Below are 57,671 nucleotides of genomic sequence, written 5' to 3'. Positions count from 1 at the left end.
AGCCGCCGCTCCGAGATTGTCAATGTCCTTCAGCCCTTGCACCACGGTGGGCGGAGTGCGGTCAGCCCTTACGGCAACACTCGGCCATGCCCCGTCACCGGTGATGACCAGCGCGCTGTCGTCAGGAAGATTTCCCCCCGCCCTACGGGCGAGCACCTCGGACAAGGCTGGGTGGCCATACGTCGCCAGAGCTGTCCAGCTCTCCCCGTCACGCGATGCCCGCGCGGGGTCAGACGTGACGGGGCGGCCGGCCTTGTCGAGTACGGCACCGAAGCGTTCGAAGAGGACCTCGCGGAGGTCCTCCAAGGCAACAGGGGAGGGAGCGTGCTCGGGTAGCGGCATCGCATCCTCCGCACCGAAGCCGACACCTTCCTGTCGCACGAAGTCGATCTGATCGACCAGCTCGCGGATCGCTTGTTGCTGAGCCGATGCCCTCTCGCTCCTGGGCGCCTTGAAGATCGCCTGAAATGCGCGCTCGGTGGCGCCGAGAATGGGTTGAAGCTGACCGAGCAGCTGACGAAAGTCGTCGATCCGTCCAGCGAGAGCAGCGTAGACGTCTTGCTCAACGGTGTTGGGTACAAAGTAGCTTCGGATGTGGACCACATCGCGCGCTTGACCGAGACGATCCACGCGGCCGATGCGCTGTTCAACTCGCATCGGGTTCCACGGCATGTCGTAGTTGATGAGGAAACTGCACGCCTGGAGGTTGAGGCCCTCGCTTGCCGCGTCGTTGGCCAGCAGGACAGTCACGCGGCCGGAGCGCACAGCATCGACGAGGTCCCGTTTGGAGATGTCAACCCAGCCTTCGTGATCACGGAAGACCTGCCCGCCCTGCCCAGTGAAGGTGGCCAGCTGTGATCTATAGGCTCCAACAAGCCTGTCACGGAGACTCAGAAGCGTGTCCGTGTATTGGGTGAAGACGATCGTTGAGTGCCCACGCCCTCGGGCAGCGTCCAAATCGGAGCGCAACCGGTCAAATTTCGAGTCTGGCACGTTCTTCATCCGGCTGATGTACCCCCGGATGTCCTCTATCTCCGTCGGTGTCAGTGGCAGTGCCTGAGAGTCGTTGACCTGGTGCCCATCTCCGGTCTCCAGTCCAGCGTCGCTCCACGCCTCCTCAAGGTCTTCTGCCGCTTGATCATCGTCGAGGGCCAGGGCCTCGCGATTGAGCCGTTTCGTCAACGTCGATTGGATCGCTGCCCAGGACGAAGTCAGCCGCCGGCGGTATACGGTCAATACGAAGCCGGCGCCGCGTTTACTTCCATGTACGGACATGAGCCGGTCGATGAGGTCGTCCAGCTCGTCATAGAGTTCCTGCTCCTCTTGGGTGAAGGGCACAACAACCGGCTGAGTGTCCCGATCAGCAAGGTTCTCCGTGAGAAGGCCCCGATCGCGATACATCTTCAACGTCTCACGACTGTGGCGGGTGACGAACTGCCCCACAGGACTGAGCAAAGACAACCACTCCCGCAGCGCGGCCAGTCCGCTGGGTGTCAGCTCCTGGACAATCTCTTCCCCAGATAGGTCACCCGTGCCGAACTTCTCGATGCGGGCCGCAGCTACCGGTCCCACTTGGCTTCGGATCCCCTGAAGGACCACTTCCTCTGCCGCTGTACGCGGTAGCCGAGGCGTATCGCGCAGCGTCTGGTCCAGCCATGCCCAGGCCGTCTTTCGGTCCTTTGGACCGTCGCCTTTGGCCACTTCGCGGAAGTACTTTTCAAATGCCTGCGGGTTTGCCAAAGGACCCTGCAGACCCACGTGGATAAGTAGGTCTCGCAGCTCGATCGGGGCGACCTGCATGGGTGTCGCTGTCAGCAACCAGAGCGCCTTGGCCACCCCTCGTTGTGTGATGCGATCGAGCAGTTCGAGCAGGCGACCCGGGCGGTATTCATCCTCATCAATGTGAGTGCGGCGAGCGTGGTGCGCCTCATCCACAATCACGAGGTCATACGGCCCGGCCGCAAGAAGGCGCTCCTGCTCGGCTGGCCGGCGCGCAAGGTGGCTGGAGGCGATCAGTACCGGCTCAGACTCCCACGGATTCACCCCCGGTACGACACTCCGCACATCATCAGGGTGCGCGCCAAAGATCTTGCCGCCTTCAAGGCGGGGAACCCAAAGACCGAACTTCTCGAAGAGCTCGTCCTGCCACTGCCGACAGACGTTCGCGGGGGCCAGGATCAGGGCACGCCGCACGCGCTTCGACAGCACGAGTCGGCGCAATGACATGCCAGCTGAGATCGTCTTACCGAGACCGACTTCGTCGGCGAGCAGCCAGGAGCGAGGGTAGAGACCGGCAAGCCGTTCAACCACCTGCTGCTGATGCGGGAAGAGTGTCAGTCCCGTCGTTGCCACTGGAAGAGCCTCTGCACCCACGAGAGCCGGAGCCACCTGCAGAAAGCGAGCGACTGCAGCATCATCGCCCATAGGTTCTGGCTCTTCCGGATCCCTCTCCCCTGGCATCACGTCCGGCGCCATGCTCAACAGGCGCTCCGACGCGGCATCCGGCAACGCGTACACCTTGAAGCCAGCCATGCGGCCAGCCCAATGCTCCTCATACTTCAGAGCCCAATGACTGAAGTACGTTGCCGCTTCAGTCCACGATGGATAAACAGAGAACGACTCGAAGTTGCGGGTCCAGGCTTGGGCGGACTCGTTTACCGATCCCTGGAAGGCAACACCATCGCCGGCCGCGTCCCGCAGAACCCCGATTTTCTCGTGGAAGTACGGGTCCATGCTGCCGCCGACGAGAGGCGTCCCATCGTGGTCAACTGGGATTGCGATCCGTACATCTAGGCGTCCCGCCTTCGCCAGCCAGGCGAGCACCTCAAGGCGACGTCGATCCACTTCGGACTCAGTAACCAAAGCATCCGCGAGTTTCTTGGCGAACGCCGGGCCGATCTCGGCCCGACCGAGAAGGGCGTCCCGGTCCCCCGAACTGACCTCAGCACCGCACAGCAGCCGCACGCGGCCGCCACTATTGATGAAGCGGGACAAACCGCGCGCAGCAACGCTCAGGGAAGAGGAACGAAAATACCCGACCGAGCGGTCGTAGTGCACCGACCGTGACAGTGCCGGGATGTAGAAAGCCTCCAGCACTCGATCGCTGGAGTCATAACCCGGCTTGAGGTCCAAGCCCCTCAATCCCGGCGGCGACGTAACACTGATTTCAGACATCGAATCCGAAGGTCTGCTGCTCGTGCTGCAAGACAGGGTGCACCTCGTCGGCCGGCGGCTCAATGTGATCGAACAGTGCCGCTCGGAGGCTGTCCAGGATTCGCGCCTCCGGCCGGGAAAAAGCGCCCTTCTCTTTGACGCGAGGAATTGCGTAGAGGGCTGCACGAACCACCTCAGTGAGAGTGGAATCGTCAGCCAGACCTGTGCGGTTCAGCCAAGCCTTCGCTGCGCCGAGACCATCTGAGTCGTACAGCGCCATCAGAGCATGCAGCCGATCGAGCCACGTCCCAAGCTCCGCAGCATCCGGGTCAAGCGCACCCGCTGTGACTCGCTGCGCCGGCGTGAGAAGGGTAACGCTTCCGCTCGACGCCTTGACCACCTTGTCCCTCTTAGCAAGATCATCGAGCTCAAGGTGAGTCGCGATTGAGAGCTTTCTTGCTTCGTCATACGGGAATTCCGCAGCAGCGAAGTCGCTCCAGGCGAGCAAGTACCAGTCAGTGACCCGGTCGAAGTCGATATCCCGACCTCCCAGAAGCTCCCGCTTCTTGAGCGAGGCAACCTTCTCGCGGGCCAAATCGAGCGCCGCGTCGGGCCGCAAGACCTCCGGGTTACCGTCACCATCCAATTCACCGGTGTAAACGGGCCAACGATTGGACAGCACCGAAAGGACCGGACCATATGTTGCGATCGTGAGGTCGACTCCGGTCATCCCCTGCGCAGCAAATCGCGTTACGGAATCTTCTGCAGCTCGCTCCACATCGCGTCGGATATCCGACCAGTAAGCGGGTTCGCTATTCACCCGCTTCCGACATCCCAGGAAAATTGAAGATTTCGCCGAGTTCTTCTTGGCCTGATGAAGGGAGTTCTCGCTCTCTGTATGGACTGGCCACGACGAGTTGATAGAGAAGCCAGAATCCAGAAGCGCCGAGCCAAGGGTGTCCCAGGCGGAAATCTTCTTGTGCGTGAACATGACTGTCATCACACCGTCAGACTTCAATACTCGGTGAGCCTCACGAAACGACTGCTTCATCAACTCTTCGTATCGGTCATCAGCCAATTTAGCCGCCGTCTTGACGTCTGACTTCTTGCGACCGCGTCGAACAGGTGGCGCCATATCCTTGAATAGGTAGGGATTGGCCACGGCCTCGGAGACCTTGTCTGTCGAGACCAAATTGGTAAACTGCGGCCACGTGTCCCTAAGCGCTCGCCTAAGCCACACATAGAAGTAGTCGGACAGCTCCGCATACATCACGTTATCCGAATAGGGAGGGTCGGTGACGATGAGGTCTACGGATCCACTCTTCAGTGGCAGCTGTGCAGCAGATCCACTTATGATCTCAATCTTTCCGCCGTCCCGAGACGAGTCGAATCGATCCCCGCCGGAAATGAGACGAGCAGTTCCTTCATAAGTGCGCCGAATTTGATCAATCGCCCAGTCCGGCAGCGAATGTGCCGCATCGAGCTCAGCAAACGACATCTTGAATGAGAGGTCATGCTGACTGAATGTGTTCGCCGTAACTTGGCGCAATGAGTGCCAGACGCTCATCCGACTGTTGTAGTTCAGGCACTTACTGATCGCGAACGCGAGATAGAGTCCGAGCGCCTTCGCGTACGGCTCACCAATCTCTTCTCTCGCCTCTGCGACAATCTTCTGGGTCTCTTCGAGCGCAGTCAGGTTTGCCAGTAGCTGCCGTGGAGTGAACATGTCCGACCAGCGGGTAAGTCCCATGCGGCGCGGTTCGGAAGTCTTCCATCCATCCGGAATCTCGTCTGTGGGCGCGAGATCGGAGATCTCCCAACCAGGGAGGCGGTCCGAGAGCTCCCTCTCCGCAGCCTGGACAGCAGCTAGATCATCGCTCGTCGGCACGCGGAACCTTCGCCCCTTGACCCCGCTACGGGTGGTTGCCAGAGCCAGGAGTTGCTGGCCAAGGTGCCCTGATTGCGCCATCTCCTGAATATATTCGCCGGAGAATGTTTCGCCAGTCCAGATACTGGTCGCTGTGCCATTCTTATATGTAGCTCTGCTTCCGGGAGTCGCAGCAGCACTGCCCTCTACGATTCTCGGCTTTACTGTCCCTTTCTCGTGGTCGATCTCCAGGTCTACGGCGACCTTAAGGCCGGATGCGGGGCGAGCGAGCCAATAGTTTGGCGACAGTGGCGTTGGGCGGCCGGTCGTAGGACAAGGAACGGTGTGCGCCCAAACGTAGGCGACCACCGTTTCCCCACCCTGTAGAGGATAGAATTCTTCGAGCCTCTTACGCACACGGCCAGCCCAACGGTTGCCCCAGGCGCTAATAACCTGCGTGAATTCGACCCCGAGGTCGGCAGGAAGAGCCACCGTGCCTTCAAGGATCGCGGATGCCACTGGGTTCAACTCATTGGCGTACGTATCGAATCCATATCGCACTGCCTCAAACGGGATACTCCCTCCTCCGGAGAACATATCCAGGAGAGTCGTTTCCTCGGATCCGGTTTTGCTGCGCAACCCAGAAAGTCGCGAAATTCGCTCAAGATTCTCACGGCCTGGGCTTTCCGTGAACGCCCGCGGATACCCGTATCCGTTCCCTGGAAGCTTAATGCCGGCCTCTTTAGCTGCCGCAATTGCCTTCCGTGAAGAAACGGGATCACCAACGATTCCCAAGCACATCAGGAACCATGCATGGTATTCCTTCTCTCCGCCGGGAAATTCGTTCTGCAAGCCGGCGAGGACGCGCGCGCAGTCCTCATCCTTTTCCGCTTCACCAGGCGTCGGCCAGGCCGGTAGCGCAGAAGCAACCACAGCCGCGCGGCTGGCAATGTGAGGACGCCGAGCCCACCAGACGTGCAACGCAAAAGTCGGCGGCAAAGCCGTGAAGGTCCCGGTTTCCCTAACGCTTTCGGCGCCAATAGACGCTGAAGGCAACCACTGCTCGATAAGGCTCCGGGTCACCGTCTGGCCTCCCACTGTGTCTGCACGGCGGATCCGTCCGCTGCGCCCTGATCTGCTCTTTTGGTGCTCAGGGTCACCTGCGCTTACCTCCATCGAGGAGGATGCGTAGCGCCTTGAGCCCATGACGATGCTGGACCTGCGCATGCCAGTAGGTCGCTTCCTCTCGACTCATCGCAGCGACCCCTGCGGCAATGTCAATGATCCGGTCCGTTCGGCGAAGTGGCTTCACAGCACGCAGCAGCAACTCTGCGTGTGCGCCGAGCATGGGATCGAGTACCACCGGCTTGGGTGCGTTCCAGTCTCGCCCCCGCAGTCCGGCACTACGCAGGACATCCTGGAGAGGTGCCGCGATGTGTGTGGCGCGACCGCCATTTACATGGATGGCTCGATGACCGCCATCGAGATCATCTGCGGCGACATCAACTGCAACGATGCGGCCATCCTCATCGCGGGAAATTAGGCAGGTGTATTGCTCGGCTCGGCTCATCCGTCACTCTCAGTGCGCATCGAAATCCTGCACTTGGTCGGACCAGTATCGCGCGCGGCCTGCGCGAAGCGTTCCACCACGTCGCCGGACAATGGCAGCGGGTCGGCGAAGGCAGCGGTTACTGAAGCCTTGAGCACGGACTCACGCGGTCCAAGCAACTGCTTGAGAGCTTCTCGGAGCGGAGCGTAGTCCCTGGGTGTCCCCACATAGGAGATTTTTGCCGTGTGCATCTGGCCGTCACCTAGGGTGACGACCACATCCACATCGTAAGTCAGGTCGGCTCCCAAGGTTGCCGGTGGGATGATCGAATGGAGTCGCAACAGCTCAGGGCCCGCTCCGGCGCCCAGGTGGTCAACCTCGATCTTCAATTCCACCAGGCTTTCCCGCTGCGTATCCGCGGCTGCGCTGCGTGCCTGTGCAAAGGCGCTCCCGGCCGCGCCTGCGGCGGTGAACACAGTGGGCTTGGCCGATTGGAGGCCCAGCTGGGTGCCACCACCTGAAGAACCGTTCAGTGTCTCATCGGGGCAACCACGACCAGGATGGACGGTGTCACAGAGAGGGCACGCCTGCTCGACAGGCGCCGGAGCTGAGCCGGGCGGGTGCAGGAGGACATCTGCCGCTAGCCGAATGCTCGCACCTGGGTGCTCCTTGGTTGCCCAACCATCGTCGCCACGGTCCGGGTCTTGGTACTCCCACACACCGTTGCGGACGCCGGCACTGATCAGGGAGACCAGTTGGGCCCGGTCAAATACCATCTTGAGATCAGGGCGCCTGGCGAATGCCTTGACCAGCTCTTCAGTCGGCTGAGGCCGGTTCATCAGGTCGCCGAGCTTGCTCTTGATGTGTGCCGGATCAATTGCCTTGTCGCCGGCGCGAAGCGTCTTCTCCATTGCAGCGAGACGGCTCAAGATCGCATCGGTCTGGTTGGGCCATACCGATGATGTAGTGACCTGATCGAGCTGCACTGCCTCAAGACCTTGGCTCGTCGGCACATAAAGCGCGTTTACATGGTTACAGACCGCAACCCTTGCCATGAGCGCTGATTCCTTGGCCTTGTCCTTCAGCTCGCCGCGCTTTTCAGGGGTCAGAGCGTTCAGCGTGTCTGCGCTCGTGGAGAGCTCTTCGAGGGCGAGGTGAGTCTTCACAGCACGGACCATCGCATCATGCGTGCCCAGTGACGGTGCCAGCACCACCAGTCGATTGCGGTACTCGCGAACCCCGCCGGACGGAGTGCGCTCCCACAGTTCCTGGATCTTGGGAGGGATAGCGCCGTGAGGGTCAACGCCGCGCGGGTCACCGAAGTCGTCCCAGTGCATTACGACCAGCCACGCATCCTCGGCATTGTCTGGGACCTTCGCGTCATCCCAGTGCCGTCGGACCTTGAGCGTACTGTCGCGGAACTGTTCGGTCAGGATCCTCGTGGCCTTGGTGCGCGCCTTGGTCACGCTTATCTCGCTCTCGGCCTCCTGGATCAGCTTCACCAGGGACGCCTCAGTCGAGAAGCGGTACCCGCGCACATCTGCGTGCAGGTACCAACAGGCAGACTCGAGACCATCGAGCGCCTTCTGCAGCAGGTTGGCGTCGTCTCCAGGGACAAGCGTTGCGCCGAAGAGCTCGGGAGGCTGCACACCCGGCACATCACGCGTGAGGGAGTAGAGGTAGACCGCAGCTGCAAGACGCCGCCCGTAGGGCGCGCCCATCCGCTCGTCGACCCGCTCAGCGTGCGACAACTCCGCGCCAGCCTGGGATGCGATGTCTGCCCGAATCACAGGCTCGAACTGTGGTCGCTCCAGCCGACTGGAGAGCTCCTCAGCGATAACCCGTTCCGTCAGATCGATGTGGTGCGGGTGAATCAAGTAGGTGTTATCCGGTTGCTGAGCCCAGAGACGACGCACAACACGGGCAAGCAGCCGCAGCGCACCGCGGGTGCGCTGGAAGTTCGGGATCGTAGACAAGCGCTTGTCCAAGATCCGGATGAGGGCGGGATGGAACGGATACGTTCGCGCAACCTCTGATGCCCAGCCGCTGCCAACCATGCCCTCCGGGAGATCCAGGCCACTGGCATACGCAGCGTCGGCGGCCTCCGCATACGCCTGAGCGGCGGACGCCGCGGCGCTACCGCTCTCGCGCTGCTTGAAGAGACGACGCGCAAGGATCTTCGGGAGATCGGGTTCCTCACTGGGGCGGAGGACTAGCTCCTTGCGCGCCATGAGCGAACGCGCCTCGTTTATGGCCTCAAGCACATCGCTCGTCGCGTCGCCGAATGCATCAGTCACCCCGGTGGTTGTAATCACCAATGCCGCATGGGGCAGACCATCAACCGCCTCCATGAGCGCCATCAGGAAGGCCGTGGTCTGGCTGGCGAGCGTTGTTTCGCCGACTCGCACCCCCTTGGCGACGTGGTAGTAGCGAGCGATCTCATCGATGAGGAGCAGCGAGGGGCGGTCCCCCAGCATCCGCTTGATCGCATCGGAGCCCGGCGCAGTGAGCGCCTCGTCGTCTGCTCGAACGAACTCGTACCCAGCAGCCCCACCGATCTGAAGTGCTAGGTATCCCCAGACAGTACGGGGAGTGACGCCGGCGACCTCAGGGAAACTCTGCGCGCCGGTGCTGGTACCGACGAATACCCCTACTTGATCTACGGGCTCGCCCGGGAGGAGTGAGGCGTCCATGAACTCTGCCGCGTGACCTACATCGAGTCGTCCTCGGGCCGCATGGAACAGCGCGATGAGGTTGTGGGTCTTACCGCCTCCGAGGTTGGTCTCCAGACGGATCACGCTGGCGCCGTCCGGCTTGCCACCGCCGATACGCCCCAGGACCTCGTTAAGCAATGACTTCAGGCCAGCTGATGGGAAGGTGGCCGCGAAGAAGTGCCCTGCGTCGGCGTAAGTGTCCGGGGCCGTACCTGCGACGACCTCCTCGAGCGACGCTGCAAAGCGCGACTCTGTGAGTTCGCCAGCCAGCACGTCATCGCGCGGCTCGACCGCCCGGAACAAGCTCTCCACGTTTCTCCCCTTCGCCGCCTTCTCCTCACAGTATCCGTGAGCGTCGAAAGCGAAGGGGCCAATCTGTCCTGATCCGCAGAACAGACGCGAGGTGACATGGCAGGGCAGCGCGTCCAGACGACCATCACGGCTCCCTCGAAGGCTGACGGGCCGCCGTTCGGCGCAGGTCCTCATGCCCGAGCCGGACGAGCCGCGGATTCCCATCCGGCAGTGGACGCGTTGCGTTCTACAGCTCGCGTAGGCCGGTTAGGACTCGCCCGATGAGCATCGGGGCGGCTTGCCGGCCACCGCTGGCTGGCTCGCCCAGGGCGCTGTTGGGGCGAGCGGGAATCTCTGCCCAGACGATTTTCCCGGGGTGTGGCTGTGTGGGGAAGTAGCCCCAGCGGCTGGACATGGCCTGGATGAGGACGAGTCCGCGCCCCCCGATGGCTCTGGCGTCATGGGCGCGGGGCGCCGGCGGTCGCGGGTCGGGATCGCTGACCGCGAGGATGATGCCGCCGTCGGTGGGCCAGAGCCTGAGAACGATCGTGCCGACACCCAGGGGTCCGGCGGCGGCCGCTTCAGACGTCTCCGTGGGTCGCGCGTGCTCGATCGCGTTGGTGGCCAGCTCCGAAATAAGGAGGCGGGCGACTTCGATGCCCTCGTCGGGGAAGCGCCAGCGCTGGAGGATGTCGACGGTGTGGCGGCGGGCCCATGCGACGGCGTTGGGGGTGGCGGCGAGGGTCAGCTCGCTGGTGGACGGGGGGACCTGGTTCATGCGGGTGGCTCCCTCGGCGGTGTGGCCGGGCGGGTGCGTGGCGCCGTGGTGGGTGGAGGCCCGCGAGTCCGGGGCGGCTAGGGACGGGGCGTCCCGGACTCGCGGGCTGCTTGAGGGGCTACTTCGTGGCGACGACGTAGACGCTGCCCCAGCGGCGCTTCGGGTTGGCCATGGTGGGGTCGAACGTCCAGGGCTCGACGGTGGTGAAGCCGGCCTCGGTGAAGAGCTGGACGAGCTTCTCGTGGTCGTAGGCCCACAGGTGCGGGGTGTACGTGGGGTCGTCGTCCTGGTCGCGGAAGACGAGGTTGACGAGGTCGAGCCGTGTGTTGACGTGGCCGCGGCAGTCGCGCTTGGCGTACCAGCGTTCGATCGTCTCGTCAGTGGTGTCCAGGGGGCCGGGGTACTGGCTCAGGGCGAAGGCGGCGTCGGGGACGCCGGTGATGATCCGGCCGCCCTGCGCGAGGACCCGGTGGGCCTCGCGGACGTACTGCTTGGCCGAACGCGGGTAGTCGATGTGCTCCAGGAAGTGCTCGGCGAAGATCTCTTCGACGCTGTCGTCCTGGAGGGGTACGCCCTCGCGGATGTCCCAGAGCAGGTCGGCCGGCGGGACGAGGTCGATATTGAAGAAGCCGTCGATGCGGTGGGCTCCGCCGCCGATCTGCACATTGGCGGGCTTGTCGTCGATCCGGCCGTTGGGCCAGGCGCGGCGGCTGGAGTGGTGGTAGCGGTGGAGTTCGATCTCCTTGGCGGCGGCCCGGAGGGTACGGGCGAGGCCGTGGGTGGTGGCGGGGTCGGCGAGGACGGAGGCGATCTGCTCGCCGAGGAGGTCGACGGAGGGCATGCCGGAGGGACTCATCACGGGTCTCCTACGTGTGAGGTTGCTCGGGGTGTAGTGGGCCGCAGGCGGCGGCGGTGGATCAGGCAGCGCTGGGCGCGGGGGCGGTCCACTGGTTGTTGCGCATGAGGGTGTACTTGATGTCCACCAGGCGCGGGGCGATGGTCAGCGAGAGCTCCTCGGCCGCGTGGAGGTGGCCGGCATCGTCCTGCTCGGCGCGCCAGACGCGGTAGTCGAGGTTGGGGTAGGCCGGGTTGATGCCGATCTCGCCCTTGGGCATCGTGCCGTTGAACGGGGCGACGATGTCCATGTGGTTCCAGTAGTTCCAGGCTTGCAGCGCCTTGTGCTGGTCGAAGTAGAAGTAGAAGTCGGGGTAGCGGCCGAAGGTGCGCAGTTCCCGGTGGATCAGGTGGCCAAGCAGAGGGCCGAGCTGGGTGGCCAGGGAGTCGAACTCCCAGCGCGTGTGGTGCCAGGCTTCGGGGGCATCGCCGGGCGCGAAGAGGCGCGCGGCGACGAGGTAACTGATCCGCTCCACCAGGTATGAGCTGGCGTGAATGGTGTCGATAGTCGGGTCGACCCGGTGGAGGAGCGCGGCCAGCTGCTTCGGTCGGGGTCGGAACCTCGCCAGGTCGAACTTGCCGGCCATGGCGGGGAAGGAGGCGAACAGCATCTCCTTGTACAGCCAGTTGTTCAGCTCGCCGAGCTCGGCCAGACGCTGCGTGTGGTGCGAGGTCGAGTGGAGCATCAGGTACTCGGCGACCGCTTCGAAGTACAGGTAGCCGAGGATCGGCAGGCGGGGGATCGTCTCGTCGAGCAGCCGGAGGTACGGCTCGGCGTCGACGCGGGTGCCCTGGTAGGCCACGGTCGCCGCGGTGGCGAGGAACGAGGCCGAGTTCTTGACGCGGCCGACGACGGTCTCGCGCAGCTGGTACCGCTCGTTCTTGCTCAGCAGGTATTCGAGGTGGCTGTAGATCTGCAGGTGGATGAGTCCCAGCCGCAGGTAGTCCACTCCGGCGAGTCCGCGGTATGCCTGCGGCGGGGTGTCGATCTCGAAGATCAACGGCGTGGGGACGCGGTCGGTGACGCCGAGCTTGGCCAGGAAGGCCGGCGCTTCCTTGGTCAGGACGTACGAGCCCAGGTTGTGCATACGGAAGCCCTGGTCGGTCGCGGTGAGCGGCGCGCAGTAGATGCTTCCGACGAGGCAGCCGCCCGACGGGTAGAGCACGCCCTGCCGGCTGATCTCCTCCAGGGCGTGGGTGACGTGCAACAGGTGCAGCTTGCCGTTTCCGCTGAGCGCGTCGAAGAGGGCGTTCTGCCGAAGCAGATGGCCGTTCGGGGTCTCCTCGGCCAGCCGCCGGTCCCAGTCCGCGGCCTGGGCGGCGAGCGGGTCGGTGTGGCTGGCGGGGCTGGGGATGAGGGTGGAGTCGAAGAAGGCGTGGGCATCGGCCCACAGGTGGTAGGCGTCGACGAAGTCCATGGTCAGGCCAGGCCCTTCTCGGCGAGTGCGTAGCGGACGGCCTCGGTGCCGTTGGCCCCGGCGAGGTAGGCCCGCTCGGAGACCAGGACGAGGTCGAAGGCGAGGCCGCGCGCCTGGTCAAAGGCGGGCTCGCGGACGTACCGGGCGTCCGGCCACCACTTCAGCTTCGGCAGGCGGTAGCGGTCCAGGGCGTCGGCGGCCTTGACCACATCGGTGATGCGCTCAGCGCGGGCGTGGTCGGTCCGGTCGTCGGTGCTGAACGCCTCGTACGGAACGTCGTGCAGACGGACGGCGGTGGCCGCCTGGATGATCCGCTTCGGCGTGGCGGTGAGGCCGAAGTGCGCCCAGACGGTGTCGGCGTTCGCCGCGAGCCAGATGGCCGCGCGGTCGCCGTGTCCTCGATCGTCCTTGTCGTTGTGTCGCTGGCAGTCGTGGACGGCGGCGGCGATGATCGCCGTGGTGGTGTCGGCGGCGTCCAGGCCGTTCGTCTCCGCGAGGACGGCGGCCAGCGCCGCCGTCCTCATGGCGTGTCGGACGCCGTGGAGCGAGGTGTACAGCCGCGGGTCGGTCCACCACCGGGTGGGCAGCCCGCCGCGCAACAGGAGTTCCCGCGACAGCGGGCGCAAGGCCAGCTGCGGCGCCTGCGGGAGGTCGGGTCTGTTGTCGTCGATCCACGCGATGGTGGCCTGGTCCATGTGTTGGTGGAGCGGCAGCCGCCCTCGGGCAGCCAGGTCGATCAGACTTGCGGTCAACGGGGTCGTGCTCATTCGTGCCCACCCCCTTGGTGGTCTCCGCGGTGATGTTCCCTACCGGATCGGCGCGGCCTGCTGCTCGCGCTCCTTGCGGTCCTTCTCGGCGGCCTCGAAGGCAGCGGTGAAGTCGGCCAGCTCCTGCTCCGTCATCAGGGTCACGCCGAGCGCCGTGGCGACATCCGTGATCTCGGCCTCCGCCTCGGCGCGGGCCGCGTCCGAGGCGTCGTCCTCCAGCAGCACCTCGAACTCGGCGTGGTAGCCCCACGCCTCGCTCCACTTGACCGCGATCTCGACCCCGTCGAAGCGGAAGTTGTGGCGGAAGTTGAACGCCTCGTGCATCGTCGTCTCGAAGCCGAGGGCGTTGAACACCTTCACCGCGGCGGGGACGTCGGCGGGTGCGATGGCGAACTCGGTCTCCGCGAAGGCCGCGCCCTGTCCGATCTTGCTTCCCTTGAGGGTGATCTTGGCGGTGCCGGCGGCGGTGTTGTCGGTGACCTTCAGGAGCTGGTCGGGGAGCACGTAGAAGTAGATGTGCTTGTCGTCGGGGCCCAGGTCCTCTCCGTCCTCCTTCAGACGGGTGACGAGCAGGTCGTGAGCTTCCTTGGTGAAGCGGGCACGCATCTCGATCTCGACGGCCACGGGGCTGCTGCCTCCTTGTTTCAGGCATGGCGAAGCCAGCCGGACCCTGCCGTGAGGGGCCTGTCCGGTCGGGCGATCGCTATGGGGTTGGTGGTGGAACGCGGGGTGATGCGGCCGATGCGGGTGCCGGCCGCATCACCCCTGTGGATCTGCGGGTGTCAGCCGAGGGCGCCGAAGCGCTCCTGGACGACGCCCGAGTGCAGGTAGGTCGGCAGCTGGATGCCGCCCACCGACGTACGGCCGGTGGCGACCTGCTCCTCCGTCTCGCTGGGGAAGCCCTCCAGCAGACGCAGGCACTGCTGGGCCCATTCCTGCGACGCGGGCCAGTCGCCCAGGTCGCGGTGGCGCACTGCAAGGGCGTACGCGGTCTCGGTGGCCGCCCACCGGTCGGTCGCCAGCTCACGCTGGAAGATCGACTCCAGCTCGTCGGTGGAGGCCAGGCGGGTCTGGTTGGTCATGGTGCCCTCTCGGATCAAACAGTCGTGCCCCAGTGGTGATCAACGCCCCGGCGTCCCTGCGGTGACGCCGTGACCCGCTGCTAGTACGTGTAGATCTCGGCCAGCGTCTTGTAGTCCTGCAGCTCGTCCTTGTCGAACCACAGCTCCACCTCCTGCTTCGCTTCCTCCGCGTTGCCGGAGGCGTGCACGAGGTTCGCGACCGCCTTGCCCGACGCGGTGCTGGCCGCGGCGCTGTAGTGCGAGAAGTCGCCCCGTACCGTGCCGGCCGGAGCCTGGTTCGGGTACGTGCTGCCGACGATCTTGCGGACGGTGGCGATCGCGTCGAAGCCCTCCAGCACCAGGGCGATGACCGGCCCCTGCTGCATGAACGTCGCCGCGACGCCGTAGACCTCCGAGCCCAGCCGTTCCTCAAGGTTGAAGTAGTGCTTGCGGGTGAGCTCCTCGTCCATCCACTTCATCTTGGTACCGACGATCTTCAGCGCGGCATCCTCGAATCGAGTGATGACCCTTCCCGCCAGGCCACGCGCCAGCGCATCGGGCTTGAGCAGGACGAGCGTGCGCTCGACAGTGTGTGCCTGAACCTCGGCCATTGACTCCCTTTCGCCTTGCTAGCAACCGAACATGACGGACGATCAGCCGTCACTTGCTGAGGTTACCGGCGCTGACGGGGCGGTTCGGGCGTACGGGCAATGCCCCGGACGGGCGAACGTCGGCCAAGGTGCGGCCGATCAGCCCATCGAGAGTTCCGATTCGGCCAACTTCTCTGTCTCCACTATCCGCTGGAGGTACGCACCTAGAATCTCCCTGTGGTCGTCTGGCGCTCTCGCGCCTCTCATACGCCTCCCAGGGACTGAGCCTTACGCGGGTAATTCCTTGGCCCCTGGTGACTCCGATTCTTCCGGGGCTCTCCTCGCGTGACCATGAAGTGCCAGTGCAGTGGGAGTGCACTTTCGGCGCGCGGATTCCTGCACCGGGGCGGCGACGAGGGGGCAGACTTGTGGACGTGATCGAGCGCTGGAGCGGCCGGTACGCCTGCCTGCTGCAGTCCGCCCTACGACTCGGGAACGAACAGTTCGCCGCTCACCTCGGCATCGCCGTGAGGACTGTGGCCACTTGGCACTCCGACGCGTCCGTCGTGCCTCGCAGGGAGATGCAGCAGCTCCTCGACACGGCCCATGAGCAGGCTCCTCCGGCTGCGCGACAGCGCTTCGCGCTCCTACTGGCGAAGGAACAGGCCCCAGCGGACTCGACACCGCCAGGAGCACAGGCGCTGCGGGTGGCCATCGCAGTGGTCGTCCGCGACAGCGATGTCCTCCTGGTGTGCCGACGGGACGACGACGCCGCCGGAATCACCTGGCAGTTCCCGGCCGGCGTCATCAAGCCGGGCGGCAAGGCGGAGACCACCACCGTGCGGGAGACCTTGGACGAGACGGGTGTCCACTGCGCGGTCCGGCATCACCTCGGGAACCGCCTTCACCCCGTAACCGGAGTGCTGTGCGAGTACTTCCTCTGCGAATACCTGGCCGGCGAGGCCACCAACAGCGACGCGGCCGAGAACATCGACGTCATGTGGGTCCCGAGAAAAGCGGTGCCTCGCTTCATCCCCGTCGATACGATCTTCCCACCCATCCTGGCCGTCCTGGAGGAGCAGACGTGACGAACCAGAACACGGACGAGCGCCCGGGCATCGCCGCAGCCATCGTCGTGAATGAGGGACGCGTGCTGATGGTGCGCCGCCGGGTCAGCGAGGGACAGCTCTCCTGGCAGTTCCCGGCTGGCGAGGTCGAGCCTGGCGAAGCCCGCGAGGACGCCGCTGTGCGGGAAACCCAGGAGGAGACCGCGCTGACCGTGGCGGCCGTGAAGCTGCTCGGCGAGCGCGTCCACCCGAAGACGGGCCGGCTGATGTCGTACACCGCGTGCGAGGTGTTGGGCGGAACGGCCCACGTCGCGGACACCGAGGAGCTGGCCGAACTGGCTTGGGTCGCCCATGGCGAGATCCCGGAGTACGTGCCGTACGGACTGTTCGAGCCGGTGCAGGAGTACCTGGACGCGGCTCTGTCTTCCTGAGCGGCCTCGGGACCAGGGCTCACCCAGGCAGGAGAACGTGGGGTCACGCTGTCGCGGCTGCTGATCAAGGGCGAGATGTCCCTGGTGGGATCTTCTCCAGAATGGTCCAGCTCCACGAGCGCCCGTTGGTCACCAGAGTGGTGTCGTCGGCAATGCGCCATCCAGTCATCCATCGGCCACCACCGTGGTTGCGTGCCCGGCAGGAGCAGGTACACACGTAGCCAAGGGCATTCATGCAGCGATGGTTGCACTTCTCGGAGCGATTGAACTCCCGGCCGAGCAGGATGCGGCCGTGCTGCTGCACAAGGGTGCCTGCCACTTCGATGAAGTGGTCCGTGGACACGGCCCAGGAGTCATTGTCTCTTTCCCACTCCGGCCTGGCTCGGCCGTGCACGTAGTCGTGCACGAACTGCTCGTGCCTCTGCCAGCTGCGCTTGGGGATCCAGTAGCCGGTACGGCCCCGGGCCGGGAGAGTGACGATGGGTGCATCGATATCGCCCCACAGCGGGATCCACGACGGCCTCGGCACAGGCACCTCCCGGATCGTGCTGCGGCGGGGCCGTGGCGCGGAAGGAGAGGTGCTGGGACTGCCGATTCGGTAGAGCGGTGTCTGGGGTGCCCCCGGCTGATAGCGCTGCTTCGCAGACTCTGGGCACAGTCCAGTTCCCAAGCCCCCGCGAGGGTGGGCAAGCACTTTGCCCGTACGTCGATCTATCCGTATGACGCCGCCACAGAGCTGACACCGTCCCTTCTCCGTGGGGGAAGTGGGCAAGGCATTCCCTTCACGCAAGGTCTGAACGCTCGTACGGATTAAGCACCTTGGGACTCGGCGGGCCCAGCCTAGAGATGTTTCTCTTCGCTGGACATCGAGTTGGCAATGTCGGGTGCACTTCTACCCCTCACGCCCCGAGGCGTCTTCGGCATGTGTCAGGGGATCCACTGACCGTGACCTACGGCGCGACGGGATATGTCTCTATCGCCTGCGATGAGACTGGTAGGCGCCGGGGACGCCAGCCTTCGCAGGGGCCTGGGATGTCTTGGGATGCTGAGCCGCGACATGGGCAAACGCAGCCGAACGGCGGCGGGCGGCTTCGGCGCGGGGGTTGGGGGCGGGGTTGCGGCTGGCGTGCTGGATGCGGGTGATCAGGACGCGGGCGGGTTGGCGGGCGGTGGTGAGTTCACGCTGGGCGGCGGCCTCCTTGAGGAGCTGGTGGGGTTTGTGACCACCGGCTTCGGCGTCGGCGAGGACGGTGGCGAGGGCCGGCCAGGCGGGGTCGGTGAGAATGCGGTCGGCATGGTCGGGGACGGCGGCCCGTACGTCGTTGGTGAGGGTCCGGCGGGCCTGCTCGCTCGGCCGGCGGGTGGCGAGGCTGCCGACGACGGGCATGAGAGCGCGGTCGGCGGCGTTCTGGAGGTGGTGGAGGGCCTGGCGGGCGGCTTCGGTCTGGTGGGCGTGGTTCTTCGCCTCGTGCCAGCGGGCGGCGACGACCGTTGCCCAGACGAGGGTGGCCAGCAGGGTCGCCAGGGCGCTGCCGTCGGGGCCAGTGGCGGTGTGGGCGATGTCGCGGGCGGCCTTGCGCAGGGTGTGGGCAGCCTGATTCTCGGCTCGGATCTGGGAGCGCTGAGCGCGTGCGAATGCCCTTGATGCTGCTCGAAGTTCGGCGTGGAGGTGAGCGGGGGCTTTCTGGGCGGTGGCTTCGATCAGGTCGCCGAGCGCGGTGATGTGGGCCTGGGCGTGGGTGTCGTCGGCCATGCCGGTATGGAGGGTGTCGAGGGCGTCGGTGGCCTGGTGCCAGGAGGTGGCAGGTTGGTCGCGGCGGGCGGTGGGGTGCTCCTCCGGCGCGGTGGTTTCGAGGCGGGACTTGAGTTTGGGGAGGGTGAGGTCGGGGGCGATCTTTCCGCCGGGGTGGAAGATCTGTTCGCCGTCCTTGTTGAGGTCGCCGGGGCGGCCGACGGCATAGCCGAGGAGGTCTCCGGATGGTCCGCGGCGGGGTTTGACCGCGATGCCGTCGGCTTCGAGGTAGGCGAGGAGTTCCTCGGCGTTGCTGGCGTGGGGGATGGCGGCGCGGATGCGGTCCTGGAGCCAGTCGCGGCTGGTCTGCTCCCAGCCGAGGCGTTCGGCCTTGTGCATCTCTGCCTGGGTGGGCCGGCGTCCAGCGGTGCGGTCGCCCTTCTTCAGCTGGCGGAGGCCGTAGTCCTTCTCGATCTGGCGGCAAGCGTCGCCGACGCGGATGCCGCTGTCGTGGAGCTTCGGGCGGCGGCCGTCTTCGCGGACGGTGGTGGCGAGGATGTGGGTGTGGTCGTCTGCATGGCGTACGGCGATCCAGCGGCAGGCCAGGTCGTCGCCGGGCGGAGCGATGCCGGCGGCTTCGACGATCCGCTGGGCGATCTCGGCCCATTCGGCGTCGGAGAGGTGGCGGTCTTCGGGGGCGGTGCGGACGGGGCAGTGCCAGACGAGGTCGGTGACCTTCTTGCCGAACTCGCTGTTCCGAAGGTGGACGGGCTCGTCGAGGTGGCGGGCGAGCTGGGTGAGGGTCGCTTCCTGGTCGCGGCCGGGGTCGGGCATGCCGAGCGTGGCGAAGCCGGCGACGATGTGCGGGTCGGTGTGCTCGTCGTGGCGGCCGGGGCCGTAGAGGTAGGCGAGCAGTCCACGGGTGTTGGACCCGGCCGGTTTGATGGCGGCGATCACGCGGCCAGGTCCTTCCTGGTGGTGTCCGGTTCACGTAGGGCCTCGGCGATCAGTTCCAGCAGGTGGTGGAGCTCGTCGAGGCGGTGACGGGTGTCGGGTGGGGCGAGGTCGCTGTTGAGGGCGCGGGCGATCTGGTTGACGTTGACGCCGATGCGGTTGAGCTCGCGCAGCACCTGTGCGCGAAACATGTGGGTGCGGCGACGGTCCTCGGACATCGGCAGGTTCGCGGTGAACCGACCGGATACGAACGCGAGGACGATGTCGGCGGCGAAGCCGGATTCCCCCCTGTAGCCGTGCTCGGCAGCGGCCTCTTGGAGGTTGGTGTGCTCGTCGCCGGTGAACCGCAGCGGGCCGACACGGACGGTCCGCTTGGTTCCGTTGAAACGGCGGATCGCCGGCTGGACGCTCTGCACCGCTCGCTCACCGGCCGTCGGCCCGGCGGCGGGTGTGGGGCGGAGGATCTGCTGCTGGACGGCGTGGAGCTCGTCCGGGTCGGGGCCGCCCTCGGCCCCGACCTCCTGGTCCGGCGCCCCCTGGCGTCGGACCGTCTCCGCCACCCCCGGGGCGGAGACCCCCGAAGACCGGCCTTGAGTCGGACTCGGGGTACTACTGGCTCCGCCAGGGGCTGCCCGTCCGAACGCCTGCCGCAAACGGTCCATGAACCTAGGCGACTTCGGCTGGAGGGACGCCGTGTCGGTACTGGTAGTGGCGTCGTCGTGAGAGTCACGGGGCACAGGCGTTCTCCGATGCGCGGGACGGAAGCGGATGTCGGGGGCGCGTGTGCGTATCCACAGGAGCGGCCCCCAGCGTGTGGATGAGGCCGTGGTCGGGGTGGTCGGAAGGGTTCCGACCACCCCACCCGGGCGCAGGGTTCGGAAGGTCAGGAGGTTTCGGAAGCGGCCTTCGCCTCGGCCCGGAGGATGTTCATGACCTCGGTCAGTCGCTTGCCGGCCATGCCGAGCCCCTGGGCTTGCACGGCCGTGCGTACAACCGCTCGGGACAGCTCGCCCTGCTCGGTGGCAGCGGCGCGGCCTATTTCGACCAGGTCCTCCAGCGAGGCGTCCGGTGGACGTCCGCCTCGCCGCTTGGCCTCCGTATCCCCGGCCGGCTGTTCCGGAGCCTCGATCGTGGTCTCGCGGGTGATCAGGATGTGGAGGTGGACCGCTCCGGCCAGGGCGAGCGGCGCGATGGTGGAGAGGACGCCCACGGTGGCGTCGCCCAGGTACAGGCCGTCGGATGTGACCTGTTGGTTGAGGCGGAGAGCGTGCAGGGCGTTCGCCCAGATGCTCGCCGTGGTCGCTGTTCCGAACAGGGTCCATACGTAGAGGCGGGCCCGGAACGGGGCGGTGCGCAGGACGATGAGGGCTCGTACCCCGTAGGCGATGAACCCGTCGATCACGAGCGGGAAGAGGTAGGTGAGGAACCCGCGGATGTGGATGGCGACGGCCATCTGCTGAAGCGCGTCGTACGAGAGCGCGCAGGCGGCAGCGCCGAGGGCGAGGATCGCGGCGCGGTCCCAGCCGGTCGCCTGGTGGGCTGTCCGGTGGTGGGCGGGTATGGCAGGGGTGCTCAAGCGGGAAGCTCCTGTGGTGGTGGCGTGATGCGTCTTGGGCGTCTTGGCCGTTGCAAGCGCAGGTCAGGGCCGGTACGGCAGGCCCGGTCGGCGTCCGTCCTGGCCGTGTCCCGGTGGAGACGGCGCGGGTCGGCCCTCCGTCTTGGCCTCATGGCCGGTGACCTGCGGCGATACGGCACGTACGCGTGGGACGTCACGAGACGCATGCGGGCGACGTACCGGCGGCCTGCGCGGGCGGGTGCGATCGTGTTGCCGTCTTGGGCCCGGCTACCGTCTTGCGCCTATGCCGTTTGACCTGCGGAATCACGGCAGGGACGGCAAGGACGGCAACCTGGGGGTGGGGCGGGGTCAGCCCTGCGGGTGGGTGGGTGCGGCCTCGACCGGGTGGACGGTCGGGCAGTAGCGGCGCCAGGCGTCGAGGAACTTGTTGCGCATGTAGCCCTTGCGCTGGGTTCCGTCGACGATGCGGACGTTTCCGGGCTTGATGCCGAACTGCCGGAGCATCGAGCCGAGGTCACGCGGGCTGAGCCCGCTGCGCCCCCACTCGGCCCACGGGCTCTCCGGATCCTGGCGCAGGTGGTGGATCAGCTCCTCCGTGGAGAGGCTGTCGACCTCGCGCTGCGAGGCGAAGACGCGCCGGATGTCGGCCAGGATGCGGGCCCCGCTGGGGTGGTCCTCCTCGGCCGCCGCCTCGGAGGCGACCATCTGCTCGCACGCGGTGCGGGCGCGACGCGGCCAGGTGCCGGCGGCGAGGTCGGCGACGATGACGAGGGGTTCCCAGGTGTCGGCTGCCCGGTCCTCGACCGGCATCGCCGGTTCCAGGTCGGCGGCCTCGTCCACCAGGGGACCCGCCCAGGCGGCGATGCGGTCGCGCAGGCCGTGCAGGGCGGGGATGTCCCGCCGCGACCGGAAGGGCCGGACGCTCTCGCCTTCCGCTCGGCGGCGCATGCGGATGACCACCGACCGGTCCATGATCGTGTCGGGCAGGTCGCCGATCCCGGCGATGGCCGCCATGGCGAAGGTGGCGAACCGGTGGGGCGTGTGATCGTTTCCGACCACACGGGTCACGTACCGGTTGCGCTGGTGGCCGGCGTTCAGCAGGCCACGCATCTCTTCGTTCTTCTCGGCCTGCTTGGGCGTGCCGAAGATCGTGTCCGCCTCATCCACGAGGAGCGTGGGCGGCTCCTCAGTGATCGAGCGGAAGACCGCCGCCGGCGTGGTGTTGATCGTGAGCATCGGCTCGTGGACCGTCTCGGTCAGCACGTCCAGCAGCCGGGACTTGCCGCACCGCTTCGCCGGCCCCACCACCGCCAGACGTGGGGCGTGCTGCCACGCGGGCTGGAGATGCGTCGCCGCCACCCACAAGGTGGCCGCGTCGAGCGCCTGCTCGGAGGGCAGGATCACGAACTTCGATATCTGCGCACGCAGTTCGTCCAACAGCTCGGATCCGTGCGTCGGCTCCGGATCCGGCCGTTCATTTTCTGAACGCCGCTCGGGGTCGGGGTCGGGCCGTTCATTTTCTGAACACCGCTCGTCGAGCGGTGAGGTCGGTGCCGGATCGCCGCCGTCCTGGCCGGTCTCGGCTGTGGTCCGGCCCGGCTGTCCGGGCACGGCGACCGGCGGCCACTCTGTCTTGCCCTGGTCGGAATAGGGCTCGGGCATCGCAGGTTGCACTGGGCAGCTCCTCTTCTCGCGTCGCCAGGCATGCTGGCCCGGCGCGCGGGGTCGTTCGTGGGATTACGGGCGGGGGGTCGATGAGCCTCCGGCGTTGCCTCGCCGGAGGCTCTCTCGCTTCCCGAGCGGGGCGAGGGAACACGGACCGTACGTCCACGCCCGGCAACAGTCCAGCGATTCTGTGTCAGCTCAGCGCAGAACCGTCTGCTACCTTCCTTCGCCCTCAAGCGGCGAGCCCCAACAGACTGAGCAGGTCCGCCGTCACTACGCGGTACGCCTTGCCCAAGCGCAGGACCTTGCACGGGTACTCGCCTCGCTTGGCCAGCTCGTAGCCCTTGCTCCGCCCGAGCCCCAGCGCGCGGTTGCCCGTGTCCAGGTCAACGGCAACTGGAAGGGCCAGCAGTTCCTCGCGAGTCATGCCCCTCGCCTGCTCGGCCATCGCCTCATCGCGCACACAGCGCTCCTCTCGTCACAGCCCTCGGCGAACATGCCCAACACGTCCGGCTCCAGGCGGATAGGAACCATCATGAGCGAGCTACTGTGTCTTCATGACACAACGCGGTTTCGATGATGAAGAGGACGACGACTTCCCGGAGTGGGTGGACCGGATCAAGGCCAACGTGGCCGGCGAGGTCCGGCGACGGAGAAAGGAGATGGGATGGAGCGCACAGGACCTGGCCGACCAGTGCGAGAGGCTCGGGCACCCGATCCCGCGCAACGTGATCGCCAACATGGAGTCCGGACGCCGGGCCAACCTTCCGCTGGTGGACGTCATCGTCCTGGCCGCCGCCCTGGAGACGTACCCGGTCTGCCTGATCTTCCCGGTCGGGTACGTCGATCAGACCCAGGAACTCCCGTTCCAGAGGCTCGTCCCCACCTGGGACGCACTACGGCGCTTCACTGGCGAACAGGAAGTGCCCGAACGCCACGCTGGCATGGTCCCCGACTTCGAGCTTCACGCCAGACTCACGCGCACCGCGCTCGCCGCGCTCGAAGAGGAAGAACGGGCACGGTTCGCCGCCAAAACGGCCACCAGCCGCGCCCAGCAGGAAGAAGCCGAACGCAGGCGGACCGAATACGCCGACCAGGCCATCTCCGCCAAGTACAACCTCCGCCACCTCCGCCGGGACATCCGCGACGAGGGAGCCACCCCACCCGACCTGCCATCCGCACTGGGCGATGTCGACCCGCCCGAAACCGACCCCAACACCACACCGGAGGAAAGCCTTTGAAGGGCTCCACCTACCGCCGCTGCTCCTGCCGTGACCCGAAGTCCGGCAAGGAGCTCGGCTCCGCCTGCCCGAAGCGCAACAGCAGGAACCACTGCACCTACTCCATACGCCAGGAGCTGCCTCCCCGCGAGGACGGCAGCCGACGATCCTTCGCCCGTGGTGGGTACAGCAGCCTGAAGGCCGCCCAGGCCGACCTCGACCACGTACGTGCTCTCCTGGGGCTCGTCGAGGCTGACGACCCTGAGGGCATCCAGCTGGTCGCGGAGATGCTCGCGGAGGTCAGCGGCGAGAAGCTGCCCCTGCCGGACGTGGAGGAGACCCGGCGCCGGCTCAGGGCCGGCCAGGATCTCATCGGCAGTCTGACCGTGGCCGAGTGGCTGGACCGGTGGCTCGCCGGCAAGCGCATCCGAAAGTCGGGCATCAGCCGGTACGAGACCGACGTCCGGGTGCACCTGAAGCCGCACATCGGCCACCGGCGTCTCGACCGGCTGCGCGTCAGCCACCTCAGCGACATGTTCACCGCCATCACCGACGCCAACGCCGAGATCCTCGAGCAGAACGCCCAGCGGCGAGCGGCGGTCGATGAGTTGGCGACCGTCCCGTGGAAGGGCGTGGCGAACCGCGCCCGCCGCAAGGCGATGAAGGCCGCGATCGACGCGATGCCGCCCTTCCGCCGCGTCACCGGTCCCGCCACGCGTCAGCACATCAAGGCCACGCTCCGCGCGGCCTTGAACGACGCGATCGGGCAGCAGATCATCACGTTCAACCCGGCGGCCCATGTCGAGATCGATCCGGTGCGTAAGCCGAAGGCGCTCGTATGGACAGACGAGCGGGTCGCCAAGTGGGAACAGACCGGCGAGAAGCCGTCCCCCGTGATGGTCTGGACGCCGGAACACACGGGCGCCTTCCTCGACTTCGTCACCGATGACCGGCTGTACGCGATGTGGCACCTGATCGCCTTCCGCGGCCTGCGGCGCGGGGAGGCGTGCGGGCAGCCCTGGTCGGAGACCAACCTCGACCGGCATTCCCTCACCGTTACCGGCCAGCTCGTCCAGGACGGCTGGGAGGTCGAAGCATCGGAGCCGAAAACCGACAGCGGCTTCCGGGTGGTCGCGCTCGATGACGACACCGTCGACGTCCTGGAGCGGCACCGCAAGCAGCAGGCAGCCGACCGCGCGGAGTGGGGGCCGGCCTGGGTGAACACCGGACTCGTCTTCACCCAGGAGGACGGCTCCTGGCTCCACCCGGGCAAGGTCACCGACCTCTTCGAGCGCCTCGTCGCCGCCTCTGGCCTCCCGCCGATCCGGCTGCACGATCTCCGGCACGGCGCGGCCACGCTCATGCTGGCCGCCGACATCGACATCAAGATCGTGTCTGACACGCTCGGGCACAGCGACACCCGGATCACGCGTGACATCTACCAGAGCGTGCTCCCCCACGTCGGCAAGAGCGCCGCCGAGGCCACCGCGAAGCTCGTCCCGCTGCAGCGCAAGGCCGAGCAAGAAGCGCAGGTCCACCAGGCTGCCAAGGAGGCGAAGAAGGCCCAGAAGGCGAAGGCCAAGCGGAAGAAGAAGGCCAAGGCCAAGAAGGGCGCGAAGAAGGGCTGACGGCCCCTCCGCTCACGCATCGCTCACGCACGGGATTCCGAGCCTCAGCCGACGCATGCCCACTCAGGTAAAGGGCATGAAAAAACCCCAGGTCACGGCGAGTGAGTCCTGGGGTAATTCCGAGCCGCCTTCGGGATTCGAACCCGAGACCTACGCATTACGAGTGCGTTGCTCTGGCCAGCTGAGCTAAGGCGGCTTGCCGTGCAGACCCATCGTGGGTGCAGCAGCGCGGCCAAGTCTACACAGTTTCCGGGGGTGCTCCGACCACCCCCGGATCCCGCCCGGATCGGACCCGGATCACGGCTATGAGCAGCGCTTTCCGTCCTGCGGAGGAGTGCCCTCCAGGAGGTAGGCGTTGATGGCCGTGTCGATGCAGTCGCTGCCCCGGCCGTAGGCGGTGTGGCCGTCGCCCTCGTAGGTCAGCAGGGTGCCCGAGGAGAGCTGGGCGGCCAGGGACCTGGCCCACTTGTACGGGGTGGCCGGGTCGCGGGTGGTGCCGACGACGAGGATCGGGGCGGCGCCGTCGGCGGTGATGCGGTGGGGGCTGCCCGTGGGCCGCATGGGCCAGTAGGTGCAGTTGAGGGCCGCCCAGGCGAGGCCCTCACCGAAGACCGGGGAGGCCTTCTCGAAGGACGGCACGGCCTTCTCGGCGTCGGCGGGGCCCGCGTAGGCCGCCGGCAGGTCGAGGCAGTTCACGGCGGCGTTGGCGGCCATCAGGTTGGCGTACGTGCCGTCCGCCTCCCGCTCGTAGTAGCTGTCGGCCAGGGCCAGCAGCCCCGAGCCCTCGCCGCCGATCGCCCGGGTGAGGGCCTCCCGCAGCTGGGGCCAGGCACCCTCGTCGTACATCGCCGCGATCACGCCCGTCGTCGCGAGCGACTCGCCGAGCTCGCGGCTCTCCCCCGTCGGCACCGGCTTCGCGTCCACGTCGCGGAAGAACGCCCGCAGCGCCTCCCCGGCCGCCGCGACCGACTCCGTACCCAGCGGGCAGTCCTGCCTGCGGACGCAGTCGGCGGCGAAGGCCCGGAAGGCGGTCTCGAAGCCGGCGGTCTGGTCGCGGTTGAGGTCGAGCGCGGACAGGGACGGGTCCATCGCCCCGTCGAGGACCAGCCGGCCCACCCTGGCGGGGAACAGCTCGGCGTACGTGGCGCCCAGGAACGTGCCGTACGAGGCCCCCACGTACGTGAGCTTCTCGTCGCCGAGGACCGCCCGCAGGATGTCCATGTCCCGGGCCGTCTCGACGGTGGAGACGTGCGGCAGGACCTTCCCCGAGCGCTTCCGGCACCCCGCCGCGAACTCCTTGAAGGCCGCGCTCAGCGCGTTGGTCTCCGCCGCCGTGTCGGGGGTCTGGTCCACCTGCGTGTACGCGTCCATCCGCGGGCCCGTCAGGCACTCGACCGGCTCGCTGCGGGCGACCCCGCGCGGGTCGACGGCCACCATGTCGTAGCGGGCGCGGACGGGGGCGGGATAGCCGATGCCCGCGTACCCCTGGAGGTAGCCGACGGCCGACCCGCCGGGGCCGCCCGGATTGACCAGGAGCGAGCCGAGCCGCTTCCCCGGGCCGGTGGCCCTGATCCGCGAGACCGCCAGCTCGACGTCACCGCCGTCCGGCTTCGCGTAGTCGAGCGGGGCCAGCAGCGTCGCGCACTGGAAGCCCGCCACACCGCAGTCCCGCCACTTCGGCTTCTGCCCGTAGTACTTCTTCAGCGCCTCGCCGTCGGGCGCGGCGGACGCGGACGCGCGGGCGGCGGCCTCCGTCGTCGTCCGGGACACGGCGGCGTCGCTTCCGCCCGTGCAGCCGGAGAGGATCAGTCCGGCGGCCGCGAGGGCCGTGGCGGACGTACGGAGCAAACGCCTGGAGTCCATTCCCGGAGCGTATCCGTACGGGTACGGACCGTGTCCAATCGCGCCGGACGCCGTCGACCGGCGTCGACCGCCGTCGAACGGCGTCAGTCGCGGAGCGCCATCGTCATCGCCTCCACCGCGAGCAGCGGTGCCACGTTCCGGTCGAGGGCGTCCCGGCAGGCCAGGATCGCCTCGATGCGGCGCAGGGTCCGCTCCGGCGCGCTGTCCCGGGCGATCCGCTCCAGCGCGTCCCGCACGTCCGTGTTGGCGATGGGCGAGCGCGAGCGGAGCTGGAGCGCGAGCACGTCGCGGTAGAAGCCGGTCAGGTCGGTGAGCGCGAGGTCCAGGCTGTCGCGCTGGGTACGCGTCCTGCGCCGCTTCTGCCGGTCCTCCAGATCCTTCATCACACCGGCCGTGCCGCGGGGCATCCGCCCGCCCTGCGCGGCGCCGAGCGCCGCCTTCATGTCCTCGGTCTCCTTGACGTCGACCTCCTCCGCGACCTGCTTCGCGTCCTCGGCCGCCGCGTCGACCAGCTCCTGCGCGGCCTTGAGGCAGCCGCCGATGTCCCCGACCCGCAGCGGCAGCTTGAGGACGACGGCCCTGCGCGCGCGGGCCCGCTCGTCGGTGGCGAGCCGCCGGGCCCGATCGATGTGCCCCTGGGTCGCACGGGCCGCCGCCTGCGCCGCCTCCGGCTCGATGCCGTCGCGCCGGATGAGCACGTCGGCCACGGCCTCCACCGGAGGCGTCCGCAGCGTCAGGTGCCGGCAGCGGGACCGGATCGTCGGCAGCACGTCCTCGATGGAGGGCGCGCAGAGCAGCCAGACCGTGCGCGGCGCGGGCTCCTCGATGGCCTTCAGCAGGACGTTCCCCGCGCCTTCGGTGAGCCGGTCGGCGTCCTCCAGGACGATCACCTGCCACCGGCCGCCCGCGGGCGAGAGCTGGGCGCGCCGGACGAGGTCGCGCGTCTCCTTCACACCGATGGACAGCAGGTCCGTACGGACGATCTCCACGTCCGCGTGGGTGCCGACGAGGGTCGTGTGGCAGCCGTCGCAGAATCCGCAGCCCGGCACCCCGCCCATCGCCCGGTCGGGGCTCACGCACTGCAGCGCGGCGGCGAAGGCCCGCGCCGCGGTCGCCCGCCCGGAGCCCGGCGGGCCGGTGAACAGCCAGGCGTGGGTCATCTTCGACGCCTCGGGGGCGGGCTCTCCGGCGGCATGGGCGGTCACGAACACGTCGGCGTCGCGCGCGGCGGCGGCGAGCTGCTCCTCGACCCGCGTCTGTCCGACCAGGTCGTCCCATACGGCCATGTCTGCCCCTCCTCAGGTACGCCCTCCATTGTGGGGCAGCGGTCCGACAACCCGGGCCGACCGGACGTCAGACCGCGCCGCGGGCCCGGTCGCCGTCCTGGCCGCGCGTCAGCCACAGGCCGACCGCGGAGCCGAGCACGAGCACGCCCGAGACGACGCTCGCCGCGACGTGCGCGGCGCCGGTCAAGCCCGCGAGCGTGTTGATGAAGGCGTTGACGAGGACGCCGGCCGTGAACAGCAGCCAGAGCAGGAACCGCATGGTGATCTCCAGAGAAGTCGGGGGGTGCATGTCGTGAGGGGTTCGGGGGGTGCATGTCGTGAGGGGTACTGATGCGATCTTCGTCGCGGATACGTCCCCGCACAGCGGTGCCCGCCCCCGGACCGATGGTGGAGCAGGCACCACCGCGCTCCTCGGGTTCGCCGCCTAACCTGGCGGGATGCGCGAGGCGATCAAGGAAGCGGCCCGGGCCTGGTGGCACCTGGCGACCGGGGCCGCTCTCGCCGTCCTCTGTCTGCTGATGGCCGCCGTCGCCCTCTTCACCGCCTTCCTCACCCTCACCGTGATCGGCGCAGGGGTCCTCCCCGAGAGCGTCCTGCTGCTGCGCCTGCTGGCCGGCCGGGAGCGGAGCCGTACCGCCGCCAGAACCGGGACGCCCGTCCCGGAGGCGTACCTTCCGCTCGAAGGCCCCCTCCCCGCGCGCGTGCGGACCGCCGTCACCGACCCCGGCACGCACCGGGACCTGGTCTGGGCCGCGGCGCACGCCGTCTACGGCATGGCGCTGTGGTGCGTCTCGCTCGTGGTGTGGGTGTGCGCGCTGGCGGTCGACGGCGTGTGGACCGGGCTCGCGGGGCGCCGCCCGCTGGTGCTGCCGCTGATCGGCCGGCTCGCCGGCCTGGAGACCGACTGGGCGCGCGCGCTCCTCACCCCGGCCCCGTCCGCCGCCCGGGACGCGGCGCTCGCCGCCCGCGTCGAGCAGCTGACCGCCACCCGGGCGGGCGCGGTCGCCGCGCACGGCGCCGAGCTGCGCCGGATCGAGCGCGACCTGCACGACGGCGCACAGGCCCGGCTGGTCGCGCTCTCCATGCGGATCGGCCTGGCCAGACGGGCGTACGACTCCGACCCCGCGACCGCGCGGAAACTCCTCGACGACGCCCAGGACCAGGCGGAGGAGGCGCTCGCCGAGCTGCGCCACGTCGTCCGCGGCATCCACCCGCCGATCCTCACCGACCGCGGCCTGACCGGGGCCGTGCGGGCCCTCGCCGCGAGCAGCGGCCTGGAGGTGGAGGTGTCCGTGACCGGCCTCGACGACCGTGACGGGAGCGAGGACGGCCGCGGAGCCCGCGCCCCCGCCGCCGTGGAGGCCGCCGCCTACTTCGTCGTCGCCGAGGCCCTCACCAACGCCGCCAAGCACAGCGGCGCCGCCCGCGCCTCCGTCGCCCTCACCCGCGAGGCCGCCGGCCTGCGCGTCCTCGTCGAGGACGCGGGCCGCGGCGGGGCCGAGGCCGGCGAGCGCGGCGGCTCCGGCCTGACGGGCATGCGCCGCCGGGTCGCCGCGCTCGACGGCACCGTACGACTGACCAGCCCCCCGGGGGGCCCGACCGTGATCGAAGTGGAGCTTCCGTGCGTGTGGTGATCGCCGAGGACAACGCCCTCCTCAGGGAGGGCCTGGTGCTGCTGCTGTCCTCCTCCGGCCATGAGGTCGCCGGGGTCGCCGCCACCGGCCCCGAGATCCTGCCGCTGCTCCTGGAGCACCGCCCGGACGTCGCCGTCCTCGACGTGCGGCTGCCGCCCGGCTTCCGCGACGAGGGGCTGCGGGCGGCGCTCGCCGCCCGCGAGCAGCTGCCCGGACTGCCGGTGCTCGTCCTCTCCCAGTACGTCGAGGAGACGTACGCGGCCGAGCTCCTCGGCGGCGGCGCCCGGGGTGTGGGCTACCTCCTGAAGGACCGGATCGGACGGGTCGACGAGTTCCTGGACGCCCTGGAGCGGGTCGCCGCCGGCGGCACGGCCCTCGATCCGGAGGTCGTCGCCGAGCTGCTCGCCCGGCGCCGCGACGACCCCCTGGACTCCCTCACCCCGCGCGAGCGCGAGGTCCTGGAGCTGATGGCCCAGGGGCACGACAACGGCACGATCGCCCGCTCGATGGTGGTGACCGAGCGGGCCGTGCACAAGCACATCGGGAACGTCTTCGCGAAGCTCGGCCTGCCGCCGGGCGACAGCGGCGGCCACCGCCGGGTCCTCGCCGTGCTCGCGTACCTCAACGCCTGAGGCGCCGCCCCGAGGCCGGCAGGAACACGCCCGCCGCCACCGTCACGACCACCGTCCCCGCGATCAGCGCGGCCTGCGCCGGCGGCAGGTAGGGCGGACCGCCCGTCAGGGCCCAGGCGAAGGCGGTCAGCGGCAGCGCGGCCACCACGGCCCCGAGGAGCAGCCCGGTGGCCGTCAGGAACCCGGCCTCCAGACCGAGCATCCGCCGCACCTGACCGACCGAGGCACCCACCTGGCGCAGCAGCGCGAGCTCGCCGCGCCGGCCGGCGCCGATCAGGGCGAGGGTGCTCAGGACGGAGAGGACGGTGAGCGCGCCGATCGCGGTGACGACCGCCGCGGAGACGATCCCGTTCAGCTCGGCCCCGGCCGCCGTCACCCGCTCCGGTACGACGCCGCCGGCGGCGGCCGGCCCCGTGGACCCGCCCTCCTTCGCCGCCAGCACGCGCGCGGGGTACGGGTCGGTCATGTGCGGGGCCAGTTCGGCCTTCGGCAGCAGGAACTCGCCGAGGGCGAGCGAGCGTGCGTACACCGCCGCCACCCGCAGCCGCTTCTCCGTGCCGTCGCCGAGCCGCAGGGCCACTGTCGAACCGGGCCGCGCGTCCAGCGAGTCGGCCATGTCCGCGCCGACCGCGACCGTCCCGCGCGCCGCCAGTCCGGCCAGGTCACCCGCGACCACTCCCGGATCGAGCGTGCCCTTCAGGCCGTCGGCGTCCACACCGAGGACCGGGAGCCGGTCGAGGCGCGGCGTACCGGCCTCCGTGCGGGCCAGGACCACCGTCGAACGCAGCACGTCCGTCGCCGCGGTCACGCCCGGCAGCTTCCGCACCCGCTCCGCCGTCGTGCCGGAGACCGCGAGGTCGGCGCTGGTCGCGGCCCTCGCCTGCTCCTCGGCGGCCCGCCCCATGGTCGAGCCCGCCGTCAGCTGCACCAGCGCGAAGGAGGTGACGAGGACGACCGGGACGAGGGCGGCGCCGAGCCGCCGCGAGTGCGCGGTCGCACCGGCCGCCGTGAGCCGTCCGGGCGCCCCGCCGAGCCGGCGCAGCGGCCCGTCCAGGATCCGCATCGCGCCCCGTGCGATCCACGGCCCGAGCAGCGCGCACCCGGAGACGAGCGTCACCGTGGCCGCGCCCGCCGCGGCGCCGGCCGCCTCGCCGCCCTGGGTCGTGGCCGTCACGGCGGCCGCCGCGCCCAGGACCAGCAGGACGAGCCCGCCGACCCGGCGTGCGGCCCCCTTGCCCGCCCGGCCCGCCCGGCGGGTGGAGAAGAGGACGACGAGCCGGGCGAGGCCCACCACGACGGCGGCGACGACGAGCGCGGAGGCGAGCAGCCAGGGCGGTGTGGGCAGGACGAGCCCCTCCGGTACGACTCCGGTACGGGCCCGCAGCAGCGACCACGCGGCCAGGAACGTCGGTACGGCCGCCAGCGCGCCCAGCACCGCCGCGACGCCCGCCACCCGGGTCACCTCCCGCCCGGCGGCGGCCCGCACCTGACGGGGCGTCGCGCCGACCGCGAGGAGCAGGTCCCGCTCGGGGCCGCGCTGGCCGAGCGCCTGCGCGACGAGCGAGGAGAGGACGAGGACGGCGATGAGGAGAACCGTTCCGGAGACGGCGGCGAGGAGCTGGAGGAGCTCGGTGCGGGCGGGCGGCGCGGCGAGGTGTTCGGCGCCGCCCCGGCCGTCGCCGGTGAGTGCCCGGAGGGGCTGCCCCGCCGCGGTGTCCTTGAGCCCGGCACCGTCCAGAGCCGCCCGCACGCGCGCGTGGAGGGTGTCCACGGGGACGCCGGGCTCGGCGAGGACCCCGACTGCGTCCACGGCGCCCGGGTGCCCGGCGAGCCGCCGCGCCTCCTGCGCGGTGACGTACAGGGCGGCGGGCCCCTCGGCCACGCCGACGACCTTCCGCCCGGCCACGGTGTCCCCGACCCGGACCCCGGCGCCGGTCCCCGCGACGGCCTCGCCGGCCTTACGGGGCTCCCGCCCGTCGAGCAGCTCGTACGGCGCGAGCGCGGCGGCCTCCCAGGACCGCCCGGCGTACGCCGCGCCCTCGGCACCCGCCGGGGCAGCGGCCCCCGTCCCCGACTCCCGTACGACGAAGGTGACGTCCGGGACCGCGGCCCGGACGCCCGGGACCTCGCGCAGGACGTCGACGGCCGCGGCCGGGATCCGTACGCGCTCGGTCAGCCCCGCCGAGACGGTCGTCGGCTCGCTGCCCCACGGGTCGGTCGTCCAGCTGATCTCCTGGTCACCCGCGACGACGACGGGCGCCGCCGCGTACCGCTCCACGCGCGCGTGGCCGAGTCCGGCCGAACCGATCGCGAGGGCGAGCGCGCCGAGCAGCGCGGAGGTGACGACGACGGCCGCGAAGACGGCCGCCCAGGCCTTGCGGTGCGTCCGCAGCGACCGGGCGGCGAGCAGCCTCACCGCCGGGTTCCCGAGCGCGCTCATCGTGCGACCGCCAGGTGCCGACCGGCCGGCGCGCCGAGGGCCGCCCGGATCCCGGCCTCGTCCGGCCTGTCGAGGCGGCCGACCAGTCGGCCGCGCTCCAGGAACACCGCCTCGTCCGTCCACGCCGCCGCCACCGGGTCGTGCGTGACGAGGACGACGGTCCGGCCGTGCTCGTCCACGGCGCGCCTCAGCAGGGCGAGGACCCCGGCGGCGGTGACCGGGTCGAGCGCGGCGGTCGGCTCGTCGGCGAAGACGACCTCGGGTTCGTCGATGAGGGCCCGGGCGATCGCCACCCGCTGGCGCTGGCCGCCGGAGAGGTTCTCCGGCAGGTCCTCGGCCCGGTCGGCGAGTCCCACGGCGGCGAGACCGGCCAGGGCGCGGGCGTCGAGCTCACGGCCCTCGCGGGCGCCGGCGAGCAGCAGGGGCAGGGTGACGTTCTCGCGTACGTTCAGGGCGGAGACGAGGTTCAGCGACTGGAAGACGAAGCCGACGCGGTCGCGTCGCAGCCGGGTGAGCGCGGGCGCCTTCAGGGTGGCGAGGTCGGTGCCCCCGATCCGTACCGTGCCCGCCGTCGGCCGTTCGAGGCCCGCCGCGCAGCGCAGCAGCGTGGACTTCCCGGAACCCGACCTGCCCATCACGGCCACGAAACGCCCGCGCGGAACGACGAGGTCCACCCCGTCGAGCGCGGGCGCCCCGCCTCCGTACGTGCGGCTCACCCCGTCCAGGGCGAGGGCGGCACCGTACTCCGTCACTGCTGTCGTCGTCATACCGACGAGGCTAGAAAAGCACAGGTCACAGCGGTATGGAGCTGGCTTCCGGGTCGATGGTGGGGCTAGCTGCACCATCGACCCGGAAGCACGCGGGACACCCACGCGGACCAAGCACGCGGACCGAGCCGCGGTACCTCGGCGCGTCAGCGGCGACGACGGCCGTCGTTCTCGTCGTCGTGCGGGCCGAACAGCTCGTCCGCGAGGGTCGGCAGATCGTCGAGGGGGGTCTCCTCGGCCCAGTCCGAACGGCGGCGCGGCTGCCCGTTCTCGTCGAGCTGAGGCAGCTCACGGGTCCGGTCGTTCGCCCCGTGCGGCTGCTGCGGCTGCTGCGGCTGCGCGGGCTGCTGCCGCTCGTCGCGGAAGATGCCCTGCGGCACCCGGTCGGCCGGGTCGGACACGCGGGGATCCTGCACCGCGGGCAGGACGGCGGTCTCGTCGACGGCCCGCGGGTCCCGGATCTGCGGCAGGACGGCCGTCTCGGCCTCCGGCTTCAGGATCGGGGTGGCCACGGTGACCTCTTCGGGCGAGACGGTGGGTGCCTCGGGCGCGGCGTCCGGCTTCACCACCGGCGTCGGCACGGTGACCTCGTTCGCCGACACCTCACGGGCCCGGGCGGCCCGCTCGGCAGCAGCCCGCTCAGCGGCTGCCTTCTCGGCAGCGGCCTTCTCGGCAGCGGCACGCGCGACAGCGGCCTTCTCCTCGGCCGCCGCACGCTCGGCCGCCGCCTTCTCGGCAGCGGCCTTCCTCTCGGCAGCCGCCTTCTGCTCCGCCGCCGCGCGCTGCGCCGCCGCCTGCTCCGCGGCGGCCCGTTCGGCCGCGGCCTTCTCTGCGGCGGCCTTGGCGGCGGCCTCGGCCGCGACCTTCTCCGCGGCAGCCTTCGCCGCGGCCTCCTCCGCCGCCTTCGCGGCGGCAGCGGCCTCGGCCATCCGGCGGGCCTCCTCGGCCCGGAGCAGGGCCTCCTCGGCCTTGCGCTGCTTCTCCAGGCGGCGCTCCTCCGCCTCGGCCCGGAGCCGCGCCTCCTCCTCGGCCTCCTTGCGGATGCGCTCCTGCTCCTCCAGGCGGGCCTTCTCCTCGGCGGCGAGGCGCTTGCGCTCCTCCTCGGCGGCGAGCTCGGCGGCGATCCGGGCCTCCTCGGCGCGGCGGCGCTCCTCCTCGGCCTGGCGCTCGGCCTCAAGGCGGCGCGCTTCCTCCTCCTCGCGCCGCTTGCGCTCCTCCTCCTCGGCGCGGAGCTTGGCGAGCTGCTCCTGCCGCTCGCGCTCCAGGCGCTCCTCCTCGGCCTTGCGGGCGGCCTCTTCCTCCGCCAGCCGCCGCGCCTCCTCCTCGGCCTTCCGGCGAGCCTCCTCCGCGGCCTTCACCTCGGCCTCGGAGAGCGGCAGCACCCGGTCGAGCCGGTGGCGTACGACGGTGGTGACGTCCTCGGGCTCCTGCCCGGCGTCGACGACGAGGTAGCGGCTCGGGTCTGCGGCCGCGAGGGCGAGGAAACCGGCCCGCACGCGCGCGTGGAACTCCGGCGGCTCGGACTCCAGACGGTCGGGCGCCTCGGTGAAGCGCTCCCGGGCCGTCTCCGGGGAGACGTCGAGGACCACGGTGAGGTTCGGGACGAGCCCGTCCGTCGCCCAGCGCGAGATCCGGGCGATCTCCGTCGGGGACAGGTCGCGGCCGGCGCCCTGGTAGGCCACGGACGAGTCGATGTACCGGTCGGAGAGGACGATCGCGCCCCGCTCCAGAGCCGGCCGGACCAGGGAGTCGACGTGCTCGGCGCGGTCGGCCGCGTACAGCAGGGCCTCGGCGCGGTTCGAGAGCCCCGCCGACGACACGTCGAGGAGGATCGAGCGGAGCCGCTTGCCGATCGGGGTGGCACCGGGCTCGCGGGTGACGACGACCTCGTGGCCCTTCGCCCGGATCCACTCGGCGAGCGCCTGGACCTGGGTGGACTTCCCGGCTCCGTCGCCGCCCTCGAGGGCGATGAAGAAGCCGGTCGCGGCGGGTGCCTGGGCCGGGTCGGAGCCCCGCAGCGCGTCGCGCAGGTCGCGGCGGAGCGGGACCCCGGCGCGGTCGTCGGTCTTCGCGAGGACGAGCGCGGCGACGGGCAGCAGCAGGGCGCCGACCAGGGCGAGCGTGAAGGCGGCACCGCCCTCCGCGATGACGGTGCTGCCGGTGGCGAGGCGGTACGGCCCGATGGCGGCGGCGAGCAGCGGCGCGGCGAGCGCGCCGACGGCCATGCCGACGCGGGCGTTGGCCTGGAGGTGCTCGGTGGTCCGGGCCCGGCGCGGCTCCTCGGTCTCCTGGTCGACGAGGGTGTGGCCGGTGTTGGCGGCGACCCCGGCCGCGTACCCGGCGAGGACGGCGAGGAACAGCACGGTCGCGGTGTCCGGGACCAGGCCCATGGCGATCAGCGCGACTCCGGTGACGGCGGTCGCGAGGGCGAGCAGCCGGCGCCGGGACAGGACGGGCAGGACCTTACGCGCGGTGCGGATGCCGACGGCGGTGGCGCCGCTGAGCGCGAGGATCAGGAGGGCGTAGGTGACGGGGCCGCCGCCCAGGCCGTACGCGTGGAGCACGGCGAGGGACGCGGCCGCGGCGATCGCCCCGGCGACGGTGGCGCAGGTCAGGACCAGCAGCGGCAGGGCGCCGGTGCGGCCCTTGTCGCCGGTACGGCCCTTGCCCTCGCCGGCGGAGTCGGTGCCGGCCGCCGACGGGCGGCGCAGGCCCTCCAGCGGCGAACGGGGCCTCGGCGTGGCTCCGCCGGGCAGGGCCATCACGTAGAGGCCGGTGACGGAGGCGGCGAACAGGCCGGCTGCCACGTACGAACCGAGGGCGGCCTGGTGCAGCGAGAACCAGTCGATTCCGGCGCCGAGCAGATTGCCGACGAGCGTCGCGACGAGCAGGACGGCGGCCGCGGCGGGCACCGCGAGGAAGCCGGTGCGCTGGGACAGCCGGCGCAGCGCGCCGAGGTGGTCGGGGAGCGGCCGTACGGCGTCGCCCTCCAGCGGCGGAGCGGGCAGCAGCGCGGGCGCGGCGCCCTCGCGGCAGACCGTCCAGAGCCGCTCGGCCGCTCCGGTGACGAAGACGGTGCCGAGGAGGTACCAGAGCGCGTTCTCGGGGGTCCAGTCGATCCACAGGGGGGCGATGACGAGGAGCGCGATCCGCAGCCCGTCGGCGCCGATCATGGTCCAGCGGCGGTCGAGCGGGCCGTCGGGCCGGGTGAGCGAGGTGAGCGGCCCGAGCAGGACGGCCCCGAAGAGGACCGTGGCGAGCAGGCGCGTACCGACGACGGCGGCCACGGCGAACGCGGCGCCGCGGTAGCCGCCCCCGAGGGCACCCGCGGCGACGGCCGCCTGGAGGCCGAGCAGGACGAGGACGAGGAGGGCGAGGGCGTCACCGACGCCGCCGGCGACCTGGGCGCCCCACAGTCTGCGCAAGGGCTGATGGCGCAGGAGGGCCCGTACGGCACGCTCCTGGGAATCCGCGACGAGTGCGGCGTCGGAATCGCCGAGGCGGTCTGGCTGCTCTGCTCGCGTCATCCGTCCACCCTATCCGGACGCCCTTGCTCCCCGCGGCCTCCGACCGAACATCCGGACGAGCCTGTGACAGGACGAACGCGGGAGGGGCGAAGGCCACCGGCCTCCGCCCCTCCCGCACACCCCGAGCCGCCCCGCAGGCCGGCCGCACGGCTACTCCGGCTGAGCCGCCGCCGTCTTCCTGGCCGCGGCCGTCTTCTTCGCGGCGGTGGTCTTCGCCGCCGTGGTCTTCTTCGCGGCCGTCGTCTTGGCGGCGGTGGTCTTCTTCGCCGCCGTCTTCGTGGCCGTCTTCTTGGCCGTCGCCTTCTTCGCGGTGGCCTTCTTCGCCGGGGCCTTCTTGGCGACCTTCTTCGCCGGTCCCTTGGCGCGCTTCTCGGCGAGGAGCTCGTAACCGCGCTCCGGCGTGATCGTCTCCACGCTGTCGCCGGTCCGCAGGGTGGCGTTCGTCTCGCCGTCCGTCACGTACGGGCCGAAGCGCCCGTCCTTGACGACCACGGGCTTCTCGCTGACCGGGTCCGTGCCCAGCTCCTTCAGCGGGGGCTTGGCCGCCGCCCGGCCACGCTGCTTCGGCTGCGCGTAGATCGCGAGCGCCTCTTCGAGCGTGATCGTGAAGAGCTGCTCCTCCTCGGTGAGCGACCGCGAGTCCGTGCCCTTCTTCAGGTACGGGCCGTAGCGGCCGTTCTGCGCGGTGATCTCGACGCCCTCGGCATCCGCGCCGACGACCCGGGGCAGGGACATCAGCCGGAGCGCGTCCTCCAGGGTGACGGTGTCGAGCGCCATCGACTTGAAGAGGGAGGCCGTCCGCGGCTTCACCGCGTTCTTGCCGGTCTTCGGAGTGCCCTCGGGCAGGATCTCGGTGACGTACGGGCCGTAGCGGCCGTCCTTCGCGACGATCTGGTGGCCGCTGACCGGGTCGGTGCCCAGCTCGAAGTCGCCGCTCGGCCTGGCGAGCAGTTCCTCGGAGTACTCGACGGTCAGCTCGTCGGGCGCCAGGTCGGCGGAGACGTCTGCCTTCTGGTAGCCCTCCTGGTCCTTCTCGCCGCGCTCGATGTACGGGCCGTACTTGCCGACGCGGAGCATGATGCCGTTGCCGACGGGGAAGGAGGAGATCTCGCGCGCGTCGATCGCGCCGAGGTCGGTGACGAGCTCCTTGAGGCCGCCGAGGTGGTCCCCGTCGCCGTTCCCCGCGTCCGCCGCGCCGCCGGAGGCGACCGCGCCTGAGCCGTCGCCCTCACCGAAGTAGAAACGCTTCAGCCACGGCACGGACTGGGCCTCGCCCCGCGCGATGCGGTCGAGGTCGTCCTCCATGCGGGCGGTGAAGTCGTAGTCGACGAGCCGCCCGAAGTGCTTCTCCAGGAGGTTGACGACGGCGAAGCTCAGGAAGGACGGCACGAGGGCCGTGCCCTTCTTGAAGACGTAGCCGCGGTCGAGGATGGTGCCGATGATCGACGCGTACGTCGACGGGCGGCCGATCTCGCGCTCTTCGAGCTCCTTGACCAGCGAGGCCTCGGTGTAGCGGGCCGGCGGCTTCGTCGCGTGGCCGTCCGCCGTGATCTCCTCGGCGGTCAGCGCGTCGCCCTCGGCGACCTGCGGCAGGCGCCGCTCGCGGTCGTCGAGCTCCGCGTTCGGGTCGTCGGCGCCTTCGACGTACGCCTTCATGAAGCCGTGGAAAGTGATCGTCTTGCCGGACGCGCTGAACTCGGCGTCACGGCCGTCGGCGGCCCGGCCGCCGATCTTCACGGTGACCGAGTTGCCGGTGGCGTCCTTCATCTGGGAGGCGACGGTCCGCTTCCAGATGAGCTCGTAGAGCCGGAACTGGTCGCCGGTCAGGCCGGTCTCCGCGGGGGTGCGGAAACGATCACCCGAAGGGCGAATCGCCTCGTGCGCCTCCTGCGCGTTCTTGACCTTGCCGGCGTAGACGCGCGGCTTCTCCGGCAGGTAGTCGGCGCCGTACAGCTGCGTGACCTGCGCCCGCGCCGCCGTCACGGCGGTGTCGGACAGGATCGTGGAGTCCGTACGCATGTAGGTGATGAAGCCGTTCTCGTACAGCTTCTGCGCCACCTGCATGGTCGCCTTCGCACCGAAGCCCAGCTTGCGGCTCGCCTCCTGCTGGAGGGTCGTGGTGCGGAAGGGGGCGTACGGGGAGCGGCGGTACGGCTTCGACTCCACCGAGCGCACCGCGAACGCGGTGTCGGCGAGCGCGGCGGCCAGGGCGCGGGCGTTCGCCTCGTCCAGGTGGAGGACGCTGTCGGTCTTCATCCGGCCGTCGGCGCCGAAGTCACGGCCCTGCGCGACACGCTTGCCGTCGACCGCCGCGAGGCGCGCGACCAGCTGCGACGGGTCGGAGGCGTCACCGGTGCGGCCGGTGCCGAAGGTGCCGGTGAGGTCCCAGTACTCGGCGGAACGGAAGGCGATGCGCTCGCGCTCCCGCTCGACGACGAGGCGGGTGGCCACCGACTGGACGCGGCCGGCCGACAGCTTCGGCATGACCTTCTTCCACAGGACCGGCGAGACCTCGTAGCCGTAGAGGCGGTCGAGGATACGGCGGGTCTCCTGGGCGTCGACCATGCGCTGGTTCAGCTCGCGCGGGTTGGCGACGGCCTCGCGGATCGCGTCCTTGGTGATCTCGTGGAAGACCATCCGGTGGACCGGGACCTTGGGCTTCAGGACTTCCTGGAGGTGCCACGCGATGGCCTCGCCCTCGCGGTCCTCATCGGTGGCGAGGAAGAGTTCGTCGGACTCGGCGAGCAGCTCCTTGAGCTTCCTGACCTGCGCCTTCTTGTCGGCATTGACGACATAGATGGGCTGGAAGTCATGCTCGACGTCGACTCCGAGGCGGCGCACCTCGCCGGTGTACTTCTCCGGCACCTCGGCGGCGCCGCTGGGGAGGTCGCGGATGTGCCCGACGCTCGCCTCGACGACGTAGCCAGGGCCGAGGTAGCCCTTGATCGTCTTCGCCTTGGCAGGCGACTCGACGATGACGAGTCGGCGGCCGCCGTGTGCGGTCTCGCTGGTCGGGGACAACTTCGCTCTTCTCTCCGGATCGACACTCTCTGGCACGTACGGCACTGGCACGCACGGCAGCGGCACGGACGGTGACGCTCCCGTCGCTGCGGAGTGTGACGGTACAACCCGCCCCCGTGTCAAACGGCGAAAGCCCGCAACGGCCACTCGAACGGTAACCCGAGTCCTGGCATTCCTGCCGCCCGGACTCCCGGTCGGGCGGGGCGGGCGGCGGAGCGGGCGGCGCGCCGGAGCGTCGGAGAGAGACCCCGAGAGGGATCCGGGGAGAGCCCCGGAGCGGGATTCAGAGTCTGCCGAAGCACCAGACGCCGAGGAGGACGAAGGCCGTGCCGAAGAGGCTCGTGGCCGCCAGGGCCGTCCGCGGCCCGACCCCGTACGCCACGGGCTCACGGTGCAGTGTCCGCACGGTGGTCCACAGCAGCAGCGCGCCTCCGAACAGCGTGAACGCCGCCCCCGCGAAGATCGCCGGCCCGCTCTCCATGCCCGTACCCCGTTCCGTCCACGTGCGGGGTTCGTCCTCCCGCGCTCGTCTCCCGCAGCCGAGGCTGACACCTCCGGGCATCGAGGGCGCGAATTCCGGGTGAACGACGCGGACCGTCGCGTACGGTTTCACGAAGATGGCCGGTAGTGACCCACTCCCTTCCGCTTCTCCTGTCACCTCACGTCTCACCTCACGTCTCGCTTCAGGTCTCACCTCACGTCTCGCCTCAGGTCTCACATCACGTCGAGCGTGGCCCGGCGCCGGCTGCCGCGCTCGAAGACGGCGAGCAGGGCGACGGCGAGCAGCCCCCAGCCGGCCCCCACCGCGAGCTCGGTCCCGAGCAGGGACCCGTCCAGGCCACCCCCCGCGGTCAGCCGCCGCGCCGCGTCCGCCGCGTGTGTGAGCGGCAGCAGCTCGCCGGCGAACCGCATCCACTCCGGCAGCGACTCCCGGGGCACGGCGGCGCCCGTCAGCAGGAGCAGCCCCGAACTCGCCACGTTGGACACCAGGAAGACGTCGCGGAAGCGGAGCCCGAGCGCCCCCAGCGCGAGCCCGAAGGCCGAGCAGGCACCGGCGGCGGCCAGCAGCACCAGACCGAGCCCGGGCAGCGCCCCGGCGGGCACGGGCAGCCCGAGCACGAGCGCGGCTGCGGTGAGCACGAAGGCGCTGACGAACAGCCCGTTGAGGACGTACGGGAGGGCGCGGCCCGTCCAGAGCGGGACCCGGTGCCGGGGCGAGAGCAGGACGGCTCCGAGCGTGCCGTACCGGCGCTCGTTGGCGACGGCCATCGTGCCGCCGTACACGCAGGAGGCGGAAGCTGCGAGAACGGCGGTTCCTACAAGATGGAAACGGTCGTCGGCGACGCCCAGTTCCCGTCCGAGGAAGACGAAGAAGAAGACTTGGAGGAGCGGCCCCACCAGCAGGGTTCCGATGAACATCGGCGGGGTCGTCCAGTTGAAGAGCGCCCGGTAGGAGATCGCGCCGCCGACGACGACGAGCCGGGCGGTGGCGGGGAAACGGAACATCTCTGGCCGGCCTTTCAGGCGAGGGCGAGGGTGGCGGCGGCGCGCGCCCGGCGCTCCACCCGCCCGAGGACGAGGACGGCGGCCAGGGCGTAGCAGGCCCCGAGCGCGGCGGCGGCGAGCAGCGGAGTGATCACGTCCCCGCCGGAGGTCGCCGCGTGCACGGCCCGCGCGCCCCAGGTGGTGGGCAGCGCCCAGGACAACGGCTGTGTCCAGGCGGGCAGCACGGTGACGGGCACGAGGAGCCCGGACAGCAGCCAGACGGGCGTGTCCAGCGGGTTGGCCAGGGCGTTGGCGTTCCGCAGCAGGACGAAGGTGGCGGCGAGGAGGAGCCCCATCATGCCGAGGGCGAGGACGCACACGGGCACGGCGAGCAGGAAGAGCAACGGGTGTGCGAAGTCGAGCGGGACGCCGAAGAGAACCACGCCCCACAGGACCGTCGCACCCATCGCGTACGTGCCGATGACGGCGGTCGCGAGGGTGATCGGGAGCAGGACGAGCGCGAGCGGGGCCGGCGCCACGACCAGGGTCTCCAGGGTGCCGAGCCAGCGCTGGTTCTGCACGGCGCCGCCCGAACCGAAGAGCACCGAGCCCCAGATGCCCATCAGTCCGGCGCCGACGGAGGCCGTGAGCAGCCGGTCGGGGTCGCCCGCGGCCCGGAAGAGGTAGACGGCGAGGGTCGCGTAGACGAGCGGGACGAGGACGGCGAAGGTGATCTCGATGGGGGAGCGCGACATGTACGAGACATGGGTGCGCACACCGACGAGGACCAGCCGCAGGACGCGCCTCATACGGTCAGCCCCTCGGACTCGGTCCCGGGTTCGGACCCGGATTCGGCCTCGGATCCGGGTTCGGACCCGGATTCGGCCTCGGATCCGGCCTCGGCAGCCGTCGCGGGCCGGTCCGATCCGCCCGCCGCCGGCTCCTCCTCCTCCACGATCGTGATGTAGGCGTCCTCCAGGGACGGTTCGCGGCTCGTGACCCGGCCGATCCGCAGGCCGTCGAGCGCGGTCAGCACCGGCCCGTGCAGCTCGGCGGAGCCCTGGCCGGTCTGCACGGTGACGACCTGGAGCGCGCCCCGGTCCTCGACCGACGCGCCCCGCACCCCGGGCAGGCGCCGCACCCGGTCGAGCCGCTCCTCGTCCACCCCGTACGCCTCGATCTCCAGCACGTCCCGGCCCCGCACACGGGACTTGAGGCTCTCGGGCGTGCCGAGAGCGCAGATCCGGCCACCGGCGATCACGGCGATCCGGCCGCAGAGTTCGTCGGCCTCGGCCATGTAGTGGGTGGTGAGCAGGACGGTGGTGCCGGCCGCGGCCAGGTCGGCGACCGTGCGGCGCAGGTCGCGGGCTGCGACGGGGTCGACGCCGATGGACGGCTCGTCGAGGAAGAGCACGTCGGGGCGGTGGAGGAGTCCGCGGGCGATGTGGAGGCGCTGCCGCATGCCGCGCGAGTACCCCTCGACGCTCTCCTTCTCCCGGCCCACGAGCCCGACCAGGTCGAGGAGTTCGGCGATGCGCCGCTTCTGGTCGCGGGCCTCGACGCCGTACAGCTCGGCGAAGTAGCGGAGGTTGTCGAGCGCGGAGAGCCGGTCGTACAGGCCGCGGTCGCCGCCGAAGACGTACCCGGTCCTGCGGCGTACGGCGACGGGGTCGCGGGCCACGTCGTGGCCGAACACCCGGGCCGTGCCTGAGGTCGGCAGGAGCAGGGTGTTGAGCATCTTGATGGTGGTGGTCTTCCCGGCGCCGTTGGGGCCGAGCAGGCCGAACAGCTCCCCCGGCGCCACCTCGAAGGTGACACCGCGCACGGCCTCGGTCTCGGTCCGCCGGGGCTTCAGCCATCCGGTCCTGCTGGTGTAGGTGCGGCGCAGCGCGTCCGCCTCGATTGCGAGCATGACGCGGACGCTAGAAGCCCCCGGAGGGGCCGGGCCATCGATTCGGGAGGCCCCGAATCGTCAGGCGACGGCTGCGAGGAGGCCCTCCCCCGCGAGCAGTGCGAGCAGCGAACGGCCGGTGTCCGTCAGCTGGTAGTACACCGAGCGGCCGACGCGGTGACGGGTGACCACCCCGGCCTCGGAGAGCACCGACAGGTGCCCGGAGACCGTGCTGGGCGCGAGGCCGAGCCGGTCGGCGAGCCCGGCCGTGGTCAGCGGCCCGCCCAGCTCGCGCAGGACCGCCGCGCGGCCCCGGCCGAGCATCAGGCCGAGCCGGTCCTCGGCGACGGGCTCGGACGGTTCGCGCAGCGCGGCGGCGCCCCTGGCCTGGAAGCTGAGCGCGAAGACCTCGGGGTCGTCCGTCGAGTAGAGCCGGCAGCCCTCGGCGAAGACCAGCGGCACGAGCACGAGCCGCCGCTCCCCCGGCGCGTACTCGGCGTCGATGTGCTTGGTCAGTTCGAGTACGGGCGGCTGCCACCGCCCCCGGCTCTCCAGGCCGGCGAACAGCGCGTCGACGCCCTCGGTCGCGAACGTCCTGGCCCGGACGAGCACTTCGTCCTCGACGAGCCGGCGCATCGTCGGCCAGTACGGCTCGACGGCGCCCTCCCAGTAGGCCGCGTACGCGTCGGCGAGCGCCGCGCAGGCCGCCTCGGGGTCCTTCAGGTACGGCTGCAGGAAGGGCGCGTCGGCCATGCCGGGGTAGCAGGCGGCCACCTGGGCGCGGACGAACTCCGGGTCGGTGTCCCGCAGAGCCGCCAGCTCCTCGTGGACGTGGACCGTGCCGAACGGGCGGGGCAGCAGGAAGTCGGAAACGTCGTACCGCCCCTCGGCGAACAGCTCCCACAGCGGGCGGAGCCGGTCGTCGCGCCACACCTCGCGCGCCTGCCCGACCCACTCCTGGTAGGGCCAGGAGGGACGGCGCCACGGCAGCGCGAGGTGCATCGAGCAGAAGGCGTCGCGCAGCGGGCTGATCGCGATCCGGGTCGCCCCGAGCGAGGCCTCGTCGAGCTCGATCCGTATCAAGCGCCGCTCCCCTGGCCGACGGCCTCGCCGTCCTCGCCGACGGGCAGCAGGAAGCCCTCCTCGACGAGCAGCCGGATCGCCTGCGGGGTGCGGTCCCGCAGTATGACCGGGTCCTCCCCCATCAGCTGCCCGATCGCGTCGAGGATGCGGCCGGCGCTGAGGGTGCCGTCGCACACGCCGGCGAACCCGGCGCCGACGTGGTCGACCTTGGTGGCGCGGCGCATGCCGCGGTTCTGCCGGAGCACGACGTGCTCGGGGTCCTCGGCACCGGGCAGCCCGACCTGCTCCTGCATCACCTCGGGCGCGAGCGTGAAGCGGTCGGCGAGCAGCGCGGCGTCGTCGTGGCTCCGCAGGTAGTCCTGGCGCTCGAAGTGGGCGCGGATGGTGTCGCCGAGGGGCTGCTCCACGGGGTGCGGCCACTCCTCGATCAGGATCGAGGGCTCGGTGAGGCCGGCCTCCACCGCCGCGTTCCGCCGGATCGTGATCCAGCCGAAGCCGATCGCCCTGGTCTTGCGGGCCTCGAACTCGTCGAGCCAGCGCCCGTACGCCAGCCGGTACTCGTCCGGGTCGCCGCGGTGGTCGCCGCTGTCCCGCAGCCAGAGCTCCGTGTACTGCGTGACGTCCTGGACCTCGCGCTGCACGATCCAGGCGTCGCAGCCGCGCGGCACCCAGGACCGCAGCCGGTCCTGCCACTCCTCGCCCTCCACGTGCTGCCAGTTGGCGAGGAACTGGGCGTATCCGCCGTCGTTGAGCCGCTCGCCCGCCTGCTGCACGAGCGTGCGGCACAGGTCGTCGCCGCCCATCCCGCCGTCCCGGTAGGTGAGCGTGGCGCCGGGGGAGATGACGAACGGCGGGTTGGAGACGATCAGGTCGTACGTGTCGCCGTCGACCGGCTCGAAGAGCGACCCTTCGAGCAGCTCGGCCTCCCGGGCCCCGGAGAGAGCGAGCGTGAGCCGGGTGAAGTCCAGGGCGCGCCCGTTGAGATCGGTGGCGGTGACCAGCGTGGCGTGCTGGGCGGCGTGCAGCGCCTGGATGCCCGAGCCGGTGCCGAGGTCGAGCGCGGAGGCCACCGGCGTGCGGACGGTGATCCCGGCGAGCGTGGTGGAGGCGCCGCCGACGCCGAGGACGACTCCCTCGGCCTTCTTCCCGATGCCCCCGGCACCGCCGACGGCGCAGCCGAGGTCGGAGACGATGAACCAGTTCCCGTCGTCCTTGGCGCCGTCCGGGCCGCCGTACGGCCGGATGTCGACCGTCGCGAGCACGGCGTCGTCCTCGCGGACCACCCAGCCGTCGGCGAGGGCCTCGGCCAGCGGGAGCGCAGCAGCGGCCTTGTCGTGGTCGACGGCACGCTGGAGCAGGAAGAGCCGGACGAGGGTCTCCAGCGGCGAGTCGCCGCGGGTGGCGCGCAGGGCGGGCACGGTCTCGCTGCGGGCGAGCGCCGCGTAGGCGGGGGCGCCGAGCAGGTCGAGCAGTCCGTCGGCGGTGTAGTCGGCGGCGAGGAGTGCCTCGCGCAGACGGTCGGCGTGCGCGGGCACCGGGAGGCGGGGGGGCAGGCTGGTCGTACTCACGGATCCCATTGTGACGGCCGCCACCGACATCCGGGCGGCCGACCCGGCCGCAGACCGGTGCCGGACCGGTGCCGGAACGGCGGCAGACGACCGATCGCCGCTGCCGCCGCTGAGCCGAGGCATGCTCCGGACCTGCTCCGGACCTGCTCCGAGGCTTTGGTCCGGATCCGCTCCGGGTCTTCTCCGGGGCTACTCCGAGGACTCCTCGGAGGGCTTGGCGGAGGCGGAGGGCTTGGCGGAGGCCTCGGCCGAGGCGGTCGCGCCGGACTGCGGCGAGGCCGTGGCCGATCCGGAGGTCTTGGGCGGGACCGAGGCCGTGGGCTTCTGGCAGCCGGGCTGCTTGGCCATCGCCTGGCCCAGCTCGCCCTCCTCCAGCTTGGCGAGGGCCGCCTGGTCCATCTTCTCGATCTTGGTCAGCCCGTCGGCGACGTCCTGGAGGCCGTCCGCGAACTTCTGCTGGTTGGCCGGGTCGAGCGCGTCGACTTCCTTCTTGAGCCCCTCGTAGGCCACGGCGGTGGCGTTGAGCTCCTTGATCGCGTCCTGCTGGACCTTCTCGCCGTTCTCGACGGGCGGGACCCCGGCGGCCTCGACGGCCTTCGCGAGCGCGCGGTCCGCGTTGGCGATGTCCTGGAACGCCTTCGAGTCGGCGGCCTGGATCTCGGCCGGCTTACTGTCGGCGGCCGTCGAGATGATGATCTGGTGGGCGTTGGCCCGCTTCTGGATCTGAGGCTTCGCCTGGTCGCAGAACGTCTTCGCCCAGTCCTCCACCTTGTTGCCCTCGTCGTCGCTGCAACCGGACAGCACGAGTACCAGTACCGCACCGCCGGACAGTGCGGCCGCAAGCTTCTTGTTCACCGGATCGGTCCCTTCCAAGGCTCTCGGCCCCGGAACATACACGCCGAACGGGCTACTTCCACCTTTCGTGCGACGGGTTCATCCCACATTGCAGTCTTTTGAACCAAGCGAGAAGACCGCTCGGACACCTCCGGCGCCCGGGGAATGAGACGGACGACACGTCAGGAGACGGCCACCGAACGCCGCTTGGAAACCCGGACCGCGACGACCACGACGAGGACCGCGAGTCCCGCGACCGCCGCCCGCATCCCGTCGCTGGCGTCCTCCCCGTAACCGAACTTCACGACGGCCGGGGCGATCAGCAGCGCGACGAGGTTCATGACCTTCAGGAGCGGGTTGATCGCCGGTCCCGCCGTGTCCTTGAAGGGGTCGCCGACCGTGTCCCCGATGACGGTCGCCGCGTGCGCCTCGCTGCCCTTGCCGCCGTGGTTGCCGTCCTCGACCAGCTTCTTCGCGTTGTCCCACGCGCCACCGGAGTTGGAGAGGAAGACCGCCATCAGGGCGCCCGTGCCGATCGCCCCGGCGAGGTACGAGCCGAGCGGGCCGACACCGAGCGCGAAGCCGACCGCGATCGGGGCCGTCACGGCGAGCAGCCCGGGCGTGGCGAGTTCGCGCAGCGCGTCCCTGGTGCAGATGTCGACGACCCGCCCGTACTCGGGCTTCTCGGTGTACGTCATGATCCCGGGGTGCTCGCGGAACTGCCGCCGCACCTCGTGGACCACCGAACCGGCCGACCGGGACACCGCGTTGATCGCGAGCCCCGAGAAGAGGAACACGACCGACGCGCCGAGGATCAGTCCGAAGAGGTTGTTGGGCTGCGAGATGTCCATGGAGAGCGTCAGGAGGTCGGCCGCCCCGCCGATCGCGTCGGCCCCGCCGGCCTCGGCCACCGCCGTCTCGATGGCGTCCCGGTAGGAACCGAAGAGCGCCGCGGCCGCCAGGACGGCGGTGGCGATGGCGATGCCCTTGGTGATGGCCTTCGTCGTGTTGCCCACGGCGTCGAGGTCGGTGAGGACCTGCGCGCCCGCGCCCCGGACGTCCCCGGACATCTCCGCGATGCCCTGCGCGTTGTCGGAGACCGGGCCGAAGGTGTCCATGGCGACGATCACGCCGACCGTGGTGAGCAGGCCCGTCCCGGCGAGGGCGACCGCGAACAGCGCCAGCATGATCGAGGCGCCGCCGAGCAGGAACGCCCCGTAGACGGCCAGGCCGATCAGCAGGGCCGCGTAGACGGCGGACTCCAGGCCGAGGGCGACGCCCGCGAGGACGACGGTGGCGGGGCCGGTGAGCGAGGACTTGCCGATGTCCCGCACCGGCCGCCTGCCGGTCTCGGTGAAGTAGCCGGTGAGCTGCTGGATGAGGGCGGCGAGGACGATGCCGATGGCGACCGCGACGAGGGCGAGGACCCGCGGGTCGCCGTCGTGGCCGGGGATGCCGGGCTCGGTGACGCCTTCGAGCTCGGCGTACGAGGACGGCAGGTAGGTGAAGGCGGCGACGGCGACCAGGACGAGCGAGACGGTCGCCGAGAGGAAGAAGCCCCGGTTGATCGCGCTCATCCCGCTGCGGTCGGCGCGCCGCGGGGCGACCGCGAAGATGCCGATCACCGCCGTGACCACGCCGATCGCCGGCACCATCAGCGGAAACGCGAGGCCGTGGTCGCCGAAGGCGGCCATGCCGAGGATGAGGGCCGCGACCAGCGTCACCGCGTACGACTCGAAGAGGTCGGCGGCCATGCCGGCGCAGTCACCGACGTTGTCGCCCACGTTGTCGGCGATGGTGGCGGCGTTGCGCGCGTCGTCCTCGGGGATGCCCTGCTCGACCTTGCCGACCAGGTCGGCGCCGACGTCGGCGGCCTTGGTGAAGATGCCGCCGCCCACCCTCATGAACATCGCGATGAGCGCGGCGCCGAGCCCGAAACCCTCCAGGACCTTCGGCGCGTCGGCGGCGTAGACGAGGACGACGCAGGAGGCTCCGAGCAGCCCGAGGCCGACGGTGAACATGCCGACGACCCCGCCCGTGCGGAACGCGATCCGCATGGCCCGGTGCGCGACCTCGGTGAGGTCCTTCTCGGGTTCGCCCGGCCCTGGGGTGGCCTCCCTGGCCGCCGCGGCGACCCGCACGTTGGCCCGGACGGCGAGGCGCATGCCGACGTATCCGGTGGAGGCCGAGAACAACGCCCCGACCAGGAAGAACAGGGACCGTCCGGCGCGCTGTGACCAGTCGTCGGCGGGCAGCAGCATCAGCAGGAAGAACACGGCGACCGCGAAGACGGCGAGGGTACGCAGCTGCCGCGCGAGATAGGCGTTGGCGCCCTCCTGCACGGCGGCGGCGATCTCCTTCATCTTCTCGGTGCCCTCGCCGGCCGCGAGCACCTGCCGGACGAGTAGCTGGGCGACGACCAGCGCGCCGAGGGCTACGGCCGCGACGACGACCACGATCGTCCGGTTCCCGCTCGTGAGCACCGCCGCGGCGAGCGAAGTGGGGTCCATGGGGACGGATCATAAGGAGATGAACCGGCACAAACGGGGACCCCGCGGAGCCACCGCGCGGATGCACCAATCCGAGCGGGCGCGTCGAGGCGGGCGCGGGTGCCGGGAACGGAGAAGAGGCCCTGCGCTGGGCAGGGCCTCTTCTCGTCGTTCTCGTACCGCTCGGGGCGGTGTCAGGACAGGACGTCCGCCGGGCTGGTCGGCCAGCTCATGCGGATGGTGCCGCCGTCCTCGCCGGCGCTCACCTCGACGTCGTCGACGAGCCCGCGGATCACCGCGAGACCCATCTCGTCCTCGCCGTCGGCGTCGTCGAAGTCGTCGGCCGGGGCCGAGGACCGCGCACCGGGCACGCCGGCGGCATCCGCCGCCGCCACGCCCGCGCCCGGCACCTCGTCGCCGACCTCGATGGAGAAGGTCTTCTCCTCCTCGGTCAGCACGACCCTGATGGGGGTCGTGACGCCGTTGCTGCGATGCAGCCCGACCGCACGGGAACAGGCCTCACCGACGGCGAGACGCACCTCGTCGAGGACCGCCTCGTCCACTCCGGCCCTGCGGGCGACCGCGGCCGCCACCAGGCGGGCCGTACGGACGTGCTCGGGCTGAGCGCTGAATCGGAGTTCAACGGTGGCCATGCGATCCCCCTGGGTCAGTCGACCGCGTTGACGGCCTCGTCGACCGACTGGTGGATCGGGAACACCTTGGTGAGCCCCGTGATCCGGAAGATCTTCAGAATGCGCTCCTGGTTGCAGACCAGACGCAGCGAGCCCTCGTGCGCGCGGACGCGCTTCAGGCCGCCGACGAGCACACCCAGGCCGGTGGAGTCGAGGAAGTCCACGCCCTCCATGTCGACAACCAGGTGGTAGCTGCCGTCGTTCACCAACTCGACCAACTGCTCGCGCAGCTTGGGCGCGGTATACACATCAATCTCGCCACCGACCTCGACGACCGTACGGTCACCACCAGCGCCGGACACATTGCGAGTCGACAGGGACAGGTCCACGGATCCTCCAGCACCTTGCTATCGGGCGATCGCCCCCTCGGGCCTCCCGGGCGGAGCCAGGGAACTGATCGCCAGCCGCAATGGCATTCAATCACTTACGAGCAGCCATGCACGACGCCTTGGAAGCATTGTCCGTCCTGGCAGTGACACACTCGGTGCCGATGGCCAAGAATCAGCGCCCCCGTCACCCGGCCGGGGACACGGGCAGTCGCCCCTCCCCCGGCATGGTCCTCGACCGGCTCTCCGCAGGCGAGAGTCGGGCCGCGCGCATCACTCATACGGAGCACATGCCCGCCCGGGAGGGCCGTCATGCCGTCTGGCCGCACCTGATCCGTCCCGAGGTGATCAGCGCGATCCAGGCGGCCGGGATCGAGCATCCCTGGGCGCACCAGGCCGAGGCCGCGGAGGCCGCCCTGAACGGCGATTCCGTGGTGATCGCCACAGGAACGGCCTCGGGCAAGTCGCTCGCCTACCTCGCCCCGGTCCTGACGACCCTCCTGGACGGCGCCGAGGCCCCCAACGGGCGCGGGGCCACCGCCCTCTACCTCTCGCCCACCAAGGCCCTCGCCGCCGACCAGCGCCGCGCCGTCCGGGAACTGGCCGCCCCGCTCGGCACCCGCATCCGCCCCGCCGTCTACGACGGCGACACGCCGGTCGAGGAGCGCGAGTGGGTCCGCCAGTACGCGAACTACGTGCTGACCAACCCCGACATGCTGCACCGGGGCATACTCCCCTCCCACCCCAGGTGGTCCTCCTTCCTGCGCGCCCTGCGCTACGTCGTGATCGACGAGTGCCACACCTACCGGGGCGTCTTCGGCTCGCACGTCGCCCAGGTGCTGCGCCGCCTGCGCCGGATCTGCGCCCGGTACGGCTCCGATCCCGTCTTCCTCCTCGCCTCGGCCACCTCCGCCGAACCGGCCCTGGCCGCCGGCCGCCTCACCGGACTGCCGGTCACCGAGATCTCCGACGACGCCTCCCCCCGCGGCGAACTGGTGTTCGCCCTCTGGGAGCCGCCGCTCACCGAGCTCCACGGCGAACGCGGCGCGCCCGTGCGCCGCACCGCCACCGCCGAGACCGCCGACCTGCTGACCGACCTGACCCGGCAGGGCGTGCGCTCGGTCGCCTTCGTCCGCTCACGGCGCGGCGCCGAACTGATCTCGGTGATCGCCCAGGAACGGCTCGCCGAGACCGACCGCGCCCTGGCCCGCCGGGTCGCCGCCTACCGGGGCGGCTACCTGCCCGAGGAGCGCCGCGCCCTGGAGCGGGCCCTGCACTCGGGCGAGCTCCTCGGCCTGGCCGCCACGACCGCCCTGGAGCTGGGTGTGGACGTCTCCGGCCTCGACGCCGTCGTGATCGCCGGCTACCCGGGCACCCGGGCCTCGCTGTGGCAGCAGGCGGGCCGCGCCGGCCGCTCCGGCGAGGGCGCCCTCGCGATCCTCGTCGCCCGGGACGACCCGCTGGACACCTTCCTCGTCCACCACCCGGAAGCGATCTTCGAGCAGCCGGTCGAGTCGACCGTCCTCGACCCCGACAACCCCTACGTCCTCGCCCCCCATCTCTGCGCCGCCGCCGCGGAGCTCCCGCTGACCGACACGGACCTGACGCTCTTCGGCCCGGCCGCGCCCGGTCTGATGCCCCAGCTGGAGGGCGCCGGACTGCTGCGCCGCCGCTCCACCGGCTGGTACTGGACCCGCCGCGAGCGGGCCGCCGACCTCACCGACATCCGGGGCGGCGGCGGCAGCCCCGTCCGGATCGTGGAGGCCGGCACCGGCCGCCTCCTCGGCACGGTCGACGAGGCCGCCTCCCACACCGCCGTCCACGAGGGCGCCGTCCACCTCCACCAGGGCCGCACCTATCTGGTGCGGGAGCTCGACCTGAAGGACTCCGTGGCACTCGTGGAGGAGGCCGTCCCGCCGTACTCCACCACCGCCCGCGACACCACCTCCGTCTCCGTCCTCGAAACCGACACCGAGATCCCCTGGGGAGCCGGCCGCCTCTGCTACGGCTCCGTCGAGGTCACCAACCAGGTCGTCTCCTTCCTGCGCCGCCGTCTGATCACCGGCGAGGTCCTCGGTGAGACCAAGCTCGACCTGCCGCCCCGCACCCTGCGCACCCGGGCCGTGTGGTGGACGGTCACCGAGGACCAGCTCGACGCCGCCCGGATCACCCCGGAGATCCTCGGGGGCGCCCTGCACGCCGCCGAGCACGCCTCCATCGGCATGCTGCCGCTCTTCGCCACGTGCGACCGCTGGGACATCGGCGGCGTCTCCGTCCCCCTCCATCCCGACACGCTGCTGCCGACCGTCTTCGTGTACGACGGCCACCCGGGCGGCGCCGGCTTCGCCGAGCGCGCCTTCCACACGGCCAGGGCCTGGCTGACCGCGACCCGCGAGGCCATCGCCTCCTGCGAGTGCGAGGCGGGCTGCCCCTCCTGCGTCCAGTCCCCGAAGTGCGGCAACGGCAACGATCCGCTGCACAAGCGCGGCGCGGTCCGCCTCCTCACGGAACTGCTGCGGGAGGCCCCGGAGCCGCCTCCCGCGCAGGCCCCGCCCGAGAGCTGACGTCCGGCCGGTAGGGCCCACGCGCCACCCTCGCCGTCACTTCGGCGAGTTCGCCGCGCACGACGCACCGCAGCAGCTCGGCACCTTGCGCGGCGGCCACCCGGGAAGCGGCGCCGCACGCCTCGGCCTCGCCCCACAGGGCCCGGTCGGCCGCCGCGAGGGCGGCCAGATCCGCCGCACCGCCGGCCTTGTGCCGGGCCGCGACCGCCTGCCCGAGCGCGAGCACCGCCCCGAACACCACGCACAGCGCACAGGCCGCGAACGCCGCCCACACGGTCGCCGCCCCCCGGTCCCCGCTCCCGACCGGACCGGACCTGCGGCCCGCCGTCACGGTGGGCCTCCGACCGCCAGGGCCTCGCCCACCGAGTCCTCCGCGAGGGCCGCCGCGTCCGCCCGCAAGGTCAGTCCCATGCCCCGGGGGCCCGGCGCGGCCACCTCCACCTCCACCCGCCACAGCTCGCCCGACCGCGTCACCGACACCCGGGCGCCCTCGGGCGCCGCGGCCCGGGCGGCCCCCTCGGCGGCGGCCACCGGTTCGGAGCGGGCCGCCGCCCTGGCCCCTGCCCGTGCCGCGTCCACGCACCGGATCTGCGCGGCGGCCGCGGCGAGCGCCCAGAGCAGGGTCACCGTGAACAGCGCGACGACGGGCAGGACCATCGCCGCCTCCACGGTCACGAACCCCCGGTCAGAACGGCGCATCGAGGGCCTTGCCGATCATCGACTCGAGCGCTCCCGAGACGGTCCCGCTCGTCACGATCTTGTAGAGGACCGCGGCGAAGGCCGCCGCGGCGATCGTGCCCACCGCGTACTCCGACGTCGTCATCCCCGCATCGGACCGCAAGGCCCGCCGCCGGGCCCGCCACCACCCCCGCACGGAACGCATCGGGCCGCTCCTCGCCTTCGCCGAGCCGGTCACCGGCGCGTTGCCCGTCACACTCGCCGCGCTCACCGGATTCGCCGTGGCCGCCGTGTCCGTCATGTCGATCTCCTTGTCTCGCCTTGCCGTTGCCTTCATCGGTCCATCAGTCCCGCCGCCAGCCCGATCACCACGGGCGCCACCCCCACCGCCAGGAACGCGGGCAGGAAGCAGAGCCCCACGGGCGCGCTGATCAGCACCTGCGCCCGGCGGGCGCGGGCCGCCGCCGTCCGGGCACGGGCGGCCCGCAGGCCGGCCGCATGCCGGGCGACGGCCTCCGCCGCGGGCGCCCCCGAGGAACCGGCCCGTTCCATGCAGCGGGCCAGCCCTTCGGCGCCCGGTATCGCGCCGAACCTCCGCCACACCTCGGCCGGTTCGCCGCCGAGCCGCAGTTCGGCCGCCGTGCGGGCCAGCCGCTCGCCCAGCGGCCCGCCCAGTGAGCGGCCCACGGCCTCCGCCGCCTCTCCCGGCCCCGCTCCGGCAGAGGCGCAGGCAGCCAACAGATCGGCCGCAAGCGGGAGGTGACGTACCGCCACCTCGCCCTCCTCGGACGGCGTGGGCGTCCGCTTCCGGGCTCTCGGCCTCCGGGGCCGTGGCGCGGACGTCTCCAGCAGGCTCCCGGCCCGTCGCCGCATCCTCCGCACCCGCCGCTCGCGCACCACTTCTCGGCCGGCCTGCACGCACAGCACCATCAGCAGGACCAGAACCCCCACGATCTGAACAGCGCCCGTCATGCCCGCTCCCCTCCCCGGACGATCCGCGCGGCCCACCACAGCCCGGCCGCCTCCAGCGCACCCCCCACCACCAGGCACCCCAGGCCCGCCGGGGTGTGCAGGAGCACCCGCAGCGGATCGGCGCCCAGCGCCGAGCCGAGGGCGAGCCCGGCCGCCGGCAGCACCGCGAGGACCGTCACCGTCGCCCAGGCCCCGGCCAGTTCGGCCCGCAGCCGCTCCCGCTCCTCGTGGTGGTCCCGCAGGGCCGCCTCCAGCCGGTCGAGCCCCGCCGCCAGGCCCGCGCCGCCGTCCACGGCCACCTGCCAGCAGGCCGCCAGGCCGGCGAGCCCGTCGGCACCGCCCTGGCGCGCCGCCCGCCGCAGCGCTTCCGGCACGTCCCCGCCGAACCGGGCCGCCGCGAGCACCGAAGCCTCCTCGTCCCCCAGCGCGCCGGTCTGCCGGGCCGCGAAGGACAGCGCCTGCGCGGGCTGCCAGCCGGCCCTCAGCTCCCCGGAGACGGCCCCGCAGAGGGCCACCACCCGCCCGGCACGCGCCTCGCGCTCCTTCCGCCGCTCGGCCGCCCACAGCCGCCGCGCCACCAGCGGCACCGCGAGCGCCCCGACGAGCAGCGGCAGCGGCGACGCGCCCAGCAGGGCGACCACCCCCGCCACCGGCAGGCACAGCCAGGCGCGCCGCCCCCGCACCAGGGCCCACCGCCGCACGGCCGCCGCCCACCACGCACGGAGCTCCTCCCACCCCCCGGACGGGTCCGGCACGACACCCGCAAGCACCAACCGGGCCCGGGCCGTCCCGCGCCGCCACTCGACCAGCCCCCACAGGGCGAGCCCCGCGCAGAACACCGCCGCGCCCTCCGCCACGGCCCGCACCGACACCAGCTCCACGATCACCACGTCCCGCCTCCGATCAGCGACCGCAGCCGCTCCCAGCCCCGCTCCCGCTCGAACCCGGCCGCACCCCACCGCAGCGCGGGAACCGTCCGTACGAGCCCGTCCCGATCCCGCTCCAGGACGTGGATCTCGGCGATCCGCCGCCGCCCGTCCCGGTCCCGCACGAGATGGAGCACCACGGAGAGACCGGCGCCCAACTGGCTGTGCAGGGCGGCCCTGTCGAGCCCGGCCGCGGTCCCCAGCGCCTCGAGACGGGCCGGTACGTCCGCCGCGGTGTTGGCGTGGACCGTCCCGCAGCCGCCTTCGTGGCCTGTGTTCAGGGCGGCGAGCAGGTCCACCGCCTCGCCACCTCTGACCTCGCCGACCACCAGCCGGTCGGGCCGCATCCGCAGGGCCTGGCGGACCAGGTCCCGCAGGGTCACGAGACCGGCGCCCTCCTGGTTCGCGGGCCGGGCCTCCAGACGCACCACGTGCGGGTGGTCCGGCCGCAGCTCCGCCGAGTCCTCGGCGAGCACGATCCGCTCCCGATGGCCCACGAGACCCAGCAAGGAGGCGAGCAATGTGGTCTTTCCCGTCCCCGTGCCACCGCTGACCAGGTACGACACGCGGGCGTCGATCAGCGCCCGCAGGACGCGGGCTCCGCCCGGCGGCACGGTGCCCGCCTCGGCGAGCTCCTCCAGGGAGAAGGCGCGGGGGCGCACGACCCGCAGCGACAGGCAGGTGGAGCCGACCGCCACCGGGGGCAGCACCGCGTGCATGCGGGTCCCGTCGGGCAGCCGGGCGTCCACCCAGGGCCTGGCGTCGTCGAGCCTGCGCCCCGCCACCGCGGCGAGCCGCTGCGCGAGCCTGCGGACGGCGGTGGCGTCGGGGAAGGCCACCGGGGCCCGTTCGAGGCCGGTGCCCCGGTCCACCCAGACCCGGTCGGGCGCCGAGACCAGGACGTCGGTGACCGCCGGATCGGCGAGCAACGGCTCCAGCGGACCGGTCCCGATCAGCTCGGACCTGAGCTCCTCGGCCGCGCCGAGCACCTCCGCGTCGCCGAGCAGCCGGCCTTGGGCCCGCAGCGCCGCCGCCACCCGCGCGGGTGTGGGTTCGGCCCCGCTCGCCGCCAGCCGCTGCCGCACGGCGTCGAGCAGTCCCGTACCGCCGGCCCCGAGCCCGCCGCCGCCCGCGACGACGGTCCCGGTCACGCCGCACCGCCCGGGGCGAGGGCGCGCTCCCAGAAGGTGGCACAGAACCGGCCGAGCGCCCCTCGGGGCTCCGCGCCCGGCGGTACGCCCGCGTCCTGGTCGGCCACGATCCCCGGGTCGTAGGGCAGTTCGCCGGCGAGCGGCAGCCGCAGCGCGTCGGCGACCCAGCGCTCGTCGAGCCCCGCCGCGTACGGTCCGCGGACCACGGCCCGGAGGTCGCGCACGGCCAGACCCAGGACCGAGGCCACCCGGTGGGCCGCCGCGACGGCCCGCAGTTCGCCCGGGACGACGAGCAGGCCGAGGTCGAGCTGGGCCAGGGCTTCGGTGGCCGCCTCGTCGGTCCCGCGCGGCAGGTCGACCACGACGACCCCGCCGCGCCGGCGCGCGGCGGCGAGCACGGACCGCACTGCCTCGGGCGGGACCGGCGCGGCGGGCTCCCTGCCCCAGCTGAGCACCCGCACGCCGCGCACGGCGGGCAGGGACTCCT

Annotated in this window: 48 protein-coding genes and 1 tRNA gene (2 of these 49 running past the window's edge); 8 read left to right on the top strand and 41 right to left on the bottom strand. The window is 70.8% G+C overall.

The genetic code is table 11. From position 1 onward, the window contains the following. Both DEJ46_RS21820 and DEJ46_RS21815 read right to left on the bottom strand, forming a co-directional pair. Positions 1-3,132: the 5' portion of a DEAD/DEAH box helicase gene (locus DEJ46_RS21820; RefSeq protein WP_190622809.1), read on the bottom strand. Its footprint begins 429 nt before the window's first position; only the first 3,132 of its 3,561 coding nucleotides appear in the window; it begins with the start codon at positions 3,130-3,132; its stop codon lies off the left edge, out of view. 34 nt (positions 3,133-3,166) lie between these two features. Continuing rightward, positions 3,167-6,103 carry a DUF1156 domain-containing protein gene (locus DEJ46_RS21815; RefSeq protein WP_190622807.1) on the bottom strand — a complete coding sequence of 979 codons (2,937 nt, stop codon included), beginning with the start codon at positions 6,101-6,103 and terminating at the stop codon, positions 3,167-3,169. Between the two features lie 121 nt (positions 6,104-6,224). Between DEJ46_RS21815 and DEJ46_RS21810 the strand changes: the two genes are divergently transcribed. Further along, complete coding sequence (locus DEJ46_RS21810) at positions 6,225-6,563, top strand: hypothetical protein (protein WP_150268850.1); 339 nt, start codon at positions 6,225-6,227, stop codon at positions 6,561-6,563. 23 nt (positions 6,564-6,586) lie between these two features. On the opposite strand, the gene DEJ46_RS21805 is transcribed toward DEJ46_RS21810, so the two are convergent. From DEJ46_RS21805 to DEJ46_RS21770, 8 genes are all read right to left on the bottom strand, one after another. Next, the gene (locus tag DEJ46_RS21805) at positions 6,587-9,595 is read right to left on the bottom strand and encodes a DUF499 domain-containing protein (protein WP_190622806.1); all 3,009 of its coding nucleotides are present in this window, start codon (positions 9,593-9,595) and stop codon (positions 6,587-6,589) included. Between the two features lie 226 nt (positions 9,596-9,821). Next, a complete protein-coding gene (locus tag DEJ46_RS21800) occupies positions 9,822-10,352 on the bottom strand; it encodes an ATP-binding protein (protein ID WP_150268846.1) in 531 nt (176 codons plus the stop codon). 118 nt (positions 10,353-10,470) lie between these two features. Then, positions 10,471-11,208: a class I SAM-dependent methyltransferase gene (locus DEJ46_RS21795; protein WP_150268844.1), complete on the bottom strand. Its 738-nt coding sequence runs from the start codon at positions 11,206-11,208 to the stop codon at positions 10,471-10,473. Between the two features lie 61 nt (positions 11,209-11,269). Then, the gene (locus DEJ46_RS21790; RefSeq protein ID WP_150268842.1) at positions 11,270-12,664 is read right to left on the bottom strand and encodes a hypothetical protein; all 1,395 of its coding nucleotides are present in this window, start codon (positions 12,662-12,664) and stop codon (positions 11,270-11,272) included. A 2-nt stretch (positions 12,665-12,666) separates the two neighbouring features. Continuing rightward, entirely contained in the window at positions 12,667-13,431 is a 765-nt protein-coding gene (locus DEJ46_RS21785; protein WP_150268840.1) for a hypothetical protein, read from the bottom strand. Between the two features lie 39 nt (positions 13,432-13,470). After that, entirely contained in the window at positions 13,471-14,055 is a 585-nt protein-coding gene (locus DEJ46_RS21780) for a hypothetical protein (protein WP_150268838.1), read from the bottom strand. Between the two features lie 158 nt (positions 14,056-14,213). Then, positions 14,214-14,513: a hypothetical protein gene (locus DEJ46_RS21775; RefSeq protein WP_150268835.1), complete on the bottom strand. Its 300-nt coding sequence runs from the start codon at positions 14,511-14,513 to the stop codon at positions 14,214-14,216. Positions 14,514-14,593: 80 nt separating this feature from the next. Beyond that, positions 14,594-15,103 carry a nucleoside-diphosphate kinase gene (locus DEJ46_RS21770; RefSeq protein WP_150268833.1) on the bottom strand — a complete coding sequence of 170 codons (510 nt, stop codon included), beginning with the start codon at positions 15,101-15,103 and terminating at the stop codon, positions 14,594-14,596. A 407-nt stretch (positions 15,104-15,510) separates the two neighbouring features. On the opposite strand from DEJ46_RS21770, the gene DEJ46_RS21765 reads away from it, so the two are divergent. Together DEJ46_RS21765 and DEJ46_RS21760 are read left to right on the top strand one after the other, a co-directional pair. Then, on the top strand, positions 15,511-16,170 hold the full coding sequence (locus DEJ46_RS21765) for an NUDIX hydrolase (protein WP_150268831.1): 660 nt from the start codon (positions 15,511-15,513) through the stop codon (positions 16,168-16,170). Then, positions 16,167-16,580 carry an NUDIX hydrolase gene (locus DEJ46_RS21760; RefSeq protein WP_150268830.1) on the top strand — a complete coding sequence of 138 codons (414 nt, stop codon included), beginning with the start codon at positions 16,167-16,169 and terminating at the stop codon, positions 16,578-16,580. The genes DEJ46_RS21765 and DEJ46_RS21760 overlap by 4 nt, the downstream gene beginning before the upstream one ends. A gap of 64 nt (positions 16,581-16,644) precedes the next feature. Here DEJ46_RS21760 and DEJ46_RS21755 read toward each other — a convergent pair whose 3' ends face one another. The 6 genes from DEJ46_RS21755 to DEJ46_RS21730 form a co-directional block, all read right to left on the bottom strand. After that, entirely contained in the window at positions 16,645-17,115 is a 471-nt protein-coding gene (locus DEJ46_RS21755) for a hypothetical protein (protein WP_150268828.1), read from the bottom strand. 438 nt (positions 17,116-17,553) lie between these two features. Then, positions 17,554-19,269, bottom strand: a complete 1,716-nt coding sequence (locus DEJ46_RS21750) for a relaxase/mobilization nuclease domain-containing protein (RefSeq protein WP_150268826.1) — start codon at positions 19,267-19,269, stop codon at positions 17,554-17,556. Continuing rightward, a complete protein-coding gene (locus DEJ46_RS21745; protein ID WP_150268824.1) occupies positions 19,266-19,826 on the bottom strand; it encodes a MobC family plasmid mobilization relaxosome protein in 561 nt (186 codons plus the stop codon). Before DEJ46_RS21745 ends, DEJ46_RS21750 begins: the two co-directional genes overlap by 4 nt. A gap of 323 nt (positions 19,827-20,149) precedes the next feature. Continuing rightward, the gene (locus tag DEJ46_RS39230; protein ID WP_190622804.1) at positions 20,150-20,842 is read right to left on the bottom strand and encodes a DUF2637 domain-containing protein; all 693 of its coding nucleotides are present in this window, start codon (positions 20,840-20,842) and stop codon (positions 20,150-20,152) included. 348 nt (positions 20,843-21,190) lie between these two features. Next, complete coding sequence (locus tag DEJ46_RS21735; RefSeq protein ID WP_150268822.1) at positions 21,191-22,516, bottom strand: DUF3631 domain-containing protein; 1,326 nt, start codon at positions 22,514-22,516, stop codon at positions 21,191-21,193. 223 nt (positions 22,517-22,739) lie between these two features. Beyond that, positions 22,740-22,955, bottom strand: a complete 216-nt coding sequence (locus DEJ46_RS21730) for a hypothetical protein (protein WP_223835487.1) — start codon at positions 22,953-22,955, stop codon at positions 22,740-22,742. Between the two features lie 109 nt (positions 22,956-23,064). On the opposite strand from DEJ46_RS21730, the gene DEJ46_RS21725 reads away from it, so the two are divergent. Both DEJ46_RS21725 and DEJ46_RS21720 read left to right on the top strand, forming a co-directional pair. After that, positions 23,065-23,748, top strand: coding sequence for a helix-turn-helix domain-containing protein (locus DEJ46_RS21725; RefSeq protein ID WP_150268820.1), 684 nt, complete (start codon positions 23,065-23,067; stop codon positions 23,746-23,748). After that, positions 23,745-25,355, top strand: a complete 1,611-nt coding sequence (locus tag DEJ46_RS21720) for a tyrosine-type recombinase/integrase (RefSeq protein ID WP_150268818.1) — start codon at positions 23,745-23,747, stop codon at positions 25,353-25,355. The genes DEJ46_RS21725 and DEJ46_RS21720 overlap by 4 nt, the downstream gene beginning before the upstream one ends. Before the next feature lie 122 nt (positions 25,356-25,477). Here the strand turns inward: DEJ46_RS21720 and DEJ46_RS21715 are convergent. The 4 genes from DEJ46_RS21715 to DEJ46_RS21700 form a co-directional block, all read right to left on the bottom strand. After that, positions 25,478-25,551, bottom strand: a tRNA-Thr gene (locus tag DEJ46_RS21715). Positions 25,552-25,658: 107 nt separating this feature from the next. Further along, the gene (locus tag DEJ46_RS21710; protein WP_150268816.1) at positions 25,659-27,218 is read right to left on the bottom strand and encodes an alpha/beta hydrolase; all 1,560 of its coding nucleotides are present in this window, start codon (positions 27,216-27,218) and stop codon (positions 25,659-25,661) included. Between the two features lie 83 nt (positions 27,219-27,301). Next, entirely contained in the window at positions 27,302-28,504 is a 1,203-nt protein-coding gene (locus DEJ46_RS21705) for a DNA polymerase III subunit delta' (RefSeq protein ID WP_150268814.1), read from the bottom strand. Positions 28,505-28,571: 67 nt separating this feature from the next. Further along, positions 28,572-28,793 carry a hypothetical protein gene (locus DEJ46_RS21700; RefSeq protein WP_223834909.1) on the bottom strand — a complete coding sequence of 74 codons (222 nt, stop codon included), beginning with the start codon at positions 28,791-28,793 and terminating at the stop codon, positions 28,572-28,574. Positions 28,794-28,941: 148 nt separating this feature from the next. Between DEJ46_RS21700 and DEJ46_RS21695 the strand changes: the two genes are divergently transcribed. Together DEJ46_RS21695 and DEJ46_RS21690 are read left to right on the top strand one after the other, a co-directional pair. After that, positions 28,942-30,138, top strand: a complete 1,197-nt coding sequence (locus DEJ46_RS21695) for a sensor histidine kinase (RefSeq protein WP_150268812.1) — start codon at positions 28,942-28,944, stop codon at positions 30,136-30,138. Next, entirely contained in the window at positions 30,126-30,770 is a 645-nt protein-coding gene (locus DEJ46_RS21690; protein WP_150268811.1) for a LuxR C-terminal-related transcriptional regulator, read from the top strand. Before DEJ46_RS21695 ends, DEJ46_RS21690 begins: the two co-directional genes overlap by 13 nt. Here the strand turns inward: DEJ46_RS21690 and DEJ46_RS21685 are convergent. The 14 genes from DEJ46_RS21685 to DEJ46_RS21620 all read right to left on the bottom strand — a co-directional run bounded on the left by DEJ46_RS21685 (position 30,760) and on the right by DEJ46_RS21620 (position 50,896). After that, the gene (locus tag DEJ46_RS21685) at positions 30,760-33,210 is read right to left on the bottom strand and encodes an FtsX-like permease family protein (protein WP_150268809.1); all 2,451 of its coding nucleotides are present in this window, start codon (positions 33,208-33,210) and stop codon (positions 30,760-30,762) included. The genes DEJ46_RS21690 and DEJ46_RS21685 overlap by 11 nt on opposite strands. Next, positions 33,207-33,977, bottom strand: a complete 771-nt coding sequence (locus DEJ46_RS21680; RefSeq protein ID WP_150268807.1) for an ABC transporter ATP-binding protein — start codon at positions 33,975-33,977, stop codon at positions 33,207-33,209. The genes DEJ46_RS21685 and DEJ46_RS21680 overlap by 4 nt, the downstream gene beginning before the upstream one ends. A gap of 146 nt (positions 33,978-34,123) precedes the next feature. After that, positions 34,124-37,504, bottom strand: a complete 3,381-nt coding sequence (tmk, locus tag DEJ46_RS21675; protein ID WP_190622802.1) for a dTMP kinase — start codon at positions 37,502-37,504, stop codon at positions 34,124-34,126. Positions 37,505-37,654: 150 nt separating this feature from the next. Beyond that, positions 37,655-40,525, bottom strand: a complete 2,871-nt coding sequence (gene topA / locus DEJ46_RS21670; RefSeq protein WP_150268805.1) for a type I DNA topoisomerase — start codon at positions 40,523-40,525, stop codon at positions 37,655-37,657. A 283-nt stretch (positions 40,526-40,808) separates the two neighbouring features. Beyond that, positions 40,809-41,006, bottom strand: coding sequence for a hypothetical protein (locus DEJ46_RS21665; protein WP_150268803.1), 198 nt, complete (start codon positions 41,004-41,006; stop codon positions 40,809-40,811). Between the two features lie 233 nt (positions 41,007-41,239). Next, positions 41,240-42,031: an ABC transporter permease gene (locus DEJ46_RS21660; protein ID WP_223834904.1), complete on the bottom strand. Its 792-nt coding sequence runs from the start codon at positions 42,029-42,031 to the stop codon at positions 41,240-41,242. A 14-nt stretch (positions 42,032-42,045) separates the two neighbouring features. Continuing rightward, positions 42,046-42,819 (bottom strand): ABC transporter permease, encoded by a 774-nt coding sequence (locus tag DEJ46_RS21655; protein ID WP_150268801.1) that lies wholly within the window; start codon positions 42,817-42,819, stop codon positions 42,046-42,048. After that, positions 42,816-43,922: an ATP-binding cassette domain-containing protein gene (locus DEJ46_RS21650; RefSeq protein WP_150268799.1), complete on the bottom strand. Its 1,107-nt coding sequence runs from the start codon at positions 43,920-43,922 to the stop codon at positions 42,816-42,818. Before DEJ46_RS21650 ends, DEJ46_RS21655 begins: the two co-directional genes overlap by 4 nt. A 60-nt stretch (positions 43,923-43,982) precedes the next feature. Next, positions 43,983-44,984, bottom strand: coding sequence for an ArsR/SmtB family transcription factor (locus DEJ46_RS21645; RefSeq protein ID WP_150268797.1), 1,002 nt, complete (start codon positions 44,982-44,984; stop codon positions 43,983-43,985). Continuing rightward, positions 44,981-46,561 (bottom strand): N5-glutamine methyltransferase family protein, encoded by a 1,581-nt coding sequence (locus DEJ46_RS21640; RefSeq protein WP_150268795.1) that lies wholly within the window; start codon positions 46,559-46,561, stop codon positions 44,981-44,983. Before DEJ46_RS21640 ends, DEJ46_RS21645 begins: the two co-directional genes overlap by 4 nt. A 180-nt stretch (positions 46,562-46,741) precedes the next feature. Then, a complete protein-coding gene (locus DEJ46_RS21635) occupies positions 46,742-47,407 on the bottom strand; it encodes a small secreted protein (RefSeq protein ID WP_150268793.1) in 666 nt (221 codons plus the stop codon). A 161-nt stretch (positions 47,408-47,568) separates the two neighbouring features. Beyond that, positions 47,569-49,896 carry a sodium-translocating pyrophosphatase gene (locus DEJ46_RS21630; RefSeq protein WP_150268791.1) on the bottom strand — a complete coding sequence of 776 codons (2,328 nt, stop codon included), beginning with the start codon at positions 49,894-49,896 and terminating at the stop codon, positions 47,569-47,571. Positions 49,897-50,069: 173 nt separating this feature from the next. Beyond that, entirely contained in the window at positions 50,070-50,528 is a 459-nt protein-coding gene (locus DEJ46_RS21625; protein ID WP_055642713.1) for an ATP-binding protein, read from the bottom strand. A gap of 14 nt (positions 50,529-50,542) precedes the next feature. After that, on the bottom strand, positions 50,543-50,896 hold the full coding sequence (locus DEJ46_RS21620) for an STAS domain-containing protein (RefSeq protein ID WP_055642712.1): 354 nt from the start codon (positions 50,894-50,896) through the stop codon (positions 50,543-50,545). An 80-nt stretch (positions 50,897-50,976) separates the two neighbouring features. Between DEJ46_RS21620 and DEJ46_RS21615 the strand changes: the two genes are divergently transcribed. Then, the gene (locus DEJ46_RS21615; RefSeq protein ID WP_150268789.1) at positions 50,977-53,457 is read left to right on the top strand and encodes a DEAD/DEAH box helicase; all 2,481 of its coding nucleotides are present in this window, start codon (positions 50,977-50,979) and stop codon (positions 53,455-53,457) included. Here the strand turns inward: DEJ46_RS21615 and DEJ46_RS21610 are convergent. From DEJ46_RS21610 to ssd, 7 genes are all read right to left on the bottom strand, one after another. After that, positions 53,396-53,788 (bottom strand): Rv3654c family TadE-like protein, encoded by a 393-nt coding sequence (locus tag DEJ46_RS21610; RefSeq protein ID WP_150268787.1) that lies wholly within the window; start codon positions 53,786-53,788, stop codon positions 53,396-53,398. The genes DEJ46_RS21615 and DEJ46_RS21610 overlap by 62 nt on opposite strands. Then, entirely contained in the window at positions 53,785-54,156 is a 372-nt protein-coding gene (locus DEJ46_RS21605) for a TadE family type IV pilus minor pilin (protein WP_190622799.1), read from the bottom strand. The genes DEJ46_RS21610 and DEJ46_RS21605 overlap by 4 nt, the downstream gene beginning before the upstream one ends. Continuing rightward, positions 54,143-54,340 (bottom strand): DUF4244 domain-containing protein, encoded by a 198-nt coding sequence (locus tag DEJ46_RS21600; protein WP_150274641.1) that lies wholly within the window; start codon positions 54,338-54,340, stop codon positions 54,143-54,145. Before DEJ46_RS21600 ends, DEJ46_RS21605 begins: the two co-directional genes overlap by 14 nt. Positions 54,341-54,468: 128 nt before the next feature. Beyond that, positions 54,469-55,107 carry a type II secretion system F family protein gene (locus tag DEJ46_RS21595; protein ID WP_223834898.1) on the bottom strand — a complete coding sequence of 213 codons (639 nt, stop codon included), beginning with the start codon at positions 55,105-55,107 and terminating at the stop codon, positions 54,469-54,471. Beyond that, a complete protein-coding gene (locus DEJ46_RS21590; RefSeq protein WP_411757830.1) occupies positions 55,104-55,994 on the bottom strand; it encodes a type II secretion system F family protein in 891 nt (296 codons plus the stop codon). The genes DEJ46_RS21595 and DEJ46_RS21590 overlap by 4 nt, the downstream gene beginning before the upstream one ends. Then, the gene (locus tag DEJ46_RS21585; RefSeq protein ID WP_190622797.1) at positions 55,991-57,184 is read right to left on the bottom strand and encodes a TadA family conjugal transfer-associated ATPase; all 1,194 of its coding nucleotides are present in this window, start codon (positions 57,182-57,184) and stop codon (positions 55,991-55,993) included. Before DEJ46_RS21585 ends, DEJ46_RS21590 begins: the two co-directional genes overlap by 4 nt. Beyond that, positions 57,181-57,671: the 3' portion of a septum site-determining protein Ssd gene (gene ssd / locus DEJ46_RS21580; protein WP_150268785.1), read on the bottom strand. 607 nt of this gene lie beyond the right edge of the window; 491 of the gene's 1,098 nt are visible here — the last part of the coding sequence; the start codon falls outside the window, past its right edge — the gene reads right to left on this strand; its stop codon occupies positions 57,181-57,183. Before ssd ends, DEJ46_RS21585 begins: the two co-directional genes overlap by 4 nt.

It is taken from the genome of Streptomyces venezuelae (assembly GCF_008642375.1).
Classification (GTDB): Bacteria; Actinomycetota; Actinomycetes; order Streptomycetales; family Streptomycetaceae; genus Streptomyces; species Streptomyces venezuelae_G.
This window is presented reverse-complemented; position numbering and strand designations above follow the sequence as displayed.

Coding starts and splice junctions, on each gene's coding strand:
- DEJ46_RS21630 (WP_150268791.1), bottom strand. CDS start 49,896: ATGGACCCCACTTCGCTCGCCGCGGCGGTGCTCACGAGCGGGAACCGG.
- DEJ46_RS21725 (WP_150268820.1), top strand. CDS start 23,065: ATGACACAACGCGGTTTCGATGATGAAGAGGACGACGACTTCCCGGAG.
- DEJ46_RS21665 (WP_150268803.1), bottom strand. CDS start 41,006: ATGGAGAGCGGGCCGGCGATCTTCGCGGGGGCGGCGTTCACGCTGTTC.
- DEJ46_RS21705 (WP_150268814.1), bottom strand. CDS start 28,504: ATGGCCGTATGGGACGACCTGGTCGGACAGACGCGGGTCGAGGAGCAG.
- DEJ46_RS21810 (WP_150268850.1), top strand. CDS start 6,225: ATGACGATGCTGGACCTGCGCATGCCAGTAGGTCGCTTCCTCTCGACT.
- DEJ46_RS21615 (WP_150268789.1), top strand. CDS start 50,977: ATGGCATTCAATCACTTACGAGCAGCCATGCACGACGCCTTGGAAGCA.
- DEJ46_RS21595 (WP_223834898.1), bottom strand. CDS start 55,107: ATGACGGGCGCTGTTCAGATCGTGGGGGTTCTGGTCCTGCTGATGGTG.
- DEJ46_RS21695 (WP_150268812.1), top strand. CDS start 28,942: ATGCGCGAGGCGATCAAGGAAGCGGCCCGGGCCTGGTGGCACCTGGCG.
- DEJ46_RS21785 (WP_150268840.1), bottom strand. CDS start 13,431: ATGAGCACGACCCCGTTGACCGCAAGTCTGATCGACCTGGCTGCCCGA.
- DEJ46_RS21685 (WP_150268809.1), bottom strand. CDS start 33,210: ATGAGCGCGCTCGGGAACCCGGCGGTGAGGCTGCTCGCCGCCCGGTCG.
- DEJ46_RS21605 (WP_190622799.1), bottom strand. CDS start 54,156: ATGCGCCGTTCTGACCGGGGGTTCGTGACCGTGGAGGCGGCGATGGTC.
- DEJ46_RS21640 (WP_150268795.1), bottom strand. CDS start 46,561: ATGGGATCCGTGAGTACGACCAGCCTGCCCCCCCGCCTCCCGGTGCCC.
- DEJ46_RS21710 (WP_150268816.1), bottom strand. CDS start 27,218: ATGGACTCCAGGCGTTTGCTCCGTACGTCCGCCACGGCCCTCGCGGCC.
- DEJ46_RS21650 (WP_150268799.1), bottom strand. CDS start 43,922: ATGCTCGCAATCGAGGCGGACGCGCTGCGCCGCACCTACACCAGCAGG.
- DEJ46_RS21660 (WP_223834904.1), bottom strand. CDS start 42,031: ATGTTCCGTTTCCCCGCCACCGCCCGGCTCGTCGTCGTCGGCGGCGCG.
- DEJ46_RS21795 (WP_150268844.1), bottom strand. CDS start 11,208: ATGAGTCCCTCCGGCATGCCCTCCGTCGACCTCCTCGGCGAGCAGATC.
- DEJ46_RS21625 (WP_055642713.1), bottom strand. CDS start 50,528: ATGGCCACCGTTGAACTCCGATTCAGCGCTCAGCCCGAGCACGTCCGT.
- DEJ46_RS21680 (WP_150268807.1), bottom strand. CDS start 33,977: ATGACGACGACAGCAGTGACGGAGTACGGTGCCGCCCTCGCCCTGGAC.
- DEJ46_RS21800 (WP_150268846.1), bottom strand. CDS start 10,352: ATGAACCAGGTCCCCCCGTCCACCAGCGAGCTGACCCTCGCCGCCACC.
- DEJ46_RS21790 (WP_150268842.1), bottom strand. CDS start 12,664: ATGGACTTCGTCGACGCCTACCACCTGTGGGCCGATGCCCACGCCTTC.
- DEJ46_RS21600 (WP_150274641.1), bottom strand. CDS start 54,340: ATGCGTTCCGTGCGGGGGTGGTGGCGGGCCCGGCGGCGGGCCTTGCGG.
- DEJ46_RS21730 (WP_223835487.1), bottom strand. CDS start 22,955: ATGGCCGAGCAGGCGAGGGGCATGACTCGCGAGGAACTGCTGGCCCTT.
- tmk (WP_190622802.1), bottom strand. CDS start 37,504: ATGACGCGAGCAGAGCAGCCAGACCGCCTCGGCGATTCCGACGCCGCA.
- DEJ46_RS21655 (WP_150268801.1), bottom strand. CDS start 42,819: ATGAGGCGCGTCCTGCGGCTGGTCCTCGTCGGTGTGCGCACCCATGTC.
- DEJ46_RS21775 (WP_150268835.1), bottom strand. CDS start 14,513: ATGACCAACCAGACCCGCCTGGCCTCCACCGACGAGCTGGAGTCGATC.
- DEJ46_RS21700 (WP_223834909.1), bottom strand. CDS start 28,793: ATGCACCCCCCGACTTCTCTGGAGATCACCATGCGGTTCCTGCTCTGG.
- DEJ46_RS21770 (WP_150268833.1), bottom strand. CDS start 15,103: ATGGCCGAGGTTCAGGCACACACTGTCGAGCGCACGCTCGTCCTGCTC.